General features: G+C 66.4%; 56 protein-coding genes (1 of these 56 running past the window's edge). 24 read left to right on the plus strand and 32 right to left on the minus strand.

Features of this window, described 5'->3' with window-relative positions; all coding sequences use genetic code 11:
• Positions 1–248 precede the first annotated feature (248 nt).
• Positions 249–1,229 carry a bifunctional riboflavin kinase/FAD synthetase gene (locus tag QX128_RS05260; RefSeq protein ID WP_316236857.1) on the minus strand — a complete coding sequence of 327 codons (981 nt, stop codon included), beginning with the start codon at positions 1,227–1,229 and terminating at the stop codon, positions 249–251.
• A 267-nt stretch (positions 1,230–1,496) separates the two neighbouring features.
• Here QX128_RS05260 and QX128_RS05265 point away from each other — a divergent pair, with 267 nt between their 5' ends.
• Positions 1,497–1,892 carry a response regulator gene (locus tag QX128_RS05265; protein ID WP_006613531.1) on the plus strand — a complete coding sequence of 132 codons (396 nt, stop codon included), beginning with the start codon at positions 1,497–1,499 and terminating at the stop codon, positions 1,890–1,892.
• 71 nt (positions 1,893–1,963) lie between these two features.
• Here the strand turns inward: QX128_RS05265 and QX128_RS05270 are convergent, their stop codons facing one another.
• The 9 genes from QX128_RS05270 to QX128_RS05310 all read right to left on the minus strand — a co-directional run bounded on the left by QX128_RS05270 (position 1,964) and on the right by QX128_RS05310 (position 10,124).
• Complete coding sequence (locus QX128_RS05270; protein ID WP_315801944.1) at positions 1,964–2,818, minus strand: TIGR01459 family HAD-type hydrolase; 855 nt, start codon at positions 2,816–2,818, stop codon at positions 1,964–1,966.
• A 15-nt stretch (positions 2,819–2,833) separates the two neighbouring features.
• Positions 2,834–4,429 carry an EAL domain-containing protein gene (locus QX128_RS05275; protein ID WP_316236858.1) on the minus strand — a complete coding sequence of 532 codons (1,596 nt, stop codon included), beginning with the start codon at positions 4,427–4,429 and terminating at the stop codon, positions 2,834–2,836.
• Between the two features lie 317 nt (positions 4,430–4,746).
• Complete coding sequence (locus QX128_RS05280) at positions 4,747–5,307, minus strand: phage holin family protein (protein ID WP_315801946.1); 561 nt, start codon at positions 5,305–5,307, stop codon at positions 4,747–4,749.
• A gap of 226 nt (positions 5,308–5,533) precedes the next feature.
• Positions 5,534–6,877 (minus strand): aspartate aminotransferase family protein, encoded by a 1,344-nt coding sequence (locus QX128_RS05285; protein WP_315801947.1) that lies wholly within the window; start codon positions 6,875–6,877, stop codon positions 5,534–5,536.
• A 318-nt stretch (positions 6,878–7,195) separates the two neighbouring features.
• A complete protein-coding gene (prmB, locus tag QX128_RS05290) occupies positions 7,196–8,161 on the minus strand; it encodes a 50S ribosomal protein L3 N(5)-glutamine methyltransferase (RefSeq protein ID WP_316236859.1) in 966 nt (321 codons plus the stop codon).
• Positions 8,161–8,625, minus strand: coding sequence for a molybdenum cofactor biosynthesis protein MoaE (locus QX128_RS05295; RefSeq protein ID WP_316183209.1), 465 nt, complete (start codon positions 8,623–8,625; stop codon positions 8,161–8,163). The genes prmB and QX128_RS05295 overlap by 1 nt, the downstream gene beginning before the upstream one ends.
• Before the next feature lie 19 nt (positions 8,626–8,644).
• Positions 8,645–8,896: a molybdopterin converting factor subunit 1 gene (gene moaD / locus QX128_RS05300; RefSeq protein ID WP_315801950.1), complete on the minus strand. Its 252-nt coding sequence runs from the start codon at positions 8,894–8,896 to the stop codon at positions 8,645–8,647.
• Positions 8,893–9,534, minus strand: coding sequence for a CDP-diacylglycerol--glycerol-3-phosphate 3-phosphatidyltransferase (pgsA, locus tag QX128_RS05305; protein ID WP_315754456.1), 642 nt, complete (start codon positions 9,532–9,534; stop codon positions 8,893–8,895). Before pgsA ends, moaD begins: the two co-directional genes overlap by 4 nt.
• A 254-nt stretch (positions 9,535–9,788) precedes the next feature.
• Entirely contained in the window at positions 9,789–10,124 is a 336-nt protein-coding gene (locus QX128_RS05310; RefSeq protein ID WP_315801951.1) for a GIY-YIG nuclease family protein, read from the minus strand.
• A 161-nt stretch (positions 10,125–10,285) separates the two neighbouring features.
• On the opposite strand from QX128_RS05310, the gene QX128_RS05315 reads away from it, so the two are divergent.
• Genes QX128_RS05315 through QX128_RS05330 form a run of 4 tightly spaced genes read left to right on the plus strand, consistent with a single transcriptional unit; the run spans position 10,286 to position 11,631 of the window.
• Positions 10,286–10,630, plus strand: coding sequence for a helix-turn-helix domain-containing protein (locus QX128_RS05315; RefSeq protein ID WP_315801952.1), 345 nt, complete (start codon positions 10,286–10,288; stop codon positions 10,628–10,630).
• A complete protein-coding gene (locus tag QX128_RS05320) occupies positions 10,623–10,886 on the plus strand; it encodes a hypothetical protein (RefSeq protein WP_315801953.1) in 264 nt (87 codons plus the stop codon). Before QX128_RS05315 ends, QX128_RS05320 begins: the two co-directional genes overlap by 8 nt.
• Complete coding sequence (locus tag QX128_RS05325) at positions 10,883–11,215, plus strand: DUF3817 domain-containing protein (RefSeq protein WP_315801954.1); 333 nt, start codon at positions 10,883–10,885, stop codon at positions 11,213–11,215. The genes QX128_RS05320 and QX128_RS05325 overlap by 4 nt, the downstream gene beginning before the upstream one ends.
• Positions 11,212–11,631 carry a CopD family protein gene (locus tag QX128_RS05330; RefSeq protein ID WP_316236860.1) on the plus strand — a complete coding sequence of 140 codons (420 nt, stop codon included), beginning with the start codon at positions 11,212–11,214 and terminating at the stop codon, positions 11,629–11,631. Before QX128_RS05325 ends, QX128_RS05330 begins: the two co-directional genes overlap by 4 nt.
• Positions 11,632–11,660: 29 nt before the next feature.
• Here the strand turns inward: QX128_RS05330 and uvrC are convergent, their stop codons facing one another.
• Positions 11,661–13,727, minus strand: a complete 2,067-nt coding sequence (gene uvrC / locus QX128_RS05335; protein ID WP_316236861.1) for an excinuclease ABC subunit UvrC — start codon at positions 13,725–13,727, stop codon at positions 11,661–11,663.
• A gap of 243 nt (positions 13,728–13,970) precedes the next feature.
• On the opposite strand from uvrC, the gene QX128_RS05340 reads away from it, so the two are divergent.
• Positions 13,971–14,606 (plus strand): porin family protein, encoded by a 636-nt coding sequence (locus QX128_RS05340; RefSeq protein WP_315713602.1) that lies wholly within the window; start codon positions 13,971–13,973, stop codon positions 14,604–14,606.
• A gap of 248 nt (positions 14,607–14,854) precedes the next feature.
• Here QX128_RS05340 and QX128_RS05345 read toward each other — a convergent pair whose 3' ends face one another.
• The 4 genes from QX128_RS05345 to QX128_RS05360 form a co-directional block, all read right to left on the minus strand.
• The gene (locus QX128_RS05345; protein WP_006612991.1) at positions 14,855–15,070 is read right to left on the minus strand and encodes a cold-shock protein; all 216 of its coding nucleotides are present in this window, start codon (positions 15,068–15,070) and stop codon (positions 14,855–14,857) included.
• Positions 15,071–15,322: 252 nt separating this feature from the next.
• Complete coding sequence (locus QX128_RS05350; protein ID WP_315801957.1) at positions 15,323–16,183, minus strand: 23S rRNA (adenine(2030)-N(6))-methyltransferase RlmJ; 861 nt, start codon at positions 16,181–16,183, stop codon at positions 15,323–15,325.
• 136 nt (positions 16,184–16,319) lie between these two features.
• Positions 16,320–17,024 (minus strand): ribonuclease T2, encoded by a 705-nt coding sequence (locus QX128_RS05355; protein WP_316183202.1) that lies wholly within the window; start codon positions 17,022–17,024, stop codon positions 16,320–16,322.
• A gap of 132 nt (positions 17,025–17,156) precedes the next feature.
• Positions 17,157–17,615 carry a hypothetical protein gene (locus tag QX128_RS05360; protein ID WP_316236862.1) on the minus strand — a complete coding sequence of 153 codons (459 nt, stop codon included), beginning with the start codon at positions 17,613–17,615 and terminating at the stop codon, positions 17,157–17,159.
• 168 nt (positions 17,616–17,783) lie between these two features.
• Between QX128_RS05360 and QX128_RS05365 the strand changes: the two genes are divergently transcribed.
• Positions 17,784–18,089, plus strand: coding sequence for a hypothetical protein (locus QX128_RS05365; RefSeq protein WP_316236974.1), 306 nt, complete (start codon positions 17,784–17,786; stop codon positions 18,087–18,089).
• An 84-nt stretch (positions 18,090–18,173) separates the two neighbouring features.
• Positions 18,174–18,722 (plus strand): DUF3617 domain-containing protein, encoded by a 549-nt coding sequence (locus tag QX128_RS05370; RefSeq protein WP_316183201.1) that lies wholly within the window; start codon positions 18,174–18,176, stop codon positions 18,720–18,722.
• Positions 18,723–18,768: 46 nt separating this feature from the next.
• Here QX128_RS05370 and QX128_RS05375 read toward each other — a convergent pair whose 3' ends face one another.
• The 5 genes from QX128_RS05375 to QX128_RS05395 form a co-directional block, all read right to left on the minus strand.
• The gene (locus QX128_RS05375) at positions 18,769–19,761 is read right to left on the minus strand and encodes an NAD(P)H-quinone oxidoreductase (protein WP_316236863.1); all 993 of its coding nucleotides are present in this window, start codon (positions 19,759–19,761) and stop codon (positions 18,769–18,771) included.
• An 18-nt stretch (positions 19,762–19,779) separates the two neighbouring features.
• On the minus strand, positions 19,780–20,985 hold the full coding sequence (locus QX128_RS05380) for an ABC transporter substrate-binding protein (protein WP_316236864.1): 1,206 nt from the start codon (positions 20,983–20,985) through the stop codon (positions 19,780–19,782).
• A gap of 82 nt (positions 20,986–21,067) precedes the next feature.
• Entirely contained in the window at positions 21,068–21,919 is an 852-nt protein-coding gene (locus tag QX128_RS05385) for a fumarylacetoacetate hydrolase family protein (RefSeq protein ID WP_316236865.1), read from the minus strand.
• 31 nt (positions 21,920–21,950) lie between these two features.
• Complete coding sequence (locus tag QX128_RS05390) at positions 21,951–23,474, minus strand: bifunctional 3-(3-hydroxy-phenyl)propionate/3-hydroxycinnamic acid hydroxylase (RefSeq protein WP_316236866.1); 1,524 nt, start codon at positions 23,472–23,474, stop codon at positions 21,951–21,953.
• A gap of 69 nt (positions 23,475–23,543) precedes the next feature.
• Positions 23,544–24,335 (minus strand): DNA-binding transcriptional regulator, encoded by a 792-nt coding sequence (locus QX128_RS05395; protein WP_316236867.1) that lies wholly within the window; start codon positions 24,333–24,335, stop codon positions 23,544–23,546.
• A gap of 140 nt (positions 24,336–24,475) precedes the next feature.
• Here QX128_RS05395 and QX128_RS05400 point away from each other — a divergent pair, with 140 nt between their 5' ends.
• A complete protein-coding gene (locus QX128_RS05400) occupies positions 24,476–25,459 on the plus strand; it encodes a VOC family protein (RefSeq protein WP_316236868.1) in 984 nt (327 codons plus the stop codon).
• A 13-nt stretch (positions 25,460–25,472) separates the two neighbouring features.
• Here QX128_RS05400 and QX128_RS05405 read toward each other — a convergent pair whose 3' ends face one another.
• The 3 genes from QX128_RS05405 to QX128_RS05415 all read right to left on the minus strand — a co-directional run bounded on the left by QX128_RS05405 (position 25,473) and on the right by QX128_RS05415 (position 28,594).
• A complete protein-coding gene (locus QX128_RS05405; RefSeq protein WP_316183195.1) occupies positions 25,473–26,861 on the minus strand; it encodes an ATP-binding protein in 1,389 nt (462 codons plus the stop codon).
• Between the two features lie 456 nt (positions 26,862–27,317).
• The gene (locus QX128_RS05410) at positions 27,318–28,049 is read right to left on the minus strand and encodes a response regulator transcription factor (protein ID WP_315801968.1); all 732 of its coding nucleotides are present in this window, start codon (positions 28,047–28,049) and stop codon (positions 27,318–27,320) included.
• Positions 28,046–28,594, minus strand: a complete 549-nt coding sequence (locus QX128_RS05415; protein ID WP_315801969.1) for a MarR family winged helix-turn-helix transcriptional regulator — start codon at positions 28,592–28,594, stop codon at positions 28,046–28,048. Before QX128_RS05415 ends, QX128_RS05410 begins: the two co-directional genes overlap by 4 nt.
• Before the next feature lie 346 nt (positions 28,595–28,940).
• Between QX128_RS05415 and QX128_RS05420 the strand changes: the two genes are divergently transcribed.
• The 4 genes from QX128_RS05420 to QX128_RS05435 all read left to right on the plus strand — a co-directional run bounded on the left by QX128_RS05420 (position 28,941) and on the right by QX128_RS05435 (position 32,765).
• Positions 28,941–30,020, plus strand: coding sequence for a branched-chain amino acid aminotransferase (locus tag QX128_RS05420; RefSeq protein ID WP_316236869.1), 1,080 nt, complete (start codon positions 28,941–28,943; stop codon positions 30,018–30,020).
• Between the two features lie 276 nt (positions 30,021–30,296).
• Positions 30,297–31,835 carry a histidine--tRNA ligase gene (gene hisS / locus QX128_RS05425; RefSeq protein WP_315801971.1) on the plus strand — a complete coding sequence of 513 codons (1,539 nt, stop codon included), beginning with the start codon at positions 30,297–30,299 and terminating at the stop codon, positions 31,833–31,835.
• 68 nt (positions 31,836–31,903) lie between these two features.
• Positions 31,904–32,173 (plus strand): tautomerase family protein, encoded by a 270-nt coding sequence (locus QX128_RS05430; RefSeq protein ID WP_315802170.1) that lies wholly within the window; start codon positions 31,904–31,906, stop codon positions 32,171–32,173.
• A gap of 196 nt (positions 32,174–32,369) precedes the next feature.
• Complete coding sequence (locus QX128_RS05435; RefSeq protein WP_316183191.1) at positions 32,370–32,765, plus strand: thioesterase family protein; 396 nt, start codon at positions 32,370–32,372, stop codon at positions 32,763–32,765.
• Between the two features lie 73 nt (positions 32,766–32,838).
• Here the strand turns inward: QX128_RS05435 and QX128_RS05440 are convergent, their stop codons facing one another.
• On the minus strand, positions 32,839–33,243 hold the full coding sequence (locus QX128_RS05440; RefSeq protein WP_316183190.1) for a DUF4864 domain-containing protein: 405 nt from the start codon (positions 33,241–33,243) through the stop codon (positions 32,839–32,841).
• Between the two features lie 240 nt (positions 33,244–33,483).
• Here QX128_RS05440 and kynU point away from each other — a divergent pair, with 240 nt between their 5' ends.
• The 4 genes from kynU to QX128_RS05460 all read left to right on the plus strand — a co-directional run bounded on the left by kynU (position 33,484) and on the right by QX128_RS05460 (position 38,062).
• Entirely contained in the window at positions 33,484–34,677 is a 1,194-nt protein-coding gene (gene kynU / locus QX128_RS05445; RefSeq protein ID WP_316183189.1) for a kynureninase, read from the plus strand.
• Positions 34,674–35,513 (plus strand): tryptophan 2,3-dioxygenase, encoded by an 840-nt coding sequence (gene kynA, locus QX128_RS05450; protein WP_316183188.1) that lies wholly within the window; start codon positions 34,674–34,676, stop codon positions 35,511–35,513. Before kynU ends, kynA begins: the two co-directional genes overlap by 4 nt.
• A gap of 33 nt (positions 35,514–35,546) precedes the next feature.
• Positions 35,547–36,374, plus strand: coding sequence for an alpha/beta hydrolase (locus tag QX128_RS05455; protein WP_316217099.1), 828 nt, complete (start codon positions 35,547–35,549; stop codon positions 36,372–36,374).
• A gap of 182 nt (positions 36,375–36,556) precedes the next feature.
• A complete protein-coding gene (locus QX128_RS05460; protein WP_316236870.1) occupies positions 36,557–38,062 on the plus strand; it encodes an amidase in 1,506 nt (501 codons plus the stop codon).
• A gap of 59 nt (positions 38,063–38,121) precedes the next feature.
• Here QX128_RS05460 and QX128_RS05465 read toward each other — a convergent pair whose 3' ends face one another.
• The gene (locus tag QX128_RS05465; protein ID WP_316183185.1) at positions 38,122–38,871 is read right to left on the minus strand and encodes a haloacid dehalogenase type II; all 750 of its coding nucleotides are present in this window, start codon (positions 38,869–38,871) and stop codon (positions 38,122–38,124) included.
• Between the two features lie 158 nt (positions 38,872–39,029).
• On the opposite strand from QX128_RS05465, the gene QX128_RS05470 reads away from it, so the two are divergent.
• On the plus strand, positions 39,030–39,932 hold the full coding sequence (locus QX128_RS05470; RefSeq protein ID WP_316183184.1) for a LysR substrate-binding domain-containing protein: 903 nt from the start codon (positions 39,030–39,032) through the stop codon (positions 39,930–39,932).
• Positions 39,933–40,226: 294 nt separating this feature from the next.
• On the opposite strand, the gene QX128_RS05475 is transcribed toward QX128_RS05470, so the two are convergent.
• Entirely contained in the window at positions 40,227–40,529 is a 303-nt protein-coding gene (locus tag QX128_RS05475) for a helix-turn-helix transcriptional regulator (protein WP_315801980.1), read from the minus strand.
• Between the two features lie 61 nt (positions 40,530–40,590).
• On the opposite strand from QX128_RS05475, the gene QX128_RS05480 reads away from it, so the two are divergent.
• On the plus strand, positions 40,591–41,547 hold the full coding sequence (locus QX128_RS05480) for a threonine/serine dehydratase (RefSeq protein ID WP_315801981.1): 957 nt from the start codon (positions 40,591–40,593) through the stop codon (positions 41,545–41,547).
• A gap of 133 nt (positions 41,548–41,680) precedes the next feature.
• Here QX128_RS05480 and QX128_RS05485 read toward each other — a convergent pair whose 3' ends face one another.
• The 6 genes from QX128_RS05485 to QX128_RS05510 form a co-directional block, all read right to left on the minus strand.
• Positions 41,681–43,276, minus strand: a complete 1,596-nt coding sequence (locus QX128_RS05485; RefSeq protein ID WP_315801982.1) for a gamma-glutamyltransferase family protein — start codon at positions 43,274–43,276, stop codon at positions 41,681–41,683.
• A gap of 139 nt (positions 43,277–43,415) precedes the next feature.
• Positions 43,416–43,799 carry a RidA family protein gene (locus tag QX128_RS05490; protein ID WP_315801983.1) on the minus strand — a complete coding sequence of 128 codons (384 nt, stop codon included), beginning with the start codon at positions 43,797–43,799 and terminating at the stop codon, positions 43,416–43,418.
• 160 nt (positions 43,800–43,959) lie between these two features.
• Positions 43,960–46,293, minus strand: a complete 2,334-nt coding sequence (locus tag QX128_RS05495; RefSeq protein ID WP_316236871.1) for an acetamidase/formamidase family protein — start codon at positions 46,291–46,293, stop codon at positions 43,960–43,962.
• 281 nt (positions 46,294–46,574) lie between these two features.
• A complete protein-coding gene (locus QX128_RS05500; protein WP_316183181.1) occupies positions 46,575–47,816 on the minus strand; it encodes an acetamidase/formamidase family protein in 1,242 nt (413 codons plus the stop codon).
• 238 nt (positions 47,817–48,054) lie between these two features.
• Positions 48,055–49,695 (minus strand): amino acid ABC transporter permease/ATP-binding protein, encoded by a 1,641-nt coding sequence (locus QX128_RS05505; protein ID WP_316236872.1) that lies wholly within the window; start codon positions 49,693–49,695, stop codon positions 48,055–48,057.
• Between the two features lie 410 nt (positions 49,696–50,105).
• Complete coding sequence (locus QX128_RS05510; protein ID WP_315801986.1) at positions 50,106–50,996, minus strand: ABC transporter substrate-binding protein; 891 nt, start codon at positions 50,994–50,996, stop codon at positions 50,106–50,108.
• Positions 50,997–51,438: 442 nt separating this feature from the next.
• Between QX128_RS05510 and QX128_RS05515 the strand changes: the two genes are divergently transcribed.
• The 5 genes from QX128_RS05515 to QX128_RS05535 all read left to right on the plus strand — a co-directional run.
• On the plus strand, positions 51,439–52,263 hold the full coding sequence (locus QX128_RS05515) for an ABC transporter permease (protein ID WP_316217091.1): 825 nt from the start codon (positions 51,439–51,441) through the stop codon (positions 52,261–52,263).
• Positions 52,263–53,327, plus strand: coding sequence for an ABC transporter ATP-binding protein (locus tag QX128_RS05520; RefSeq protein WP_315801988.1), 1,065 nt, complete (start codon positions 52,263–52,265; stop codon positions 53,325–53,327). The genes QX128_RS05515 and QX128_RS05520 overlap by 1 nt, the downstream gene beginning before the upstream one ends.
• 30 nt (positions 53,328–53,357) lie before the next feature.
• Entirely contained in the window at positions 53,358–54,389 is a 1,032-nt protein-coding gene (locus tag QX128_RS05525; protein ID WP_315801989.1) for a PotD/PotF family extracellular solute-binding protein, read from the plus strand.
• Between the two features lie 82 nt (positions 54,390–54,471).
• Entirely contained in the window at positions 54,472–55,302 is an 831-nt protein-coding gene (locus QX128_RS05530; RefSeq protein ID WP_316236873.1) for an ABC transporter permease, read from the plus strand.
• Between the two features lie 216 nt (positions 55,303–55,518).
• On the plus strand, positions 55,519–55,681 hold the 5' portion of the coding sequence (locus QX128_RS05535) for an amidohydrolase family protein (RefSeq protein ID WP_316236874.1). It continues 1,445 nt past the right edge of the window; 163 of the gene's 1,608 nt are visible here — the first part of the coding sequence; its start codon is at positions 55,519–55,521; its stop codon lies beyond the right edge, outside the window.

Raw genomic sequence — 55,681 nt, forward strand, 5'->3', positions numbered from 1 at the left:
ATTTCGATCGCGGGCGGCGGAACGAGCAGAGACATCCCGGTCTTGCGCCGAGCTCGAAGCTCAGGCGGAAGCCGGGCCGCTAATGCCGATGATGCGCCGTATCAACATGGGGCTCCCTCATAGCAGGGGGCCTGCGAAATCGCAAAGTCATCCTGCGGCATCAACGCTGCGGGATCGTCGTTCAGCGTCATTCCGGGTTCAGCCCTGGCGGGCTGCCCCGGAATGACGTCACCAATGGCGCAGGAGGATCAGCCGATCTCGCCGAGCCGGGGGAAGAGGCCGGGGGCGGCCGCCAGCAGGGCGCGCGCCCGCGCGCTGTCGTCGTTCATCTGCCGGATCAGGGCCTCGATCGAGGTGAATTTGGCCTCCTCGCGGATGAAGCCGATGAAGGCGACGTCCAGGACCTCGCCGTAGAGGCTGTCCTTGAAATCGAACAGGAAGGTCTCGAGCAGCGGCGCGCCGTTGTCGAAGGTCGGCCGGCGGCCGAAATTGGCGACGCCGTCGATCAGCACCCGGTTCGCGCCGCGGCCGCGGCCGACCCGGACGGCATAGATGCCGTGGCGCAGCCCGCAATCGCGATCGAGCCGCATGTTGGCGGTGGGGTAGCCGAGGTCGCGGCCGCGCTTCTCGCCGTGGATGACCTCGGAGCTCACGAACCAGGGGCCGCCGAGCATCGCGGTCGCCTCGCTGACCTGGCCCTCCGCCAGCGCTTCGCGGATCGCGGTGGAGGACACCGGCCGCTCGTCGATGTCGACATGGGCCTGGATGTCGACCTCGATGCCGAGCTTGGGCGCCTCGTTGGCGAGCAGGCTGGGCGAGCCGACGCGGCCCTTGCCGAAATGAAAGTCGTAGCCGACCGCGATCCCGGCGACTCCGAGTCGCCCGATCAGGTCATGGTGAATGAAGTCCTGCGCCGAGGTCTGGGCGCGGCCCTTGTCGAAGGTCATGACCACGGCGCCGGCAAGCCCGGTTCCGGCCAGCAGCCGCAGCTTGGCGGCCTCGTCGGTCAGGCGGAACTGCGGGGTGTTGGGGCTGAAGAAGCGCCGCGGATGCGGCTCGAAGGTCAGTGCCAGCGCCGGGCGCCCCTTCGCCTTGCCCATCTCGATGGCCGCCTCGATCACGGCCCGGTGACCGAGATGGACGCCGTCGAAATTGCCCATCGCCACCACCGCGCCCTTGAGGATGTCCGACGGCGGGGTGGAATCGCGGATGACCTTGAAATCGGGCATGTGACGGAAATATCTCGCAGATTTCGGTGGGCCGCCGGCGGGCGGGGATTGCCCTGACGGTGGGCGGCCGGCCCCGCGAAGTCAAGCCGAAGGGGTTCCTCCGCTCATGCAGCGCAGCAATAGCGACATGCAGCCGCAGCGCAGTTAACGCGCTGTTTAACGGCTGATGCTACTGCTCAGAGCGGATGGCGGGGTCGGTTACGACCCGTGCCGCAAGAGCGTTTTTGTAACAGTCTGCGCGTTGTGTTCGCGTCTGGGGGAGTCAAGATGGCGGTTGATTTGACGATGCCGGTGCTCGTCGTCGACGATTACAGCACCATGATCCGTATCATCAGGAATCTTCTCAAGCAGATCGGGTTCGAGGACATCGACGATGCCAGCGACGGCTCGATGGCCCTCAACAAGATGCGCGCCAAGAAATACGGCCTCGTGATCTCCGACTGGAACATGGAGCCGATGACCGGCTACGACCTGCTCCGCGAGGTCCGCGCCGATCCGAACCTGGCGACCACGCCGTTCATCATGATCACGGCGGAATCCAAGACCGAGAACGTGATCGCGGCCAAGAAGGCCGGCGTGAACAACTACATCGTCAAGCCGTTCAACGCCGCGACCCTGAAGACCAAGATCGACGCGGTATTCCCGGACATGGCGACGGCCTGACGCCCGCCTGATCCGCTCTCAAATGAAAGACGCCCGGCACCCGGCCGGGCGTTTTTCGTTTCGGGATCAGGTCACCACTTCAATTCGCGCATCAGGGCGCGCGGCGGGTGGCCGAACAGCTCCTTGACCGAGGCCGGGTCGAGCTGCTCGACGCCGGCGAACTCCTCGGAATGGATGCCGCGGGTGACGAACAGGCAGTCGATGCCGAAGCCGTGCGCGCCGGCGAGATCGGTGCGGACGGAATCGCCGATCGCCAGCACCTCCTCGCGCGCGACCTTCCGGCCGGCGTGCTGCTCGGCGAGCATCATGGCGCGCTCGTAGATCGGCCGGTGCGGCTTGCCGTAGAAGATCACCTCGCCGCCGAGCTCGCGGTAGAGCTCGGCGATGGCGCCGGCGCAATAGATCAGCCGGTCGCCGCGCTCGACCACGATGTCCGGATTGGCGCAGATCAGCGGCAGCTTGCGCTCGCGCGCGCGCAGCAGCATCGGCCGGTAGTCCTCGGCGGTCTCGGTCTCGTCGTCGTAGAGGCCGGTGCAGATGATGTAGGACGCTTCTTCGAGCGGCGACAGCGCCAGGTCGAGACCGCGATGAATGGAATTGTCGCGCTCGGGGCCGAGCCAGAACACCTTGCCGCCGGGATGATCGGCCACGTAGTGGCGGGTCAGGTCGCCGGAGGAGACGATGGCGCTGTAGACCTCGTCGGCGACGCCGAGCTTGCGCAACTGGCGCTGGACCGAATCGGCCGGCCGGGGCGCGTTGGTGATCAGGATCACCGTACCGCCCTGGCGGCGAAAGTGGTGCAGCGCGTCGCAGGCGTCGGGGAAGGACTCCAGCCCGTTATGGACCACGCCCCAGATGTCGCTCAGCAGCACCTGCTTGCGGCCGACCAGATCGCGCAGCCGCTCTTCGAAGCGGAGAACGGTCATGGCAGCCGGCTGATTTCAGAGGGTCCCGGCGGCACGGCGGGCGAGGGCGGCATTGCCGCTGCGCGTCGAAGCATTGGTGTGTGACGCGTCCAGAGAGGTGGTGCCGGCGGCATTGGGGTCCTGAATCTTGATATCCTGCCCGCCCGATGGGCCGGCGGCGGCCTCGCCGGTAGCAGATGCGCCCTCGGGTCGCAATGGGCGGGGCGGCGCGAACAGGAAGCCCTGGCCGAAGCGGACGTCGTAGTCGAGCAGGTCGACGACGCTGTTCTCGCCTTCGATCCGCTCGGCGATCAGGTCGATGCCGAAACGGCCCAGCAGATCGGAGAGATCGGTCGGGTGAATGTCGGAGGCCGAGCTCTGCTTGGGGTCGAGCAGCAGCGCGGCCGGGACCTTGATGAAGCGGACACCGCGATCGGCGAGCTCGCGCGGCTCGAACCGGAGGTCGGTGACATGGTCGATCGAGAAGCGGTAGCCGCGCTGGGCCAGGGCCGCGAGATGCTCGGCCCCGGTCGGGCCGAGGCTGCGCAAGGTCGACTGCTTGAATTCGAGCACGAAGGACGGCGCCAGGGCGCGATTCGCTTCGAGGAAATCGAGGCATTGTGAAAAGTTGGTAGGGCTGCTGAGGGTCGCCGCGGAGATGTTGCAGAAGATGCCGACGTCCTTGTTGCGAACCATCAGGCGGCGCAGCACCTGGACGCAGCGAAGCAGAACCATGTGGTCGATGCGCCCGACCAGGCCGGCGGCTTCCGCGATGCCGATGAAGTCCTCGGCCGCGACCACCTGGTCGCGCTCGTCGCGAAGCCTCGTCACCGCCTCGTAGAAGCGCACCTTGCGCTGCGGCAGCGTCACCAGCGGCTGCAGGTAGATGTCGAGGCGGTTGTCCTCGATCGCGCCTTTGACCGCGGCGAGGATCTGCGGCTGGCTGCGCGGCACGGCGGGGGCAACCGGCGTCGACGGAGCCGGCGTCGTGATCTTGGAGGCTGCTGGTACGGCAGTGACCGCCGGGGCCTGCGGTTTGGGCGGCAGGGGGGCGGCACCCGATGCCGCGCTGAACGTCCCGGGGGTCTCGGGCATCCTCTGCTCGATGTCGCTCGGCGGCAGCGCGGTCATCTCGCGCGCGCCGCTGGAGGAAGCGGCCGCCGGGAGCGGATGATCGGCCTCGCGAACCATGCCGGCAGCAGCTCCCGGCGGTGGTGCTGGCGGGATCGCCGCGATCAGGTCTTCATGCTGGGCCACGGTGACGGCGAGCTGCTTCATCAGTCCGCCGAGCTCGTTGATCTCGCCGATCACGCCCTGCAGGCGATCGGCGCTGACCGAACTCGACGACACGATGCGTCCCTCGACCGCCGACAGGCGTCGGCCGAACTCGGCGACCTGGCGCGCGAGGTCGGCGGTGCCGCGCGACAGATCGGCGATCTGGCTGCCGATATCGGTGCGGTCGCGCAGCCGCATCGACACGGCGTTGTAGAGAATCAGGAACGTCAGTGCGGCGAGCGCGACGATCGCGGATTCCGAGCCACTGATGCCGGCCACCGAATACAGGATCAGGCCGAGCGAGGCTGCGACCAGAACCATACAAATGGCAATGAAAATCGTGGAGATACGGATCATGCTGCGCGACGCTCCCAACCGAATGCAACCTTAGCACTTCTGTTGATTCGCGAGGATAGTCGGCGGGATTCAAATACCGGGAGAGGCCGATGATTTCCCGTCTGCGTGTCATTTACGCAAGTTCACCGGGGAAAGCGGAGTGTCATCGTAGTGTCGCTGACCCGTAGAACACCGGGGAAAGCGCCACGCGGACTCCAGACACATTGAGACATGCGCGCGATGCCCATGAGCTGATCGACGCGTGTTGCTGATCAACTCAACCGAGCCGGTGATTCTTCGATGTCCGTCGAACCGCGCCTGTCGCTGTCGGGGCAGGCTTACGCGCTGCGGTGACGCCGGCGCAGGGCGGCCACGCCGAGCAGCAGTGCCGCAACGGCGACACCGACGGGCACGTTGACCCGGCCGAGTGCACCCGCAGCTCCGCTCCCGTGATTCGTGGAGGTCGATGACGGTGCCAGGGGGATGGTGTCGGGATCGATCTCGTCCGCGTCGGGTTCCCGGGCCACGGGCGCTGCGATCGCCACGCGCAGCCGGCTGGAGAGTGAAGGATAGTGCGGCGTCGGACTGCGCAACTTCACCGCCGCGATGATCGCGCAGATCACCGCCAGCGCGACCAGGATGCCGCCGACCACAGCGAATGCGGTGAACAGGCCGTAGGTCATTTCCACCCAGCGGAACAGCGCGGTCAATCCGACGATGCAGGCGGCGATCAGGAAGATGCCCGCGGTGGCGAACAGCCCGGCGGCGACGGCGTAGGACGTCACCGTTCCGGTGGCCTGCCGGGCGCGATCGCGCATGTAGGCCTGGGTGGCGCGCCTGACGCGGTTGAGTCTCTGCTCGAGCCCCAATCGCAGCAGCTCTCCTGGCGGTGCAAGCATGCGCGTCCTCCGATGATCCATCGCCGCGCGCGAACCGCCGGCTCGCGACATGAACGTGGAGGATTTGCGAAGGTTCCCTGCGCACGCGCGAGGCTATTGTCGGCCGGCATGCGACATGTGGAAAGCCGCAATGACCGTTCTTGGGGATCGTAGAAACAAAAATGGCGGCCACGCGGGCCGCCAATTCTGCTCCTGGCCGATCATGGCCGATTGGTCGCCGAATGGCTTACGCCACGGCCTTGATGACCTTGCCGACCTTCTCGATGATCTCGCCGACCTGATCCTCGCTGATGATCAGCGGCGGGGTCAGCGCCAGCGTGTCACCGGCGATGCGCAGCATCAGGTCGTTGTTGTGGAAGGCGGTCTCCATCGCGGAGTAGCCGCGCTTGCCAGCCGCGTCGGGTAGCGGCGCGAGGTCGATGCCGGCGGTGAGACCCACGGTGCGGATGTCGAGCACGTTGGGCAGGCCCTTCAGCGACATCACGGCGTCGGCGAATTTCGGCTCTATGGCGCGGGCGTGCTCGAACAGCTTGTCGTCGCGGTAGATGTCGAGCGTGGCGAGGCCGGCGGCGCAGGCGATCGGATGCGCCGAGTAGGTGTAGCCGTGGGTGAACTCCACCATGTGCTCGGGGCCGCTCATGAAGGCGTCGTGGATGGTGTCGCGCACCAGCACGCCGCCCATCGGTGCCGCGCCATTGGTGACGCCCTTGGCGAAGGTCAGAAGGTCAGGCGTCACGCCGTAGCGCTCGGCGGCGAAGGCGTAACCGAGGCGGCCGAAGCCGGTGATGACCTCGTCGAAGATCAGCAGGATGCCGTGCTTCTGGGTGATCTCGCGCAGCCGCTTGAGGTAGCCCTTCGGTGCCGGGATCACGCCGGTCGAGCCGGCCATCGGCTCGACGATGACGGCGGCGATGGTGTTGGCGCCGTGCAGGTTGACGAGGTTTTCCAGCTCATCGGCGAAGTGCGCGCCGTATTCCGGCTCGCCCTTGGTAAAGGCCTGCTTCTCGCGGTCATAGGTCGCGGGGATGTGGTCGACGCCGGTCAGCAAGGTGCCGAACAGCTTGCGGTTGTTGACGATGCCGCCGACCGAAGTGCCGCCGAAGCCGACGCCATGATAGCCGCGGACGCGGCCGATCAGGCGGGTGCGGCTGCCCTGGCCGTTGATCTGGTGGTAGGCCAGCGCCATCTTCAGCGCGGTGTCGGCCGCCTCCGAGCCGGAGTTGCAGAAGAACACGTGGTCGAGGCCGGCGGGCGCGAGATCGGCGATGCGGTTCGCCAGCTCGAACGCCTGGGGAATGCCGAATTGGAACGGCGGTGCGTAGTCGAGCGCCGCGGCCTGCTGGCCGATCGCCTCGGCGATCTGGCTGCGGCCGTGGCCGGCGTTGCAGCACCACATGCCGGCGGCGGCGTCGATGATCTTGCGGCCATCGACGGTGATGTAGTGCATGTCCTTGGCACCGGCGAGCAGGCGCGGGTTCTTCTTGAAGGCGCGGTTCGCGGTGAACGGCATCCAATGCGCGGCAAGATCATTCGGAACGGTGACGGCGGGGCGGGGGCTCTTGTCCAGCATGGGGACCTCTCGGACGTTCAAGGCAGGTTGTGCGACGGCGGCAGCATGATCCGGAAAGGTGGCGAACCGGTGCCAGGACAGCTTGCCGAAACGGATCGTGCTGATGGGCCTGAATGCGCGCGCCGACGTGGTCAGCCGATGATCCGGGCCGGCGCCAAGCTATCAGTTTCGCGAGCCGACGGAAACGTCAAAGGTCCAGCGTTCCCTGCTGCCCTGGTGAGCGGTTTCTGCACAGCGGCAGCAGATTGTGCCGGATATTGGAAGTCGCTGCGTCAATTCGCGCCAACCGGGCGCTGTGCCTCGGGCAGCCGCGTCTCATCACACGAGATCGCGCGCGGTGATCCAGAACACCTCGCCCTCGGAGTCCTCGGTGTCGAGCCAGAGCAGCGGCAGGTCGGGATAGGCCGCCTCGATCTGCGGACGGTCGCGCCCGACCTCGCACAACAATCCGCCCTCCGCAGTCAGATGGTCGCGGGCCTGGCTGAGAATGCGATGGATGATGTCGAGCCCGTCGGTGCCGCCGTCGAAGGCCAGCGCCGGCTCGGCGCGGCATTCCCGGGGCAGGCCGGCCATGCCCTCGGCGTCGACATAGGGCGGGTTGGTGATGATCAAATCGTAGCGGCGCTGGCTGAGCGGTGCGAACAGGTCACCGCGGTGCAGCGAGATGCGCTCGCCGAGGTCGTAGTCGGCGACGTTCTTCGTGGCGACCGCGAGCGCGTCCTTGGAGATGTCGACGGCGTCGATCACCGCATTGGGGAAGTGGCGGCTGGCCAGGATCGCCAGACAGCCAGAGCCGGTGCAGAGGTCCAGCACGCTGTCCACGGCCAGCGGATCATCGATCAGCGAGGTGCCATCGGCCTCGGCGCCGCCGAAATGCGTCTCCAGCAGCTCGCCGATGAACGAGCGCGGCACGATGACGCGCTCGTCGACGTAGAACGGCAGGCCGCGCATGTAGACCTTGTTGACCAGATAGGCCGCCGGCTTTCGCGTGGTGATTCGGGCCGTGATCAGGTCGAGGATCATCTTGCCTTCGGCCGCGGTGACCCGGGCCGTGACGAAGCTCTCGAACTGATCGGGGCGCAGATGCAGCGCCTCGCCGATCAGGAAGGCGGCCTCCGACACCGGATCGGTGGTGCCGTGCGCAAACACCAGATCGGCGTCCTGGAAGCAGCTCACCGCGTAGCGCAGATAGTCGAGCAGGCTGACCAGCTCGCCCTCATTGACCTTCGGCAGCTTCGGCGCCGCCGCCTTGCGCGGCGCTGCCGTCTTGACCTTCTTCGCCATCACGACTTCCAGCGCGCCGCGGCGGCATCGTCGTGGCTCTTGGCCTCGACCCAGCTGCCGCCATCATTGGTTTCCTCGCGCTTCCAGAACGGCGCGTTGGTCTTGAGATAATCCATCAGGAACTCAGCCGCCTCGAACGCCGCCTGACGGTGGCTGGAGGCGGTCACCACCAGCACGATGTTCTCGCCCGGCCGTATCCGGCCGAAGCGGTGGATCACGGTCAGGCCCTGCAGCGGCCAGCGCGCCATCGCCTGCTCGGCGTGCCGCATGATCTCGGCCTCCGCCATGCCCGGGTAATGCTCGAGCGTCAGCGCGGTGATCGGCGTGTCATGGTCGTTGCCGCGGCACAGGCCGGAGAAGCTGACGACGGCGCCGATGTCGGTGCGGCCATGGCTGAGGGCTGCGATCTCGGCCGCGGTGTCGAAATCCTCTTGCTGCACCCGGACGGTGACGATCGCGGTCATGGACGGATCTTCCGTTGCGTCAGCCGCCGGTCATCGGCGGGAAGAACGCGATCTCGCGGGCGCCGGCGATGGCCGTATCCGGCTGCACATGGGTCTGGTCGATCGCGGTGCGGATCACCTTCGGCTTCTCGAACGCATAGGCGTAGCCCTCGCCGCGCGTGGTGAGCCAGGCGATCAGCTCGCTGACCGTGCGCACGTCCGCCGGCGGCTCGATCGTCTCCTCGGCCTTGCCGACGCGCTCGCGCACCCAGGCGAAATACTTCACCTTCATCGCGAGTCTGCCTCGATGAGGTGGTGGATGCCGGCGCGGAAATAGTCGTAGCCGGTGTAGATGGTGAAGACCGCCGACAAGCCGAGCAGCCAGATTCCGATCCCGCTCACGATCGGACCCACGGCCGTCGAGATCTGGGCGACCGCCGCATCGCCGGCCTCGCCCGCGAGCAGGAAGCCGATCGCCACCAGCTGCATCGTGGTCTTCCATTTGGCGACCTTGGTCACCGGCACCGAGACGCGCAGCGCGGCGAGATATTCGCGCAGGCCCGACACCAGGATCTCGCGGCACAGGATCACAATGGCCGCCCACAGCGACCAGTTCTGGATGGTGCTGTCGGCGGCCAGCATCAGCAGACAGGAGGCGACCAGAAGCTTGTCCGCGATCGGGTCGAGCATACGGCCGAATGCCGATTGCTGGTTCCAGATCCGTGCGAAATGACCGTCGAGATAGTCGGTGATCCCAGCCGCAATAAACACCGCGACGGCGACCCAGCGGAGCCACAAAGGATACATCCATACCGACTGCGCGTAGATACAGCCGACCACGACCGGTATCGCGGCGATGCGCGTATAGGTTAGGATGTTCGGCAGGGACGTCGACGTCTTGCTGGGCACGCGTGTGGTCGCAATATTCATCCGGTGTACCAATACTGCCGCCGTTCGGACGTCAACCTCCGAGCCGAGCCGCTTCGGCAGGATGACGCAGATATGACGCTGTTCGCAACGAAGTCTTGCGGAGATAGGAACTCTCCCGCCCCGATACAAAGAGCGGTAACGCTTCCTTAAGCAACCGCACGCGGTCGCGCCAGTGGGGAGATCGGCGTGCCGCGGTGGGCGCGCCGATCGGTCTTATTGCGGTGCAATGACAGCGGCGCGAATGCCGCCGGTGATCAGATCGCCTCGGCCCCATGAACCGCGCACCAATGCGCCTGCCGTTCCGCGAACACGCGATCGCGCACATAGGCCAGCGCTTCGTCGTCGAAGGTCTCGATCACCTCCAGGCTGAACGACCCTTCGCCATGGGCGGCCCAGGCCGCCTGCAGCCCGCCGCGGCGATGGCCGCCCTGGCGCAGGGTGAACCACAGACGGTTCTGGATCTTGTCGAGGTCCGGCGCACAGCCGATCCAGCGCGCGCCGGTGGCGGCGCAGGTGACGGCAAAGATGCCGGCAGGGCTCTTGCGCTCCTTGTAGGCGGCGACCGCCGCCTTGCGCTGATCGGGGGTCATGAGGTGTCGCTCCAAAGTGAGGTGGGCTCAGCTCATGTAGAGCTTATTTTTGTCCGGGTAAATATATGGAAATCGAAATTTTTTCCTGACAGGTGTATCATAAAGTTGACGGGGCGGACCTCACCTGTAATAATATCCTTACAGGTGGAGAGCCGCGACGTATGCCCACTGAAGGCGATCAACTGCTGGACAGGCTGGCAGCGTTGGCCAATCCGCATCGGTTGCGGGTGGTGGCTGCTTTGCAGGCCCGGGGGCGCACCTATGTCAGCCAGTTGGCCCGCGAGCTCGGCATCAGCCGGCCATTGCTGCACCTTCATTTGCGCAAGCTCGAAGAGGCGGGGCTGGTCACCAGCCGGTTGGAGCTCTCCGCCGACGGCAAGGCGCTGAACTACTTCGAGGTTGCTCCCTTCGAGATCGCCCTGACGCCGTCCTCGATCGCCAAAGCAGCGGAGACGCTGTCCGTCGTTCCATCCTCCATCAAACCGGAAGGAGACCAACATGGCTGACAAAGCCGCCATCTTCCTGCTCGTCACGATCCTCGTCCTTGTCACCATCATCCTGGTGTTTGCGATGAAGTATTTTGCGGCGGTCCGGCAGGCCGGACGGCAGGTCGCGACGGAGGAGGGCTTCCGCGCGCTGACCGAGCGAGCCGTTCGAGCGCAGGAGACGAGTGCAGAGCTGCTCGCCGCCCTCAAGGGCAGTCTGGGGCAGATCGAGCTGCGGCTCACCCAGGTCGAGAAGGTGCTGAAGGAGGTCGAATGATGACCACTCAACATCAGGCCGAGGAGCTGTCGCTGTTGAAGCGGATGCGCGCAGTCTCGCTCGTCGAAGGCAGCACATTGCTGCTGCTGGTGCTGGTGGCGGTGCCGCTGAAGCACTTTGCCGGCTTCGCCGTCGCCACCAGGATCATGGGTCCTGTCCACGGCCTCGCTTTCATGGGCTACATCTGGATGCTCATCCAGCTCGCAGCCGGCGGCGGCTGGTCGAGAACGGAGATCGTCCGGATGACAATGGCTGCGTTCGTGCCGTTCGGCGGCTTCGTCAATGCCCGCGTCCTGGCGCGACGCGAGATGCTGCTGGCGGCGCCATGATGGTCGAGTGGCTCAAGGCGCTGCACGTCGCCGCCGTACTGTGCTGGAGCGGCGGGTTGCTGGCCGCAGCGATCACCATCGCGGCGGCTGCGACCAAGGCAGAAGCGGCTGGTGCCGCCACCATGGTCGAGATCGTCAGCCGCTGGGACCGGCGTGTCACGACGCCGGCCATGCTCGTCGTGTGGGGCGCGGGCCTCGCACTCGCCATGCAGGGCCAATGGTTCGGCTCGCTTTGGCTGACGATCAAGCTCGGCATCGTGGTCGCGCTGTCCGCGCTGCACGGCGTGCTCGCGGGAACGCTGCGACGGCTTGCACGGTCAGAGACGCCGGCGGCGCGCTGGCCGTCTCACATGCCGCCACTGATCGTCGGCAGCACCGCTGCGATCGCCGTGCTCGTCGTCGTCAAGCCGTTCTGAGCGGCCGGCGCGAGCGCAGAAGGCGTCCTTCAACTGGCGTTGCTGTGAAAATACTCAAATATCTTGCGGGCGCTTTCGGCTGACACTCCCGGCACCTTGCCGAGGTCGGCGATCGAGGCGCGCTCGATCTCCTTCAGGGTGCCGAAGTGGTGCAGCAGCGCGCGCTTGCGCGACGGGCCGATGCCGGGGATCTCCTGCAGGCCGGCCTCGCGGATGTCCTTCTTGCGCAGCTTGCGGTGCGAGCCGATGACGAAGCGGTGCGCCTCGTCACGCAGGCGCTGGATGAAGTACAGCACGGGGTCGCGCGGCTCGAGCTTGATCGCTTCGCGCTCCGGGATGAACAGCGTCTCGCGTCCGGCGTCGCGGTCCGGACCCTTGGCAACCGACATCAACGCGACATTGGTGACGCCGAGCTCGGTGAAGATCTCGCGGACGGCGTTGAGCTGGCCGCGGCCGCCATCGATGATGACGAGATCGGGCCATTGCGGCACGTCGTCCTCCTTGGCCGCACGGGCGACATCCTTCTCCGACGGTGACACCAGCCGCTTGAAGCGGCGCTGCAGCACCTCCTTCATCATCGCGTAGTCGTTGCCGGGCGTCAGCCCTTCCGACCTGATGTTGAACTTGCGGTACTGGTTCTTCATGAAGCCGTCGGGGCCGGCGACGATCATCGCGCCGACCGCATTGGTGCCCTGGATGTGGCTGTTGTCGTAGACCTCGATGCGCCGGGGCACCTGCGGCAGGCCGAGCGTCGTCGTCATCGCATCCAGCAGCCGGCTCTGCGTCGCGGTGTCGGCGAGCTTGCGGCCCAGCGCCTCGCGCGCATTGGTCAGCGCGTGGATGACGAGATCCTTCTTCTCGCCGCGCTTCGGGCAGGACACCTCGACCTTGTGGCCGGCCTTGACGCACAGCGCCTCGGCGAGCAGCTCGGCCTCCTCGATCTCGTGCGACAGCAGAATCAGCTTCGGCGGCGGCTTGTCATCGTAGAACTGCGACAGGAAGGCGGACAGCACCTCCTCTTGTGTGAACGTCTTCTCGGCGCGCGGGAAGTAGGCGCGGTTGCCCCAGTTCTGGCCGGTGCGGAAGAAGAACACCTCGACGCAGGAATAGCCGCCCTCCTGGTGGATGGCGAACACGTCGGCTTCCTCGACCGTGCGCGGGTTGATGCCCTGCTGCGAGGAGATCGCCGACAGCGCCGCGAGGCGGTCGCGATAGACGGCGGCGGTCTCGAATTCGAGCTCGCTGGACGCCTTCTCCATTTCGGCCGCCAGCAGCGCCTTCACCGCCTGGCTGCGTCCGGACAGGAAGTCGGTCGCCTCGCGCACCAATTCGGTATAGCCGGGGAAATCGATCTCCTGGGTGCATGGACCGGCGCAGCGGCGGATCTGGTGCAGCAGGCAGGGGCGGGTGCGGCTCTCGAAGAACGAATCGGTGCAGGAGCGGATCAGGAAGGCGCGCTGCAGCGCGGTGATGGTGCGGTTGACCGCGCCGGCCGAGGCGAACGGCCCGAAATAGCGCCCCGGCCTGGACTGCGCGCCGCGGTGCTTGAGGATCTGCGGCGCCCAATGGTCGCCGGTGATGAGAATGTAGGGAAACGACTTGTCGTCGCGCAGCTGCACGTTGAAGCGCGGCTTGAGCTGCTTGATGAGGTTCGCTTCCAGCAGCAGCGCCTCGGTCTCCGTGGTGGTGGAGACGATCTCGACCGTCACGGTGGCTGCGATCATGCGCAGGATGCGCGCCGGCAGCGGCGCGTTGGCACGCGCATAGGACGACAGGCGCTTTTTGACGTTCTTGGCCTTGCCGACATAGAGCACGTCGTGGGCCGCGTTGAGCATGCGGTAGACGCCGGGCGAGGTCGGCGCCAGCCGCACCGCGTTCTCGATCGCCGCGTGGCCGATCGCGAGCGGGCCTTCCCCGACCGCCTCCAGGCTCTCCTCGGCCAGCTCCGGCAGCCGGCCGTCATCGTCCTCGTCTGCAGCCGAGGCGGCGGGGTCGAGATCGGGCGTGTCGATGGCCTCGGGTGGCAGGTCGGCCGTGGCGCCACGCCGGCTCGGGGGCGTCGGCGCCTTGGGTGGATCGGAGCTGTGGGTGGTCATGTCCGCAAATTAAGCGCTGCCGCGCCGTCTCGCCAGCTTGCGATCGCGCCATGCACAGGGCAGGGCGGTAACGCTCCGTTAAGCACGTTAATGGCCGGGTAACCCGGCTTAACAACGGCTTAACCTAAAACTCTCGATAAATGCTCACGAAAGAAGCGAGAGTTCCGTAACCACGCCGGCCCGCGCAGCACAGTCGCGCGGCGCATGCTCCGGCGGGTGACGGCGAGTGGCGTGGAGTGAGCGATGAACAGGTTCTTGGTCGGTGCTGCCGCCGCGGCGGGCTTGGGCGCGGCGGCTCTCGGATCGGTCTCGGCGCAGGCGGCGGACCTCGGCTACGGGCGCGGCGCGCCCTACACCGTCAACCAGCCCCTCAACGCCTACAGCTGGGCCGGCCCCTATCTCGGCGGCACGCTGGGCTATGAGTGGGGCACCGTCGGCAACAACCCGACCAAGCCGTCCGGCCTCACCGGCGGCCTGACCGCGGGCTACAATTGGCAGAACGGCCCTTGGGTGTTCGGCGCCGAGGGCGACATCAACCTGACCGGCGCCAACGACACCTTCGCGCCGTGGAAGTTCTCCAACCCGTGGTTCGGCACCTTGCGCGGCCGCGCCGGCTACGCCTTCAACAACATCCTGTTCTACGGCACCGGCGGCCTCGCCTTTGGCGGCCTGCGCGCCGAGACCTTCGGTCTTTCGGAATCGCACACCACGGTCGGCTGGACGCTCGGTGCCGGCACCGAATTCGGCCTGGCGCAGAATTGGACCGCGAAGATCGAGTATCTCTACGTCGATCTCGACAGCAGCAATTTCGTGATCACGGGGGCGAAGAACGACTATCGGTTTGGAATTGTGCGCGCAGGCATCAACTTCCACTTCTGATGGCAACGAGGGAATAGGAAGAAGAAACGTCCAACGACAACCTCCCGGCCGCTCGCGCGGCCGGGATTTTTTTGTCGGAGCCCTCCGTGCAATCGTGCATTATCGCGCGCGGCCTGCACGTACGAGCCGGCAATGCTGTGCACGCACACAGGCGCTGCCGACAGCTTCCAAACCAACGAAGAGGTGGCGTCGAGGCGCCTCCGGTTGCACTCACGCCGGCGCGTGAATGACCGCCAGGCGGGCTCGTCCTAAGACGATAGCACCAGGTTCACCGCTTTCGGGCCCTTGCCCTTCTTGTCCGGCTCGACCTCGAAGCTGATCCGCTGTCCTTCGGTCAGGTCCTTCAGGCCCGCGCGCTCCACCGCCGTGATGTGCACGAACACGTCGCGTCCACCGTCGTCCGGCTTGATGAAGCCGTAGCCGCGTTCACCGTTGAAGAACTTGACCGTCCCAGTCATGGCCATCGGGAAACTCCTCCCCCGCAATGCTTCCTCCACTGCGCGCCCTGCGCAGCGTCCGACCGGACATCACTTTGATCGGAAAGCGTTGGCCACCTTAACGCCCAGCGCTCGCCGCGCCGGATCGCCGGATCTTGTTAGGCCTTGATCACCCCGCCGCAACCATTCGCGGAAGCGGAACGTAAAGCCAGTCTTACAATCGGACACAATAATACGGTTCCGCGCCGATTGACTACGGCTTTTCGACCAGTAGCCGTTTCAAGCTTTGGGGAATTCGATTCGGAAGCGCGCCGCGCCGCCCTGGCCGAGCGGCTTCTGCAGTTCCTGCAGGATGAGCTTCAGCTCGTCATGCAATGTCCAGGGCGGGTTGACGATCAGCAGTCCGGTCGAGGTCAGCGCCTCGCCTTCGATTTGCGGCGCAACACTGAACTCGATCCGCAGCACCTTGCCGGGCGGCTTGGCCGCGGCCGCGAGCGCCGCGACGCGATCGCTCAGCTCTTCCGTCGCGCGCCGGCTCTTGGCGGGATACCAAAGCACGTAGATACCGGTGGTCCACTTCGCGAAGGCCGCGGCAAAGCGGTCGGCGAGCCGCTCGAACTCATCCTTCGCCTCGAACGCCGGATCGATCAGCACCACGCCCCGGCGCTCGTTCGGCGGCACGAAGGCGGGCAGGGCGACCCAGCCGTCGAGATCGACGACGCGGGCCTGGGTGTCGCGGCGCAACTGATCGATCAGCTGCTTGCGGGGGATCGGCGCCAGCTCGCACAGGGTCATGCGGTCCTGCGGCCGCAGCAGCGCGCGCGCGATCAGCGGCGAGCCGGGATAGGCGACGAGCTCGGCCGTCGGATTGAACGATCGGACGATATCCAGATAGGGCTGGACCAGCGCATAGACCTGATCCGACAGCCGCGCCTGCAGCAGGCGGGCAATGCCGGTGAGGAACTCGCCGCTGCGGGTCGCCTCGTCGCCGGTGAGATCGTACAGGCCAGCGCCGGCATGGGTGTCGATCACCCGGAACGCAGCGGGCTTCTCCTGGAGGTAGACCAGGATGCGCGTCAGCACGATGTGCTTGATGACGTCGGCGAAGCCGCCGGCGTGAAAGGCGTGTCGGTAGTTCATGCCGTCCCGGTTACGCCGTTCCGCGTCAAAAGGGTACCCCGTCGATGCGCCGCATGCCCTTTCGGAGAGCCGCGGATCATCGCCGCCGCAACAGGCGCCGCAGGCCGACGCGCTGCGGTCGCCCGATTCGCAGTCGCTAGCCGCCGCGGACCGGCGGCATGTTGACCTCGTCGCGCCGGCAGGCCTGCCGGTCGATCTCGTCGCAATTGCGAAACTCGAGGTCCTTCGACAGGCAGATCCGGACCTCGCTCAGCCGGGTGCGATTGCAGGTGACGGCAATGCCCGATGTCGTGAGCTTGGGGTTGGCCTTGATGAAGGCTTCCTCAACCGCCGCCGGCGCCACTGTCTTGGCTTCCGCGAGATCGAGAAATTCCGGCGGGATCTTGATGGCGGCCCGCGCCTTGCGGATGGCTTCGAAATAGGCCTTCGCCGACATGCCGGCGCAGGTGCCGTGCTTGTCCCACTCGTTGTAGATCAGGCCCGGCGCCGGCATCAGGTCGAGCATCGAGGTCATGATGTTGCGCGGCAGGCGCGGCGCCGGCTGCTCGCAATATTCGGGGTAGCCGTTCTCGTATTGCGGCCACAGCCCGTGCACGACGAACGAGTAGGGCCGGCCGGTGCACTGTTGGGACCGGCTGCCGCGGCCGCCGCGCTCCTCCGCCTCGGCACAGTACGAGGGCGACCACGACAGCGAGAGAACGTAGAAGTCGAACGCGCCCGGCGCATTCTGGCGCCGGTCCTGCGCCGCGGCGGAGCCAGCCGCGAGCACACCGAGCAAGAGGGCAAAGCAGGCGATCGTTCTGGACAACAGGACGGCAGGTCGGCGCAGGCAATCGAACATGGCATACTCCCCGGACAATGCCAGGAGCCTACCAGCGCGCGGGAACATTTCAAGAACAAAAATGGCTGCCCCGAGGCAGCCATTGGTCAGCTGGCCGCTCGCGCGAGCGGGCGATGCGCCGGGAAAGGCGAATCAGGGCTTGGCGGCGCGGCAGGCCGGATTGAAGGCCCAGTTGCGATCGAGGCCGACGACGCAGAACTCGACGCCCTGGTCATAGCCGGCGAAGCCGCCATCCTCGATGATCGAGAAGTTGACGGTGCGCGCCTTGCCGTCGCTGATCATCACGCTGCCGGTGCAGAAGCGGCGCGGGATGTTGTCGGACTGCCAGGGCCGGAAGGCGATCTCATGGACATTGGCGACGCCGGTAATCGTCAGCGAGGAATTCCAGAAGGTGCTCTCCTTGTCCTGGAATCGCGAGACGATGGTCGGAATGGCCGCCTCGCAAGGCGCGACCCGGCCGTCATATTTCGGGCCGGACAGCCAGAAGTTCATCTCGAGCGGGTTGGCCGCCTGGGCCGGCGCGGTCGCGAACGCGAGCAGCGCGCCGCATGCGGCACCGAACGTCTTGAAAGCTGAGCTGAAGTCGCGCATGGGCCGTCCGCAAGGCTGATCCGGGAGCGTGGACCGTGCCGCGGTGGCCACAGGAGGTCAAGTGCAACGCGGCAACACTCCACGATTAGTCCTGTTAACCCGGGGCCGGTGTTCTTTTCTTGACCGCACGGGACCTTTAGAATGGCAGGCCAGATCGAGGAGAATGCAATGCGGACGCTGATGGCCGGATTCGTGAAGACTGCAGGCCTCGTGGCCGCTGGGATGGTTCTGGTTGCCGCGTCCGCCCAGGCCGACGTGGTGCCGCCCTTCAAGGGCAATGACACCGGCGGCATCATCGCCTATCAGCTGGCCCAGACCACGGATGCGCGCCAGCTCGCGGTCGACCACTGCGCCTCCTACGGCAAGGTCGCGAAGTTCGGCGCCGTCGATGCGCGCTACGGCGGCTACGTCTCGTTCTCCTGCCGCTGGGTACCGTACGGCTCGGCGCAGCGGCCGCTGCGGACGCTCTACTGACCTTCCATCAACTGCCGTTCTCCTAATTGCCATCTTTTGGCGGCATTCGCTCTGGCATCGATCAACGAGCCGGCACGGGGGCACATGACCTGCACACGCATCGCAATCGGGCTGTTGGCCTGCTGCCTTCTGGGCGTGACCGCGAGCCATGAGGCTCGGGCCGTCGACCTGCCGGTGCGCAAGGCCGGCCTGTGGGAGCTGAAGATGATCAGATCCGGTGGTCAGCTGCCGGAGGCGACGATTCAGCACTGCACCGACGCGGCCACCGACAAGGAGATGAACAACTTCGCCTCTCCGATGGCGCAGCAGGTCTGCTCCAAGCAGGACATCCAGAAGACCGCGACCGGCTACGTCTCCGATTCGGTCTGCAATTTCGGCGGCATCAATACGACGTCGCATGCCGACATCACGGGCGATTTCAACTCGGCCTATACGGTGAAGACGATGTCGCGCGTCACGGGCGGCGCAGCCGGCACCGGGGTGAAGGACACCGCGATGACGATCGAGGCCAGATGGCTCGGCGCCTGCAAGCCCGACCAGAAGCCCGGGGACATCGTGATGCCCGGCGGGATGAAGATGAACGTCAAGGACATGGCCAAGCTGAAGGCCCTGATCCCGGGCGTGAAGCAGTAGGCGGGCGCTCGTTGCGCGTGATGGGCGCAGCGACGTGGATCGTCGCTCATTCGCGGACGCAAAGCACGATCTTCCCGATATGCCGGCCCGTATCCATGCGGGCATGCGCATCGGCCGCCTCGGACAGGCGATAGGTGCTGTCGATGTGCGGCCGAATGGCCGTTCCGAGAAGAGGCCAGATCCGCTGCCGCAGTTCGGTCGCGATCCGCCGCTTGAGATCGAGCGACGTCGACCGCAGGAACGCGCCGGTGATGCTGGCCCGGCGCGCCATCAGGCTGCGCAGCGGCACCGCCAGCTCCTTGCCCTGTCCAGCCGAGAGCTGGGCGATCCGTCCACCCATGGCGAGCGCCGCAAGGTCCTGCGCGATGTGGGCGCCGGCGGAGGTGTCGAGGATGCAGTCGACCCCGCGCGTCCCCGTCGCCGCGCGGATCTGCTCGGCGAGATCGGGATCGGCATAGTCGAACACGGCGCTGCAGCCGAGCCCGAGTGCCAGGGCGCGCTTCTCCGCGGTGCCGGCGGTGGCCATGACGGGATGCCCCAGCGCGCGCAGCAGCTGGATCGCGATCGTGCCGACGCCGCTGCTGCCGCCGTGAATCAGGGCGGTCTCGCCGGGCGCCATGCGCATCAGCTCGAAGAAGTTGAACCAGGTCGTGAACAGCGCCTCAGGCAGGGCGGCGCCCTGGATCCAGTCGAGGCTGCTCGGCAGGTCCAGTGCAAGATGCTGATCGGTGGCGACGTATTGTGCGTATGAACCGCCGTCGGTCAGCGCGATCACCGCTTCACCCAGCCGTTCCCGGGAAACGTCGGCGCCGCAGGCCACGATGCGCCCCGAGGCTTCCAATCCCGGTATGGGATTGGGCTCCCGCGACGGCCCGGCGGCGCGCTGGTTGCAGTCGTGTCGGTTGATGCCGGCGGCTGCGACCTCGATCAGGACGTCGTCTGGTCCGAGGCGCGGGACCGGCCAGTCCTGCCGCTCCGACAGGACCTCCGGGCCGCCCGGGGCGGTGATGATGACGGCGCGCTGCTTGTCCGGAATCATGTTCGACCGCTCATTTGCTCACTTGCCCACGAGGCTGCACTTGCTGCGGTCGAGCGGACGAAACGCCTGATCGGGGGCGATCTTCGTCACCAGCTTGACGAAGTCCCAGGGGGCCTTTGATTCAGCGGGGGTCTTGACCTGGACGAGGTACAGGTCGTGCACCATGCGCTGGTCGTCGCGGATCCGGCCGTGGTCCGCATAGGCATCCGAGACCGGCGTGGACTTCATCTTCGCCATCACCGTTGCGCCGTCGTCGCTGTCGGCATCCTTCACCGCCTGCAGATAGTGCCGCACGGCCGAGTAGACGCCGGCCTGGATCTGTGACGGCATCGCCTTGCGGCGCGCGTAGAACGCGTCGGAGAAGCGGCGCGCGGCGGGGGAGGCATCCTCGAAGAAGCTGGTGACGATGAGATCGCCCTGCGTCGCCTTGAGGCCGATGGCTTCGATGTCGACGTTCTGGAACGACATCGGCACGATCTTGATCCCCTGCGCCGCAAGCCCGAATTCCTCGGCCTGCTTGATGGCGGTGGCATTGTCGCCGGCGACGTTGAGCGCCAGGATCTTGGCGCCGGAGGCCTGGGCCTGCAACAGGAACGAGCCGTAATCCGGCGTGCCGAGCTGCGCCTTGACGCTGCCGGCGACCGTGCCGCCGAGCTCGGCGATGCGGGCGCGCGCGGTCGCCTCGACCGAATGGCCGAACGCATAGTCGCCGGTGATGAAGAACCACGGCTCCTTGCTGGTCTGCATGATGCCCGAGACGACGGCGGTGGCGGTCGAATAGGCGTCGTGCGTCCATTGCACCGAGGTCGGCGCGCACGCCTCGTCGGTGAGCTGGTTGGCGCCGGCCCCCGAGACGAGGAAGATCCTGCCGTTGCTGCGCACCAGCTCCTGGACGCCGAGCGCCGCGCCGGAGCTGCCGCCGTCCGCGATCGCCTGCACGCCGTCCTGTTCGAACCAGCGCCGGGCGATCGCGACCGCGATATCCGGCTTGTTCTGGTGGTCCGCCTGAAGGATCTCGATCGGCCTGCCGTTGATGTTGCCGCCGAATTCCTCTGCGGCCATCCGTGCCGCTTCCACCGAGCCGGGCCCCATCGCGGTCGCAAAGATGCCGGTCATGTCGGTGAGCACGCCAATCCGGATGGCTTTCCCTTTGATGTCCGCCTGCGCGGATGAGCCTGCAAGCAGCAACAGCGCGGCGATGCCCGCTGTGAGACGTCGCGACATGATGATCCTCCCCGGATTCAACGACTTTGTTTGTTATGTCGTGTTTGGTTGGTGCGCCGCGCGGCTCCGCGAGGCGGAGACGTCAGGCCGCCGGTTCGGCGGCCACGGGATTGCGCAGGACGCCGATGCCCGAGATCTCGACCTCGACCGTATCGCCGGGCTTCATGAACAGTGGCGGGGTGCGCTTGAAGCCGACGCCTCCCGGCGTGCCGGTGACGATCACGTCGCCCGGCAGCAAGGTCATGATCTCCGAGCAATAGACGATCAGATCAGGCACGTCGGTGATGAGCAGGTCCGTGGTGGTCCGCTGCACGGTCTCGCCATTGAGGCGGGTCTGCAGCGTCAGCCTGGACGGGTCGGGAATTTCGTCGGCGGTGACGAGCCAGGGGCCGAACGCGCCGGACTGATCGAAGGTCTTGCCCGACAGGAATTGCGACGTATGGCGCTGCCAGTCGCGGATGCTGCCTTCATTGTAGCAGGAATAGCCGGCGATGTGCGTGAGCGCGTCCTCGCGCCGGACATGCCGGCCGGCTTTCCCGATCACGAGCGCGAGCTCGCCCTCGTAGTCGAAATGATCGGAGACAGCAGGGCGAACGATCGGTTGCAGATGTCCCACCTGGCTGGTCGGAAAGCGCGCGAACAGCGCCGGCTTCTCGGTGACGGTTCGCCCGGTCTCGGCGACGTGGTCGCGATAGTTCAGGCCGACGCAGATGATCTTGCCGGGATCGGGAATGACGGGCGCGAAGGCGATCGCGTCGAGCGGATAGTCGGCCGGTTCGGAGGCGAGCAGCGCGGCGGCGTCGCCGAGCGCATGGGCCTCAAGCAGCGCGCGCAGGCTCTTCGACGACAGCCGCCGGCCGAGGTCGACGACACCATCGCCTTTCACTACGCCGTAGCCCGCACGACCGTCGATGACAAAGGAAACCAGCTTCATACGTGAACCCTCTCAAAAGGAACGGAAACGCTCAGGTCGCGTTCGGCAGCGGTGCGAGGAAGGCGAGGCCTGACAACAGCACCGCGGGATCTTCGCCCGTGCGGACAGCGCCCAGGATGTAGCGGTCGGGGCGCATCAGCACGGCGTCGAAGCCGTGCTGATCGAGCCAGCCGTCGAGGCGGCCAGCTTCCTCGCCGCAGATGACGGCGACGTCAGCGGCCGTCAGGCGGGCATGATGCTGCTCGATCACTGCGGCACCGAGTCCTGACCGGCACAACAGCGCGAAGCGATAACCGATGCGGTCGTCGCTGCGGCCGAGATCGCGGCTGCGGAATTGCGGCGCCAGCTTTCCGGTCATGCTGCGATCGCCGCAGGCCAGGCCCGGGCCGAGCAGCGGCTTCTGCACGTCGAGCTTGAGCTGGCCGTCGCCCTGTGCCGTGCCGGTCGCGAGCGCCGACTCGACCGCCTTGGTGTTGATGAGTCCGCCCAGCCGGATCGCGAGCTCGATGAACTCGCGTACATGCGGCGCGCGCTCGCTTTGATAGGTGTCGAGAAGATCAGGCGTTGCCTTGCCGGCGATCACATGGGCCAGCTTCCACGCGAGGTTAGCTGTATCGCGAATGCCGGCACACATGCCTTGGCCAAGGAACGGCGGGGTCTGATGCGCAGAATCACCTGCGAGCAGCAACCGTCCGCTACGCCATTGCTGCGCCACCGCTGAGTGGAAGGTGTAGACAGCGGCGCGTTCGATCTCGGCCTCTGCGGGCCGGAGCCAGGGCGAGAGCAGCTCCCACACGCGCGCCGGCCGCGTGATCTCGGCGGCGTCTTCGTCAGGCTGAACCGTAATTTCCCAGCGTCGGCGGTTGCCGGTGCCGCGAATGTAGGTCGCGGGACGCTGCTTGTTGCAGTGCTGGACGCTGAAATCGCCGAGATCGGTCCGCTCTTGCCTGAGCAGCACGTCGCAGACCAGCCAGCGCTCGTGAAAGCCGAGATCGTCCAGCGCCGAGCCGATGAAGCGCCGCACGAGCGAGCGTGCTCCGTCGCAGCCGACCACATAAGCGCAGGAGATATCGACCAGCTGGCCCGTGGCGAGATCCTCATAGCGAACGCGGGCGCCGTCCTGGTTCTGCTCCAGCGCGAACACATCGCAGCGCGTGCGCAGCTCGACATGAGGCCAGCGCTCCAGGCCATTGTTGAGCACGGCTTCGAGATCGGGCTGGTGAAAGCGGTAGCTCAGATTCCAGCCCATCGCTGTCGGCTCGCTGGGGCGCGGCCAGTCCAGCAGCAACCGTCCCTCCGCATCGACGAAGCGCATCCCGGGACTTAAAGTGATGTGGGGCAGGATGGCGTCGGCGAGACCGATGGTCTGGAACACGCGCATGCATTCGTCATCGAAATGCACTGCGCGCGGCAAGTGATAAGCCTTGGCTTCGCGCTCCAGGACCAGGGTGCGGATGCCGCACAGGCCGAGCAGGTTGGCGAGCGTCGAGCCGACGGGCCCGCGACCGACGATGACGACGTCGAAGCTTCCGGAGTGTGCGGCCATGTAGCTCATGGTCGCATCTGTTCCGCAACCGCCTCGCACCTTCAAGGCGCGGTCACGAACTGTCCGCCCAGCGGACGCTCAGGCCTGGACGGGGATCGCGGCTGCGGCGTCGCGCAATGGCGCCGCGTACTGGGCGACAGCCTCCTCCAGGGTCATGGCGGAGCGGATCCAGATGATCGACATGCAGCCGAACACGACGTCGCCCCGCACGATCGGCACCGCGATCGATGACGTCTTCGGATTGAACTCGCCCTCGTTGCGGATTGCATAGCCGCGCTGAGACGTTTCATTCATCATGCGCTGCAGCCGCTCGGGCGCGAGGAAGGAAGCGTCCTCGGCATCCTCGATGCGTCGCAGGTGGTTGATGATGATGTCCCGCTCGGCGGGCGGGCAAGCGGCGAGATAGGCCCGGCCGGCCGAGGTCTGCAGCATCGGCAGGCGCTTGCCGATCATGCTGCGATCGATCGAGAGCGGGCTGCGCGCATGCGTGGTCTCCTGGATGACCATCGCGCCGTTCTCATAAGTCGACAGGTCGACCGGCCAGATCAGGCTGCGGCTGAGCTCGGCGAGATAGGGCGCGGCGACCTGGCAGATGACGATGCCGGGATCATAGCCGTCTCCGAGGCTCAGCGCGTGGCGCGTCACCCGGAAGCGGTCGTCGCTGGCGCTGCGCGCGACATAGCCGAGTTCCTCGAGTGTTTCGAGCAACCGATAGACCGTGGGCCGCGGCAGATCGAGCTGGCGGGCCACGTCGCCGGCGCGAATGCCGCCGGACCGATTGACCGCGCGCAGCACGTCGAGGCCCCGCTTGAAGGCGCGGACACCCTCCGCAGGACGGGCTTGCGGAGATCGCGTCCGTTGCTTGGACACTTGGAAAATCCTCCCTGTTCTTCGTTTCCGTCCGCCGATACCGTCTTGAGAACGCGAGCCGGATGCAGGGGCGGCAGTCTACTGCAGGACCGCGCGGAGCTGATACGAAATTCCGCCCGCGCCTTTCGGGAGACAACAAGATGGAAATAACGGCGCTCGGTTACATCGGCATCAAGTCGTCCCAGGCGGAGCAGTGGGGACGCATGGCGACCGAACTCCTCGGGATGCAGCGCGTGGATCGCGCGGCCACCGTGCAGGCCTATCGGATGGACGATCGCAAGCAGCGGCTGATCGTCGATGGCAGCGGCGATGGCGGGCTCGCCGTCATGGGCTGGGAGGTCGGCGACGGCGCCGCGCTCGCGCGCCTGGCGGGCCGTCTCGACGACAACGGCGTGAAGGTGGCCCGTGGTTCGCAGGCGCTGGCCGATGAGCGTCATGTCACCGAGCTGATCTGCTTTCAGGATCCCGCCGGCCACACGATCGAGGTGTTCTGGGGGGCGGCCGTCGCCTCGGATCCCTTCAGGCCAGGACGTCCGATCTCCGGTTTTCGCACCGGGCCGCTCGGCATGGGACACGTCGTGCTCAACGTCGAGGACGTCGAGCCGCTGCTGCGGTTCTATCGCGACCTGCTCGGCTTCCAAGTGTCCGACTTCGGCCTGACGCCTTACAAGCTGTATTTCTTCCACGTCAACGGCCGCCACCATAGTTTTGCGATGGTCGGCTCGGGCCGCCGTACGCTGCATCATTTCATGGTGGAGCTCGGCAGCCTCGACGACGTCGGCCAGGGCTACGACCTGGCGCAGCTCGACGACGGGCGCGTGGCCTACACGCTGGGCCGTCATACCAACGACCACATGACCTCGTTCTACGTCAACACGCCCTCCGGCTTCTTCATCGAATATGGCTGGGGTGGCCGGCTGATCGATCCCGCGACCTGGCAGCCGCATGAGACCTTCGACGGTCCGTCATTGTGGGGGCACGAGCGATTGTATTTGCCGGATGAGCAGCGCAAGCGCATGCGCGATATGCGGCTGTCCGCGGCTGCACGCGGCGTCCGCGTGCCGGACCCGCGCGTTCCGCCGCTGAACTGCGCTTGGCTCGACGCGGTGATCGCGCAGGAATGAACCAAGCGGCGCGCTACACCGGGATCCGCACGCTCGCGCGCAGGCCGCCCATCGGGCTGTCACCCAGCGTGATATCGCCGCCGTGCGAGCGCGCGATGTCGCGGGCGATGGCGAGGCCGAGGCCGGTGCCGCCCTCGTCCTGGTTGCGCGCGTCGTCGAGGCGCAGGAATGGCTTGAACACCTCCTCGCGCATGTCGGCCGGGATGCCCGGGCCGTCATCGTCGACGGTGATGGTGAGGTAGCGGTGGTCGCGATGGCCGGTGATGGCGATCGCGTCGGCATGGCGGGCGGCGTTGGAGACGAGATTGCCGAGGCAGCGCTTCAGCGCCTGCGGTTTCACGGTGACCACCGGCAGGCCGTGGAACGACACCGTGGCGGAATGGCCGTTGCGCTCGGCGTCGCTGCGCAGCTCCTCCAGCGCGTTGGAGATGTCGGTCGGCTGCGCGATCTCGCCATTGTCGCCGCGCGCGAAGGCGAGATAGTCCTCCAGCATGTGCGACATCTCGTCGACGTCCTTGCGCATGGCGTCGATCTCCGGGCTGTCGCCGAGCAGCGCCAGCTCAAGCTTGAAGCGCGTCAGGATGGTGCGCAGATCGTGGCTGACGCCTGCCAGCATCGCCGTGCGCTGCTCGAGGGTGCGCTCGATGCGCGCCTTCATCTCCAGGAAGGCGTGCGCCGCGCGCCGCACCTCGCGCGCGCCGCGCGGGCGGAAGTTCGGCACCTCGCGGCCCTTGCCGAAACTCTCGGCGGCATCCGCGAGCCGCAGGATCGGCTTGATCTGGTTGCGCAGGAACAGCACCGAGACGATCAGCAGGATCGACGACGTGCCGACCATCCAGAACAGGAAGATGTCGGTGTTCGACGCATAGGCCGCGCCACGCTGCGCGAACACGCGCATCACGGCGTCATCGAGCGCGATGCGGATCTCGACCAGGTTTGAGCGGCCGACGGTGTCGATCCAGAACGGGCGGCTGATCTGGCGGCCGATCTGGCTCGACAGCGACTGGTCGAGCAGGTTGAAGAACGGTTTTGGCCCCGGCGGCGGCATGTCGCCGGCCGGCAGGAAGTCGACCACGAGGTTGAGCCGCTGCTGCGCGATCCGGCGCAGCATGGTGCGGTCCTTGTCCTGCGGATAGCCCTTGTAGATGTCGATCAGCGCGGCGACGTCCTGCACCACGGCGGCGGACAGGCGTCGCGTCACCGTGTTCCAGTGCCGCTCCATGAACACGCCCGCGACCACCGTCTGCAGGATCACCATCGGCACGATCATGATCAGCAGCGCCCGCGCATACAGGCCGGTCGGCATCCAGCCCTTGAAGGCGTTGCCGACGATGCTGTTGGCGCGCGACACGCGGCGGGAGGCGGTGCGGATCAGGGTGAGGCCGGTGTCGAGCGTGGTCATGCGGATCTGCTCTCACGGGTGACGCTGCCGTCATTGCGAGGAGCGAAGCGACGAAGCAATCCAGGGTCATCGCGGGACTCTGGATTGCTTCGCTTCGCTCGCAATGACGGGGAGAGATTGGGGCGCCTCAACTCTTGCGGCGAGGAAGTGAGAGCCGCAGCCCTGGCGGATGGGATCGAAGTTCTTGCACCGGCGATGGTCTGCTCCCTCTCCCCGTTCTTACGGGGAGAGGGCTGGGGTGAGGGGCAGCCGCACGGGGAGTGTTTGTGGTGAGACCTGTACCCACTCACCCGGATTGCATCTGACGATGCAATCCGACCTCTCCCCGCAGGCGGGGAGAGGCTGAGACCGCGCTCGTGGCGAGAGTTCGAATCCAACCGGAGAGAATAAGCGTGCTCACTGGCGCAACGCGCAAGAAGAGCAACGTGGTCGGAGCCGCCGGTCATCAACCCGCTCTCAACCCGTCACCATCAGCCGGTAGCCGATGCCGCGCACGGCCTGCAGGAACAGCGGGTTGGCCGGATCGCTCTCCAGCTTGCGGCGCAGGCGGTTGATCTGGACGTCGACGGCGCGCTCGTTGACGGTGCCGTTGCCGGTCAGCGCGCCGCGCGGCACGGTCTCGCCGCGGGCATTGGCAAGGATGCGCAGCATCTCGCGCTCGCGGTCGGTGAGGTGGACGATCTCCTCGCCCTGCTTCAGCTCGCCGCGCGCCAGATGGTAGACGAACGGGCCGAACCCGATCTGCTCGACGACCTCTTCCGCCGGAGGCGGCGCGGCCCGCTTGAGGATGTTGCCGATGCGCAGCGCGAGCTCTCTCGGCTCGAACGGTTTTGCGACGTAGTCGTCGGCGCCGAGCTGCAGGCCCTCGATGCGGCTCTCCGGCTCGGCCCGCGCGGTCAGCATCACGATCGGCACCGAGGATTGCGTGCGGATGAAGCGGGCGAGGTCGAAGCCGCTTTCGCCGGGCATCATCACGTCGAGGATCAGCAGATCGAAATGCAGCCCCGTCAGCTTGGCGCGGGCGTCGCTCGCGCTCGCCGCCGTGGTGACGCGATAGCCTTCGCCGCGCAGGAAGCGAGACAGCAGATCGCGGATGCGGCGGTCGTCGTCGACGAGCAGGAGATGCGGTGCGTCGTCGGCCGGCGTCTGCTGATGATGCGGTGCGATGGCGGCGATCGTCACGGTCACTCCTTGGCAGCGGCGACAGGCGTCTTGAAGATGGCTTCCAGCACCTTGTCCGGATCGTCGCGATCGATCATCGCGCGCAGGAACTGCCGGACCTTCTCGGCGCCAGCAGGCCCGATCTGCTCCAGCGCGCGGTCGATGCGCCGCGTCTGCAGCCCGGCCAGCTTGGCGACCAGCGCCTCGCCCTTCGGCGTGGCGAAAAGAAGGCGCTGCCGGCGGTCGTTGTTGCCGGTCTTCTGCACGATGTAGCCTTCGTCCAGCAGCTGCTTGAGCACGCGTCCGAGCGACTGCTTGGTGATGCGGAGAACGTCGAGCAGGTCGGCGACCTTGAGGCCGGGATAGCGTGTGACGAAATGCATCACGCGGTGATGCGCGCGGCCGAAGCCGAACGCCTCGAGCTCGTGGTCGGCATCGCCGACGAAGTCGCGATAGGCGAAGAACAGGAGCTCGATGATGTCCCAGCGCAGCGGCTCGCCGGCGGCGGCGGAGGGCTCAGCCGCGCGCAGCTCGGGGCTCAACGTCGGGGACGAGAAATTTATGTCAGCCATATTGACGTTTCTGCGGTTCAATGTTACAAAACAATCGTCCGCTACGAAATTTTAGATCGTTTCATCGGCGGGCGATGGTCTCCAGGCGTGTCTGAACGGGCCGTAGGCAACCCCGACGGGCATCCTTGGGCGACGTATCGAACAACCGTGTGATGTCGAGCGGCATTTCGGCAAACCATACTGGACTTCCGCCGGGCGCAAAAGCATGTCCTGTGGTGGCATGCTTGCCCGGGGACCGGCCCAAAGCCGGTCGCGGCAGGTCCGAAATTCAAGAAGCCGACTGGCCCGATCGGACGGGTCGGCCCCAGAACTCGCGAATGGCGATCAGAGCGGGGGAAGCAAGGACATGACTTTGACATTCGACATCAAGCCGACGACGAACCCGACCTCCGACCAGGAGCGCGCTGCCAAGCTCGCCAACCCGGGCTTCGGCCGGGTGTTCACCGACCACATGGCCGTGGTCCAGTACAGCCAGGACAAGGGGTGGCACAGCGCGCGGGTCGAATCCCGCGCCAACTTCCCGCTCGATCCGGCGGCGGCCGTCCTGCACTATGCGCAGGAGATCTTCGAGGGGCTCAAGGCCTACAAGCGCGACGACGGCGGCGTGAACCTGTTCCGCCCCGACGCCAATGCCAAGCGGTTCTGGAATTCGGCCGAGCGCATGGCGATGGCGCAGTTGCCGCCGGAGGTCTTCATCGAGGCGGTCGAGCGGCTGGTTCAAATCGACCGCGCCTGGATCCCGGGCGGCGAGGGCAGCCTCTATCTGCGTCCGTTCATGATCGCCAGCGAGGTGTTCCTCGGCGTGAAGCCGTCGGCGGAGTACATCTTCGCGGTGATCGCCTCGCCGGTCGGCTCCTATTTCAAGGGCGGCCCGGCGCCGGTCTCGATCTGGGTCTCGGAGAACTACACCCGCGCCGCCGTCGGCGGCACCGGCGGCGTGAAGTGCGGCGGCAATTATGCCGCGAGCCTCAAGGCGCAGGCCGAGGCGATCACCCATGGCTGCGACCAGGTCGTGTTCCTGGATGCGATCGAGCGCCGCTATGTCGAGGAGCTCGGCGGCATGAACGTGTTCTTCGTGTTCGACGATGGCTCGCTGTCGACGCCGCCGCTCGGCACCATCCTGCCGGGTATCACCCGCGACTCCCTGATCGCGCTGGCGCGCGACGCCGGCCGCGAGGTGCGCGAGGAGGCGTATTCGATCGACCAGTGGCGGGCGGATGCCAAGAGCGGCAGGCTGAAGGAGGCGTTCGCCTGCGGGACCGCCGCGGTGATCTCGCCGATCGGCAAGGTGTGCTCGGCGAGCGGCGACGTCCTGATCAACGGCGGCGAAGCCGGCCCGGTCGCCATGGGCCTGCGCAAGCAGCTGGTGGACATCCAGTACGGCCGCAGCCCGGATCCGCACAACTGGATCCGGGACGTGAAGTAGGGCTGTCGCCGCACGGGCGGTCGACTCCCCTCCCCCTTGCGGGGAGGGGGGCGCACCGCATGGGCTGAGGGAGTTTGGCTCTCACTGATATGGGCGAGGTGCACGCCGGCCTCCCGCGGGTTGCCGCACCCCGTCGCGGCTGCTACCAACCCCGACAACGCATTCCATCCCGTAGGGTGGGCCTAGGACCGCGATAGCGGGCCGTGCCCACCGCTGCGACGTTTATCAGCCCATGGTGGGCACGCTGCGCTTTGCCCACCCTACGTGTCGAGTCCGATGTCCGACAAACCCAAGAAACCCCAGAAGCTGAAGGCGCGGCTGCCGCGCGGGCTCGAGGATCGCGGCCCCGCGGCGATCGCGGCGACGCGCGAGATGGTCGAGAAGATCCGCGCCGTCTATGAGCGCTACGGCTTCGAGCCGGTGGAGACGCCGGCGTTCGAATACACCGACGCGCTCGGCAAGTTCCTGCCCGACCAGGACCGTCCGAACGAGGGCGTGTTCTCGTTCCAGGACGACGACGAGCAGTGGATCTCGCTGCGCTACGACCTGACCGCGCCGCTGGCGCGCTACGTCGCCGAGAATTTCGACGCGTTGCCGAAGCCGTATCGCAGCTATCGCGCCGGCTACGTCTTCCGCAACGAGAAGCCGGGACCCGGCCGCTTCCGTCAGTTCATGCAGTTCGACGCCGACACCGTCGGCTCCGGATCGCCGGCGGCCGACGCCGAGATGTGCATGATGGCGGCCGATACGATGGAGGCGCTCGGCATTGCGCGCGGCTCGTATGTCGTGAAGGTGAATAATCGCAAGATTCTCGACGGGCTACTCGAATCGATTGGTCTTCTCGGAGCCGAGAACGCCGGTCGACGACTCACGGTGCTTCGGGCGATCGATAAACTCGACCGGCTGGGGGATGAAGGCGTCCGGGAATTGCTGGGCCAAGGGAGAAAGGACGAGAGCGGCGACTTTACCAAAGGCGCAGGCCTAGAACCTAAGCATATAAACTTGCTGATGTCGGTTGTAACGGCTTCTAGCCTCGGCGAGCTTAAGCGGATTCTAGATCAGAACACGGCAGAAACCGGCGGCGTCCCTGATCCGCATGGGGGTCTTGGCCACCTGCTGTACGATGATGCCCTGAATGAGCTGATTGAGCAGTTCGAGCCCCTAGTGAGATCTGCCGGATACGAATCCGATCGGATTCGAATTGATCCGACAGTCGTCCGTGGTCTCGAATACTACACCGGCCCTGTCTACGAGGTCGAACTCCTGCTCGAGACCAAGGACGAGAAGGGCCGTCCGGTGCGCTTCGGCTCGGTCGGCGGCGGCGGTCGCTACGATGGCCTGGTGTCGCGCTTCCGCGGCGAGCCGGTGCCGGCGACCGGTTTCTCCATCGGCGTGTCGCGTTTGCAGGCGGCGCTGACCCTGCTCGGCAAGCTCGATACGCGGCCCGCGTTCGGCCCCGTCGTCGTCACGGTGTTCGACCGCGACCGCGTCGCCGACTATCAGAAGATGGTGTCGACCTTGCGCAATCACGGCATCCGCGCCGAGCTCTATCTCGGCAATCCCAAGAACATGGGCAACCAGCTCAAATATGCCGACCGCCGCAACGCACCCTGCGTGATCATCCAGGGCTCGGACGAGAAGGCGCGCGGCGAGGTGCAGATCAAGGACCTGATCGAGGGCGCCAAGGCGGCGGCCGCGATCGCCTCCAACCAGGAATGGCGCGAGAGCCGCCCGGCGCAGTTCTCAGCCAAGGAGGACGAACTCGTCGCCGGCGTCCGCGAGGTGCTCGCGCGCCACGACGTGAGCTGGGGGTAACAGGACTCGTCATGCGCGGGCTTGACCCGCGCATCCATCGCTTCACGACGGCCTTTCATTTCAGAATGATGGATTGCCGGGGCAAGCCCGGCAATGACAGGCTTGGGACAGGACTAACTAACAGGGAGCAACGAATGCCCGAGATCACAGTGAGCATGGCCGCCGGCCGCACCGACGAGCAGAAGGCCAACATGATGCGTGACATCACCAAGGCCCTGGTGACGCATCTCGGCGTCGATCCGGAAGCGGTGGTGATCCAGATCAACGAGGCGCCGCTGACGCACAAGATGAAGGGCGGCAAGACCTTCGTCGAACGTCTGGCCGAGCAGAAGAAGTAGGCGCTGCTGTCGTCCCTGCTCGGCGCGCAATTGCGCGCGGCCCAGGGACCACAGCCCCAGGAAGCGGTTTGAGGCATGCTGGTCGTTGGCCTTTTGCTCATCACGACCGCCGCGGCGTATGGGTCCCGGATCGGCACTACGCCGCACTGACGCGCGTCGCAGCTTGTCCGGGACGACATCTGAACTTGGAGCCATCATGGACGCACGTGAGATCATCAAACCGGGCATGCGCGCCGAGCGCCTGCTGGTGGTGCCGCCGGAGCGCACCGTGGGGCACTTTGTTCCTCATATGCCCATGGTCTATGCGACGCCGATGATGATCCTGGAGATGGAGATGACATCGGGCGACGCCATCAACCCGGTGCTGCCGCCGGGCTGGGTGACGGTCGGCACCGAGGTCAACGTCCGCCATCTCGCGGCGTCGCCGGTCGGCGCCACCATTCGCACGGTTGCCGAGGTGATCGAGGTCGAGCGCCGCGTCATCCGCTTCTCGGTCGAGGCGTATCATGGCGACGTCAAGATCGGCGACGGCCGCCACGGCCGCGGCCTCATCAATGTCGAGCAGTTCAAGAAGCGGTTCGGCGTGACCTAGCCGGTCTGCCAGAGCATGATCCGGAAAAGTGGAAACCGGTTTTCCGAAAAGATCATGCTCAAACCAAAGAGATCTAGACCGACTGGCCCGTCTTCAACAGCGAGCAGCCGGTGATCCTGAGGCTGCCGTCGGGCTGGGTCTGCAGCGTGTAGAGCGCCTCCCACGCCTCGCCTTCGGCATCGACGATGTGGACGCGCTGCGCGACGCTGCCGTCCTCGACCTCGGCGGCGCCGAATTCGAAGCTGCGATGGCGATAGACCGGCGGGTAGCCGCTCTTGACCATGCTCATGAAGATCTCGACGCTCGGAAACAGCGCCTGGATTTCCGGCGCGGCCTGGGCATAGGCGGTCGCGCCGTCGTCGCGCGCCAGGGCCTGTTCCTGGGCGCGAATGACGCTCTGCGCCGCGCTGGCGTCCGCCGCGGCGGCGGGGTGGGCCAACAGTGACAGCAGCAGGACGAGCGGCATCAGAATGCGCATGTCATGTCCTCCATCGGCAGGTCGGGTCGATCCATCATGCGCCATGTACCGTGCGTGACAAGCCTGCCGTCGCGCGTCAATGTCGCGGGCCGGCGGCGATCGGCCGGCTGGATTGTGTCGCCATCGTCACGTCTTCGCGAGCCATGCGGCCCGCGCGGTGCCGGTCGCGATCGGATCGGCTTGATCTGGCCTGATCCGGCGCGAATCATGCATTCAGGCCGTGAACGAAGCAGGAGCCGCATGACCGATTTTTCCACGACTCGATCGCTCTTCACGATCCCTGACGGGGTCATCTATCTCGACGGCAATTCGCTCGGCGCGCTGCCGTCCGCCGTGCCCGCCCGCGTTGCCCGGATGATCGAGGCTGAGTGGGGACGGGAGCTGATCCGCGGCTGGAATAGCGCGGGATGGATGGTGCAGCCGCGCCGCGTCGGCGACCGTATCGCGCGGCTGATTGGGGCCGCGCCCGGCACGGTCGTGATGGGCGATACGCTCTCGATCAAGGTGTATCAGGCGCTGGCCGCGGCGCTGTCGCTCAATCCGGGCCGTCGCGTGATCCTGTCCGACAGCGGCAATTTTCCGTCCGATCTCTACATGGCGCAGGGCCTGGTCCGCATGCTCGGCGACCGCGCCACCTTGAAGGTGGTCGAGCCGGAGCAGGTCGAGGCTGCGATCGACGACAGCGTCGCGGTGCTGATGCTGACAGAGGTCGACTACCGCACCGGCCGCATGCACGACATGAAGGTGCTGACGGCAAAGGCGCACGCGGCCGGCGCGCTCACGGTATGGGACCTCGCGCATTCCGCCGGCGCGGTGCCGGTCGATCTCGCCGGCGCGGAGGCCGACTTTGCGGTCGGCTGCACCTACAAATATCTCAATGGCGGTCCCGGCGCGCCGGCCTTCATCTATGTCGCGCCGCGTTACGCAGACATCGCGCCGCCGGCGCTGTCCGGCTGGATGGGCCACGAGGCGCCGTTCGCCTTCGATCTCGATTATCGCCCCGGCGGTGGCATCGAGCGGATGCGCATCGGCACGCCGCCGATCATCGCATTGGCCGCGCTGGATGCCGCGCTCGACGCCTGGGACGGCGTGTCGATGCAGGACGTGCGCAAAGCCTCCATCGCGCTGTCGGAATTGTTCATCGCCGAGGTCGAGAGGCGCTGTCCGTCGCTGACACTGGCCTCGCCGCGCGATGCGTCGCGCCGCGGCAGCCAGGTGTCGTTCCGCCATCCGGACGGCTATGCGATCATGCGGGCGCTGATCGCGCGCGGCGTGATCGGCGATTTCCGCGCGCCCGACGCGCTGCGCTTCGGCTTCACGCCGCTCTACATCGGCGAGAGCGAGGTGCGCGGCGCCGTCGACATTCTCGAAGAGGTGCTTGCCGACAAGCTGTGGGACAAGCCCGAGTATCGCCAGAAGGAGCTCGTGACGTGAGCAGCGCGCCCTACGATCCCGCCACCGAGGGGGCGCGGATGAACTTCAAGGGACGGATGTCCTATGGCGACTATCTGATGCTGGATCGCCTGCTCGATGCGCAGGCGCCGCTGTCGTCGGCGCACGACGAGCTCCTGTTCATCATCCAGCACCAGACCTCGGAATTGTGGATGAAGCTCGCGATCCACGAGATCAAGGCCGCCATGGCGGCGATCGCCCGGGACGACGTGCAGCCGGCGTTCAAGATGCTGACAAGAGTGTCGCGCATCTTCGAGCAGCTCAACGGCGCCTGGGACGTGCTGCGCACGATGACGCCGAGCGAGTACACGCTGTTCCGCGACAAGCTCGGCGAGTCCTCCGGCTTCCAGTCGTTCCAGTATCGCTCGATCGAATTCCTGCTCGGCAACCGCAATCTGGCGATGCTGCGCCCGCATGCGCATCATCCGGAGCTGACCGCCGAGCTGGAGGCGATCCTGGCGAAGCCCAGCCTGTATGACGAAGCACTGCGGCTCTTGGCACGGCGCGGCTTCTTCATCGGCGTCGACGGGCAGCGCACCGACTGGCGCGGTACCCGCGCCGAGAGCCCGGAGGTCGCGGCCGCCTGGACCAGCGTCTATCGCGATCCGCAGCGGCATTGGGAGCTGTATGAGCTCGCCGAGAAGCTGGTCGACTTCGAGGACTATTTCCGCCGGTGGCGCTTCAATCACGTCACCACGGTGGAGCGCATCATCGGCTTCAAGACCGGCACCGGCGGCACGTCAGGCGTCAACTATCTGCGCAAGATGCTGGAGATCGTGCTGTTCCCCGAACTCTGGAAGCTGCGCACCGGCCTCTGAGCCATCGCGCGCTCATTCGATCAGGAGATTATCATGCTGTATGCCGTCAAGGACTGGGACAACGCCTACGCCAACGGCCCGAACATCGCCGGCGGCGAGCGCTGGCCCGGCCTGTGGGTCGCGCCGGCCGAGGCGTATCGAACGGCGTTGGCCGGGCAGGGCCGCGCCAGGCTCGACATTGCCTTTGGCGCACATGAGCGCCAGCGCCTCGACCTGTTCCTGCCTGAGGGCACGCCAAAGGGGCTCGTCGTGTTCGTGCATGGCGGCTACTGGATGCGGCTCGACAAGAGCTTCTGGTCGCATCTCGCGCAAGGTCCAATCGCGCGCGGCTTTGCCGTGGCGATGCCGTCCTACCGGCTGTGTCCCGAGGTCGGCATCGCCGACATTTCGGCCGATGTCGCGCAGGCGGTCGCGAAGGCGATGGACGAAGTCGCCGGTCCCGTGGCGCTGACCGGCCATTCCGCCGGCGGCCATCTCGTCACCCGCATGATCTGCCGCGGCGCCCCGCTGTCGCCGGAGCGACAGGCGCGCATCACCAGCGTGGTCTCGCTCTCCGGCCTGCACGATCTGCGCCCGCTGCAGCGGACCGTGATGAACGACACGCTACATATCGACGACGCCACGGCGCTGCGCGAGAGCCCGGCGCTGCTCGCGCCGATCGACGGCGTCAAGGTCACCGCCTGGGTCGGCGGCGCCGAGCGCAACGAATTCCGCCGTCAGGCGCAATTGCTCGCAAACATCTGGATCGGCTTGGGTGCTACGACCGCCTATGTCGAGGCGCCGGACCGGCACCATTTCGACGTGATCGACGATCTGGCTGATGCGGAGAGCGGGCTGGTGAAGGCGCTGGTGGAGATGTAGGCAGCTCCCGCGTGGGTTCGAGGTCGCGGCCACGCTTAATCGTCAAAGCAAATTACGGCTATCGACATAACTCATTTTGGAACACCTCGGCGGCTGGCTACTCTTTCGCGTGTTGAACGTCGACCTCGTCCACCTTGCTCCGTTGCGCGTGGACGTGGTCGCACCGCGATCGAGAGGCCTTGATGCCAGTCCGACGTCCGACTGCTACCGAGCTGCAACAGGCCGCGCGCGAGATCGGCCTCGATCTCGATGATGCCAATGCGCTGTCGTTCCTTGCGCTGATGCAGGGGCAGCTCGACGCGTACGATCTCGTCGACGAGATGGCGGCGCCGCTGCCCGAGGTCAAATATCCGAGGCCCTCAGGAACACGCCCGCTACCGGAGGACAATCCGTTCGGCGCCTGGGCCGTCACCGCGCACATCCAGGGCGCTGCGGACGGCAAGCTCAAGGGCAGGCGCGTCGCCATCAAGGATAACGTCTGCGTCGCCGGCCTTCCCATGATGAATGGTGCGACCATCCTCGAGGGCTACGTCCCGGAGATCGATGCGACGATCGTCACGCGCCTCTTGGACGCCGGCGCGGACATTCTGGGCAAGGCCGTCTGCGAATACTACTGCGCCTCCGGCGGCAGTCACACCTCAGCCAATGGGGTCGTCGAGAATCCGGTCGTGCCCGGCTACAATGCCGGTGGATCGTCTTCAGGATCCACCGCCCTGGTCATGGCCAACATCGTCGACATGGCCACCGGCGGCGACCAGGGGGGCTCGATCCGCATCCCCGCGTCCTATTGTGGTGCCGTCGGCCTGAAGCCGACGCACGGCCTCGTGCCCTATACGGGCATCTTCGCGGTCGAATTGACGGTCGATCACGCCGGCCCGATCACCCGCACCGTGGCCGACAACGCATTGATGCTCGAGGTGATGGCAGGGCCGGACGGGCTCGATCCGCGGCAGCGCGGTGCCTCGTCACAGCCCTATACGCAGGCGCTGCGGCAAGGCGTGGCCGGCTTGCGCATCGGCGTGGTGCCCGAAGGGTTCGGCACGGCCGGCGCCGAGACCGAGGTGGACGACCGCGTGCGCGAGGCGGCCGGTCGTCTCGCCGCCAAGGGGGCCGACGTCCGTGAGGTCGCAGTGCCGCTGCATGCCGCCGGCGCTGCGATCTGGACGCCGATCTTTCTCGAAGGCGCCACCGATCTGATGATGCGCAGCAACGCCTATGGCACCAACATGAAGGGCGTGTTTCTGGAGAGCCTGCTCGATGCCCACGCGCGCTGGCGCGATCGGGCCGGAGAATTGTCCGAGACGCTGAAGCTCGGCATCCTGACCGGCCACTATATGTCGTCGCGCAATCGCGGCCGCTACTACGGCAAGGCACAGAACCTCAACCGCCTGCTCACGGGAGATTATGATCGCGCGCTCGAACAGGCCGATCTGCTTCTGATGCCGACCACGCCGATGGCAGCGACCCGGCTGCCGTCCGCCGGGGCGTCGCGGGAGGAGATCATCGGCCGCGCCTTCGAGATGGTCGGTAATACCGCGCCGACCTGCCTCACCGGGCATCCCGCGATCTCCGTTCCGGTTGGGAAGACGGCGGACGGCCGTCCGATCGGCGCGATGCTGATCGCGCGCCACCTCAACGAGTCGACGTTGTACCGGGCGGCTTCCGCACTGGAGGCGTGCTACCAGTGAAGGATGACGTCGTCCTGACAGCAGGTGCTCGTCGGATGCGGCGCGGGATCTGAGGGGATCTACGGCCTGGCAGTGGGTGGCAGCAGCCCGGGCAGATCGAACAGTCCCCGGACCCGGTGATCGGGCGCGAGCCCGAGCTCGTCCATCTGCATCCGCATCGCCTTGAACATCGTCAGCGGCGCAACGAGCGCGCAGCTTTCACAGGCTGCGGCCATCGCTTCAGGCGTGACCCTCTCGATCCATGCCACGGTCAGCCCGGCAGCCTTGGCACCGATCGCGTCCCACGGATTCGAGGACACGAACAGGACTTCGGCGGGCGCGGCTCCGAGCTCGGACTCGATCAGGGAGTAGGCCTCGGGACTCGGCTTGAACGTCGCTCTGCTGTCGACGCTGATGGTCTTGTCGAGAAACCGATCGAGACCGGTGTTGCGTACCAGCGCGTCCAGCATCGCAGGGGCACCATTCGAAAGGATCGCCAGCTTGCGGTCCTGGAGACGCTCAAGGGTGGACAGCGTGTCCGGGTAGGGATCGAGGTGGACATATTTGTCCATGATCACCTCGAGCAGCGCTTCTTCGTAGCCAAGGCCGAGGATCCGGAGCGTATAGACCAGGGATTGGCGAGTCACCGCCTCGAAATCCTCGTAGCGCCGCATCAGCGAGCGCAGCCAGGTGTATTCGAGCTGCTTCATCCGCCAGATCTGCGTGATCATGTCGCCACGGCCCGGGAAAGCCTGCTCGGTGACCGACGCCACCGATTGAATGTCGTAGAGGGTGCCGTAGGCGTCGAAGACGACGGTGCTGATCGCCACGGGGATGGTCCTTGTGTCGGAGCGGGTTTGTCCGCGAAGTGCGGCAAGGGACTGCAATGCGGTCCTGGTGAGTCGCGTCAGGAACTTGATGCGAGTTCCGGCATCCCCTGCCGCAACTCTGGTCTTTACGAAGTGTGTTCCGACCGACAAAGTGAATTATGACGATGTTGGTATCGTCTTTTTCGATAGCGGGGACTGTCGTGAATTTCGATATCGACTGCCTCAGATCGTTTCTCGTGATCGCGGACACGATGAGCTTCTCGCGGGCCGCAGAGTCGGTCGGGCGATCGCAGTCGACGATCAGCCAACAGATGTCCAAGCTGGAATTGCAGGTGGGCAAGCCATTGTTGACGCGGCGCAAGGGCCGCGTTCTGGAGCTGACCCCCGAGGGTGACCGTTTCGTCCAATACGCGCGGCGTATTCTCCAGCTCAATGACGAGGCCTATGCCTCGATGTGCGAGGATGTCCTCCTCGGTTTCGTTCGTCTGGGGGTTCCGCTCGACTTTTTTGGCCGCGACTTCACCACGTGGCTCGCGCGGTTCAAGACCAAGAATCCGATGGTGGGCATCGAGGTCGAAGCCAATCAGTCGGAAAGCCTGATGAAGCGGAGCGCCCGCGGCGAATTCGACCTCGCCTTCTTCAAGCAGGAGGCCGGGGCTCGAACCGGCACCTCGGTGCTGACAGAGCAATTGGTCTGGGTCTGCGGGCCGAACTACACGCCCGACGATGCGTCGATCCCTCTCGTCCTCTTCCCGGACGGCTGCACGTATCGGCGTTTCGCCATGTCGTCGCTGAAGCAGAACGACCGGCGTTGGCATCTCAGCTTCGTCAGTCCGAGCTTCGAGTGCCTCAAGGCGGCGACGCTCGAGGGGCTGGGAATCACCGTCCTTGCGCGCGCCCTGGTGCAGCCGCCGTTGCGCATCATCCGGCAGGATCTCGGTCTGCCGCGCTTGCCGACCGTCGAGCTCGCCTATGCGCGCGGCCGCAGCAACTCCCGCACGGTGGGGGAGCTGACCACGTTTCTCGCCGAGAGGCTGACGGGAGCGGGCGTGCAGCCATAGCTCGGATCTGTGCCGAACGGGCTTCGCTTGCGACCCGACGGCTGCGCCGCATAGGGCCAGGGCGCGCGAAGCACTTCTAGGGCCAATCGACGCCTCGACCGGATTGGTGCTGAGTCGAGGTGCAGCGGGTCGATCGCAGCGACAGCGACAAGATCAAGGAGGACGCCGTCGCCGCCTCCCTTTCGCGCATGGCGAGCTTTCCTCGCAGAAATCGCTGCGCCGTCGTCGTGGACAGGACGATGCTTCGGCGCGCTTCGCCGCAATTCCCGTTGCCCGCCAAGGTTCGCATAATTCCTATAGCGCGTCGCTGAGCAGCCGTCGCGCCGCCTTCAATCCCTGCTCGTCGCGCTTGTAGAACGTCCAGCCCTTGGCGCGCTTGGCCTTGACGAGGCCGGCGGCCACCAGCACGCGCATGTGCTCGCTCAGTGTCGGCGCGGAGACGCCGAGCTTTTCGGCAATGAATAGCCCGCAGACCCCGTCCTTGACGAGGTCGCCATCGTTCTGTGGCGGAAAATGCCGCGTCGGATCGCGCAGCCACTCCAGGATCTGCAGCCGCTTGTCGTTGGCCAGTGCACGGAACACGCGGTCGGGCGCCATTTTGGTACTTTGCCAATTAGCTAATTTATGTCAAGACATGCCGATCGGAACGAGGTGCGGCATGTCAGACATATCGACAGCGGTAACCCGGCAGCAGATCGCGGCCACCTATGAGCTGATCCGGCCTTACGTCCGGCGCACGCCGATGATAACGGTCGATGGTGGCGATTTCGGCCTGCCGTCTTCCCCATTGCGACTGAAGCTCGAATTCATGCAGCATGGCGGCTCGTTCAAGGCGCGCGGGGCGTTCGCCAATCTCCTGACCCGCGATGTGCCGGGGGCCGGTGTGGTCGCGGCGTCCGGCGGCAACCATGGTGTCGCGGTGGCGCTGGCGGCGCAACGTCTTGGCCTGAGAGCAGCGATCTTCGTGCCGAGCATCGCCTCGCCGTCGAAGATCGACCTCATCAAGCGCTTCGGCGCGGAGATCCACGTCGGCGGGGACCGCTATGCCGATGCGCTGGCGGCGAGCGAACGACATGTCGCCGAGAGCGGCGCCTTGCCGATTCATGCGTTTGATCAGCCCGAGACCATGCTGGGGCAGGGCTCGGTGGGGCTGGAGGTGGAGCGCGACGCAGATGATATCGACACGTTGCTGGTGGCGGTCGGCGGCGGCGGGCTGATCGGCGGCATCGCCGCGTGGTACGAGGGACGCGTCAAGGTCGTGCCGGTGGAGTCGGACGGCGCGCCGACCCTGCGCGACGCGCTGGCGGCCGGACACCCCGTCGACGCGCCCGCCGGTGGCGTCGCTGCCGACAGTCTTGCGCCGCGCCAGATCGGCGCGCGCGTGTTTCCGATCGTGCAGCGGTTCGCGGCGGCGGAGGTGATCATCGTCAGCGACGACGACATAAGGGCGGCGCAGCGCGCGTTGTGGATGACGTTGCGCGTCGTAACTGAGCCGGGCGGCGCCGCGGCCTTCGCCGCGCTGCTATCCGGTGCCTACCGTGCGGGTCCGTCCGAGCGCGTCGCGGTTCTGGTCTGCGGCGCCAACACCACAGCGGTCAATTTCAAGAGTTGCTAGATGGATGGGCCGTGAATTCTGTGCGCCGTCATGGGATGTCGGAGACCGCTCCTGTGTAGGGTCGCCGGTATTCGTCGCGGCCTCGGCAGAACGGAGAGAGCGGACTGCCGTTCAGCCGGTGTCTCGCATTCGATCAGCTCTCCGCGACCGCATCGCCCCAGGCATGGAAGATTTCCGTCGCGCCGCTGTTCGCGTCGCCCTGGCGCAGCACGACGCTGGGGCAGGCGAACTTCATCGGCATGGTCTGCACCGGCGCCGGCACGGTCTCGAACTTCGCCGTCAGCGCGTCCATCACCTCCGCCGGCAGCCGGGTGTCGGCGCCGACCACGTCGCCTTCGCTGGCATCGATGCGCGGCTGGTGGATCGCGGCATCGAGGTCCATGCCGTAGTCCATCACGAAGGACAGCATCTGCGCCACCGCGGGCAGGATGCGGCGGCCGCCGGAGGCGCCCAATGCGAGGCGGCGGCCGTCGGCGGCCTGCGCCACCACCGGCGTGTAGTTGGTGAGGCAGCGCTTGCCGGGGGCCAGCGAATTCGTTGTGCCGGGCGTCGGGTCGAACCACATGATGCCGTTGTTCATCATGATGCCGCTCTGCGGCGCCTGGAATTTCGAGCCGAAGCCGGACAGCAGGGTCTGCGTCACCGCCGCCATGTTGCCGTCGCGATCGACCACCGAATAGTGCGTGGTGCAGGCCGGTGCCAGATATTCGGCGCCGATCGCGCGCTTGCCCGCCGCGTCGCCCATGTCGTTGAGCCGCTCGCGATAGGCGGCCTGCACCGCCTCGGCATAGGCGATGAAGGCGCCGGCATCCGGCGCCTTGCCCGAAGCCGTTACGCTCGCCTGCATCAGCCGCAGCGCGTGAGCCAGCGTCGGGCCGGCGGTGAGCTCCGGCGTCGCGAACACCGCGCCGCCGCGATAGGGAATGCGCAGCGGCTCTCGGACATGCGCCTCGAACGCGGCGAGGTCATCCACCGAAAGCGCGCCACCGGCGGCCTGGATGTCGCGGGTCAGCGAGCGGGCGATGTCGCCGCGGTAGAAGTCGCGCGCGCCGGCGCTGGCAAGATGGGCCAGCGTCGCCTTCAACTGCTCCTGCGGCAGCCGCGTCACCGCCTTGGCGCCCCATTGCGGATTCGGCGGCAGGCCATCCTTCAGATAGGCCGCGGCGCTGCCGGGATAGCGGCGCAGGTCGGCGGCGCAGCTCGAGATCATCACGGTGGTCCACCAGTCCACCAGCAGACCCTCGGCGGCGAGCTTCACGCTCGGCGTGACCAGATCCGCCCATGGCAGCCGCGCGTAACGGCGATGCGCCGCCTCCATGCCGGCCACGACGCCGGGCACCGCGATCGCGCCGGGGCCGTGCAGATTGCGGTCGTCCTTGACGCGGGGCCATGGGAAGATGTCGGCCGCGACGCTGCCGTCATTGGCCAGCGGATAGTCGGCGACATCGAGGCTGTCGGGCGCGCGCATGCCGTAGTCGATCACTTCGACATGGTTGTCCCTGGCGCGGTACAGCACCATCGCGCCGCCGCCGCCGAGGCCGCTCATCCACGGCTCGAGCACGCCGAGCGCAAAGCCGGTCGCGACCACGGCATCGACGCAGTCGCCGCCCGCGGCCAGCACCTCGGCGCCGATCTCGGCGGCGCGCCGCGACTGTGCCGCGACGATGCCGCCCTTGCTGCTCACCGCCGGCTTGCGGATCTGCTGACGATTGGAAAACTGGTACGGCATGGCACTCCCCACGATCCCGCCTGATGGTCTGGCGAATTGACACCGGCCGGCGTCGGCGCGCAATCGGCGACAGCGGGACGCTCCCCAGCCCGGATCGAATGACGAGGCCTTGCGTTGAGGAGATGTTTACCAATGGGTACTATGGTCTTCGGCAGACCAGATCGATCTCGATCAGCGCGTCATAGGCCAAGCCGGTGACGCCGACGCAGGTGCGGGCCGGCAGCCGGTCCGGCGGGAAGAATGAACGGTAGGTTTCATTCATCGCCGCGTAATCCCGCTTGAACTCGGTCAGGTAAATCCGAGACATCACAATATGTTCGAGGCCGAGGTTGAGACCTTGGAGGATGTACTTCAAGTTCTGCATCACCGCCTTCGTCTGATCCACGATGCCCTCCGGCAGCACGCCCGGCGCCTCCGGCGAGTCCGGCATCTGGCCGGTCACGAACACGAAGCCGTCGGTCTCGACGGCGTGGCTGAAGGGGGCCACCGGCCTGGTCGCGCCGGAGATCATGTGGAACTGCATAGGGATGCTCCTTTGTTGTTGGGCTTCGTGGTAGCGACAGCAATGGTCGTCATTGCGAGGAGCGAAGCGACGAAGCAATCCAGGCAGCGCGTGACGCCCTGGATTGCTTCGCTCGCTCGCAATGACGGAGATCTGGGATGGAGTTGGGGCGCAATGAACGTCAGCGTTCATCCTCGAACAGCCGCTTGCTCAGGATCGCGTGGACGCCCCAATTGCCGTCGACGACCTGGGTCACGCCGAAATCCACCGCGGCGGACATCAGCGCGACCGCCTCGTCCTCGCTCAGGCCTTTGACGTGCATCAGGAAGCGCCGCATCTTGCGGAACGCGTCCTTCATCGCGAGGTCGAGCGAGGAGGTCGCGTAGACCTCGCTCTGGCCCTGCGCACCGAACTCAGCGAGATAGTTCGGATGGCTGAAGCCGGTCAGCACCCAGTCGGTCGCGGTTTCGATCAGCGGGTAGGAGAGATCGGCGAACGGCTGCCCCGCGAGCTGCGCCTTCTTGTGCAGGATCACCTGGAACGTGCCGGTCATCGAGCATTCGATCGCGGTGCCGCCGAGCTCGCCGTCGCCTTGCGTGGCGTGGGGATCGCCGACCGACAGCAGTGCGCCGGGCACCGCGACCGGCAGATACACCGTCGATCCCCTGCCGAGCCGCCAATTGTCGAGATTGCCGCCGAAATAGGAGGGCGGAATCGAATCGACGAAATCGGCCTCGCGCGGCGCCACCGCGATGACGCCGAAATGCGGCCGCAAGGGAATGCGGATGTTGTCGAGCACGCCGTGGCGGCGCTTGATGCTGTCGGGGGCGACCGGCACGCCGGGATAGTCGTAGGTCGTGTGCACGATCCCGCTGGGATCGGTCTGCGGCTCCCAGCGGTAGGAATACAGCGCGCGGGCATGCGGCTCGGGCGCATCGGCGAAGATCTCGTAGATCGTCACCGCCTCGCGCGGCGCCGGCGCGGCGATCAGCTCGTTGTAGTGATAGCCCCACCACGCCGCGACGCTGGAGCCGAACACGCGGCCTGCATGTTTCGGGTTGCGGCTTGGCCGCGGCACGATGTCGAGGATGCGCACCTCCAGCACGTCGCCGGGCTGCGCGTCCTTGATCGCCACCGGGCCGGTGCAGATGTGCACGCCAAAACCTTCGCCGGCGCCGCGGCCGAACACACTGGCGTCCATCGGGCCGGCGCCGCGGCGGTCGACGTTCTTCTTCGCCTTGGTCCAGCCGAACACGCTGAGCGCAGCCGCGTCGCCTGCGATCATCAGCTCGGGATCATCGGAGGCATGCTGGGTCAGCGTCTCCACCGTGATCGTGTCGCCGGATGCGATTTCGATCTGCGGCGGCAGCGAGCGGCTGAAATAGCCCCAATGCACACGCTCGGCCGAGACCGCCAGATGATGGTGATGCCGCTGCGCGTCCTGGTCGTTGGCCGGCGCGGGCAGGGCGACATCGCTCCTGGCCGACGCCGGCCTCTCGCAGGCGCGCTGCTGCGCCAGCGCGTCCTGCGGCCATCCGCGCTGGCCGCGCGGGGCCGCCGCCGTCACCGCCTGCTCGGCCTTCTGCTGCCGGAACTCGCGCGGCGACAGGCCGAAGCGGGCGCGGAAGCTGCGGCTGAAATGCGCTGAATCGGCGAAGCCGTAGCGATAGGCGATCTCCGAGATCGAATGGTTGGCTTCGGCCGGATTGGACAGGTCGGTCCAGGCCCGCTGCAGCCGGCGTTCTTTGACGTAGTGGCTGAAATTGTCGCCGGCGCTCTCGAACAGCTTTTGCAGATAGCGCTCGGAAATGCCTTCGGCCTGGGCCACCCGCGCCGGCGTCAGCTCGGCATCGTCGAGCCGCCGCTCGATGGTCTGGCAGAGCCGGTGCAGGATCGCGGCCTGCGTCGCGCTGCTGCCGGCCTCCGCCGCCGGCGCGGCTTGTTGATGGGCGAGTGTGAGCAGCAGATCGACCATGCTCTGCGCAACCGTGCTCCATTCGGCATCGCTCAGGGTGTCGAGCGCGCGTGCGGTGGCCTCGATGGTGCGGCAGACCACGTCGGCCAGGCCGCTCGGCGCGATCACCTGGGCTTGGGCCAATTTCAGCCTGCCGCTGATGCGGCCATGCAGGGCGTCCGCCGTCACCGACAGCACGATGGCGCGCAGACCGCGCTGGAACGCGATGCTCCAGTCGCCGGCGCGCGGCAACAGCATCAGATGTCCCGCGGGGACGATGCGATGGCCGTCGCTGCAGCGGAGCAGGGCGCCGTCCTCGATCGCGAGAAGGGCGATCGGCAGATCCGCATGGGCCTGCGGAACTGCAGTGATCGCCTGCGCGCCCGCCGACAGCCGCGAAAGAGCGATGCCCGGCGCTTGGCGATGCGAGGCGGTGGCATGACCATCATAAAATGGTGTCTTCGCTGCGGGCTGTAGCCCGACCGCATTCAGCACGTCGCGCCACGCCTCCGGACGCTCGCCCTCGGCATAGGATTCGCTGGTGAACGGACGAAAACTCATGGCACGCCCCGGGTCGGGGAATTCTAAGCAACCCCCGTGCCAGATGAGCTTCATGACCTGCCGTGTATCGGTGTTGTTCAGTTCGCTATTCCTCCACTCATTTGGATCGGTGCTCGTGCCACAGGCGCGATCGGTTCCCCTCCCCCTTGTGGGGAGGGGTTAGGGGAGGGGGCCCACAACGGCGGTCTCGCCCCGGGGCACCCCTCTCCCCAACCCTCCCCCACAAGGGGGGAGGGAGCGCACCATCCGCGGGGCGGGAGCTGGCTATACGTTTCGCAAAATCACTCACACCGGAACACGTTCTTCCGGATCGTGCCATGCACGCCCCAATTGGCGTCGACCACCTGGGTGACGCCGAAGTCGGCGCCGACCGACATCAGCGAGATCGCCTCGTCCTCGCTGAGGTGGTGCACCGTCATCAGGAAGCGGCGGAGCTTGCGGAAGGCGTCGCGCATGGCGCGGTCGAGACTGGAGTGGTTGGCGATCTCGGTCTGCGCATTGGCGCCGAGCTCGGCGAGATAGTTCGGATAGGTGAAGCCGTAGACCGACCACGCCTGGTCGGTCTCCAGCAGCGGATGCGTCAGGCCCTCGAGCTGCGTGCCGCCGAGGTCGCTCTTCTTGTGCAGGATGAACTCGAAGTCGCCGGTGAGCGAGGTCTCGATCGCGGTGCCGCCGAGTTCGCTGTCGCCCTGCGCGGCATGGGGATCGCCGACCGAGAAATAGGCGCCGGGTACGGCGACCGGATAGTACATCCGCGCGCCCTTGCCGATACGCCAGTCGTCGATGTTGCCGCCGGTGTAGCTCGGGGGGATCGATGAGACATAGTCGGCCTCCGATGGCGCGAGCCCCATCGTGCCGAAATGCAGCCGTGCCGGCACCTTCACATTGGGCAGGATGTTCTCGCGCTTCTTGATCGTGGCGTGGTCGACCGGCACGCCGGGATAGTCGATGGTCGGGTGCACGATGCCGTCGGGATCGGTCTGCGGCGTCCAGACGTAGTTGTAGACCGCCTTGGCGAACGGCTCGCCCGCGGTGTCCAGCTCGAAGATGGTGATGACCTCGCGCGGCTTCGGCTCCTCGATCAGGTCGTGATAGTGGAAGCCCCAATTGGCGGCGGCGTTGGAGCCGAAGCACTTGCCGGCATGGCAGCCGCATCGGCTCGGCCGCGGCCTTATGTCGAGGATGCGCACCTCGAGCACGTCGCCGGGCTCGGCGCCTTCGATCGCCACCGGTCCGGTCAGCAGATGCACGCCGATGCCTTCGCCGGAGCCGCGGATGAACGGGCCCTCGGTCGGACCGGAGCCGCGCCGCGCCACGGCCTTGTGCTCTTTCGTCCACTTGAACACGCTTTCCGCGCCGGGATCGTCCTTGATCATGCGCTCATAGTCGTCATTGGCGTGATGCGTCAGCGTCTCGATCGTGGCGCGCTCGCCGGAGCGCAGGGTGAGCGCCGGCGTCACCACCTTGGAGAAATAGCCCCAATGGACGGTCTTGTTGGACACCGGCAGCAGATGGTGTTTCATGCGAGGGCCTCTTTGCTCAGAGATCGAGATTGTCGTGCGGTGAATTCGAGGGCGGGCCTCATGGTTCTCGAGGCGATGCCGGAGGCATCGTCCGGAGACGGCGCTGCGCGCCTCCTCACCATGAGGGTCGGAAGCGAGGCCACCTCACCCACGGACCTCATCCTGAGGAGGCCGCTGCAGGCGGGCGTCTCGAAGGATGGCCGCACGCAAGCGCTCGCTCCTAACGTGAAGGATGAACTCATGCCACCGCGTCCTTCGGCCGCTCGGCCTCCATCACCGAGAGGAAGCGCGCGGTCAGCGGATGGCGCGGGTTGGTCAGCACCTCGTGTGCGGGGCCTTCCTCGAGGATGACGCCGCCATTGAGGAAGGCGACGCGGTCGGCGACCTCGTCGGCGAAGCGGATCTGGTGCGTCGAGATGATCATCGTGAGGCCGTCGTCGATGGCGAGACGGCGGATCACCTCCAGCACCTCGTTGACCAGCTCCGGATCGAGCGCGGAGGTCGGCTCGTCCAGCAGCAGCACGCTCGGATTCGGCGCCAGCGCGCGGGCGATCGCGACGCGCTGCTGCTGGCCGCCGGAGAGATGCCGCGGCAGCGCATCGGCGCGATGCGACAGGCCGACACGGTCGAGCAGTTCAAGGGCGCGACGCTCCGCTTCGAAGCGGCCGAGCCCATGCACCCAGCGCAAGGGACCGGCGATATTCTCCTTGGCCGTGAGATGCGCGAACAGATTGAACTGCTGGAACACCATGCCGACGCCGACATTGGCGCGCTCGTTGGCGATCGCGCGCGGCGTCAGCTTGTGGCCCTTGTCATCGAAGCCGAGCTTGCGGCCGCCGACGCGGATCTCGCCGGCATCCCAGTTCTCCAGATGATTGATGCAGCGGAGCAAGGTGCTCTTGCCGGAGCCGGAGGGTCCGAGCAGCGCGATCACCTCGCCGATGCGCACCGTGAGATCGAGTCCGTCGAGCACGGTGTTGCCGTCATAGGTCTTGCGCAGCTCCGTGACCTCGACCGCGACATTGTTGCGGGCGATGGTGGCGGCGCGCCGGGCCCGGTCTTCGATCGACAAGGCGAGCGGCGGCGTCTCCTTCAGCTCGGCGGGCTCGGCCGGCGCAGCCTCGATGGTAGGAGATGTCTTCTCAGCGAGCTCCAGCTTCGTCGCGAAATCGGCGCGGCGCCAAGGTAACAATAGCGCAAGGTAGTCATCCAGCTTGCGCTGCTTCGCCGTGCGGTCGAGATCGAGCAGCCATTCGAGCGCAAGCTGGATGACGCTGATCGCGCCGGTCAGCACGAGATAGATGAGACCCGAGGCGAAGAAGATCGAGAAGAAGTCGAAGGTGGAGGACGCGAGCTGCGTCGAGCGCAGGGTAAGCTCCTGCACGGCGATGACGGAGGCGAGCGAGGAGTTCTTCAGCGCGCTCACCGCCTCGTTGCCGAACGCGGGAATCATGGTGCGGATCGCCTGCGGCGCGATGATCCGGCGCATCAGGACGCCGGGTGTCATGCCCAGCGCCTGGCCGGCCAGGAGCTGGCCGCGATCGACGCCGAGCACGCCGGAGCGCAGCATCTCGGCGATGAACGGCGCCTCGTTGCAGGCGAGCGCGAGGCCCGCCGCCAGCACCGCCGGCAACTTGATGCCGATATGCGGCAGCGCGTCGTAGGCGAACACCATCTGCAGGATCAGCGGCGTGCCGCGGAAGATCACGGTGTAGCCGCGCGCGATCGCGGCCAGCAGCCAGAACCGGCTGAGCTGCATCGCCGCGAGCACGAGGCCGAGAATGAGACCGCCGACCAGGCCGAGCGCGGTGACCTGCAGGGTCAGCTCGATGCCCTGCAGCAGATACGGCATGCTGAGATAATGCAGGAAGAGGGACATGAGGGGGGCGGCCTGGCTACGTAGGGTGGGCAAAGGCGCAAAGCACCGTGCCCACCGCGGTGGTTCGAGAGAAGGAAGAAAGGAAGAAAGAAGGTGGGCACGCTGCGCTTTGCCCACCCTACGAAGTCTGCGTGCGTTGTTGCGCGGTATCGGAACTCAGATGGTCAGCAGTCGCGAAGCTCAGCGTTTGATCGAAATTCAGCAGCCGCTTGCTGCTTGAAGCTGTCGCTGTGAGGCAAGGTGTCACCGCTGCGGTGCTGCGCTCCCTCCCCCCTTGTGGGGGAGGGTTGGGGAGGGGGGTACCCAGGAAAGACTGTCCCGTGTCGACCCCCACCCCCGACCCCTCCCCGCAAGGGGGAGGGGAGCGCACCGTCTCCGCGGCAGCAGCTTCGCTTTCGAAGCCGCGCCTGTTAGTCCGCCGTCAGGATGTCCGGCTCCTTGAAATTGGCCGGGTCGAGCTGCCACTTCTTCAGGAGCTCCTGGTGGATGCCTTCCTTCTGCACCTCGATCAGGGCGGCGAGCACGGCATCGCGGAACTTCGGCTTGTCCTTGGGCACGGCGATGCCGACCGAATAGGGGATGGTGACGGCGATCGCCTTCTCGAGCTTGTCCGGATAGGCCTTCACCGCCTGGTCGACCGTGTTGACGTCGTTGACATAGGTATCGGCGCGGCCGGCGAGGATGGCCTGGATGCAGTTGGCGTTGTTGTCATAGAGCTGGATCGTCGGCTCGGGCTTGCCGGCTTCCTTGCATTTCGGCGCGAGATCCTGGATCAGCGGCACCTCGACATAGCCGGTGTTCTCGGCCGCGGCCGCGCCGCACATCGACATGTTGATGCCGTTGATGCCCTTCGGATTGCCCTTGGCGACCAGCACGCCGTCGAACACCTTGGAGTAGGTGATGAAGTCGGCGGCCTTGGCGCGCTCCTTGGTGGCGTAGATGTCGGAGATGACGATGTCGGCCTGGCCGCTTGCCAGCGTCGTCAGAAGCGCTGCGAAGGTCACCGGCTTGTAGGTCAGCTTGAAGCCGAGGCAGTCGCCGATGGCCTCGCCCAGATCGATGTCGAAGCCGACATATTTGCTCGGATCCTTCGGGTCGATCGACTCGTAGCCCGGCGTGTGCGGGTTGATGGCATTGACCAGCGTCTTGCCCTTCCAGTCCGGATATTTCTCCTTCAGCGCCGCGCAGCCCGCGGGCGTCGCCGCTTGAGCGTCGATCGGCGCGAGAAGTCCCGCCGCGATGATGGCGCCGAGCGCGGCAAGCCACGCGCGCCGCGCCCCAGTGAATAGCCTCGTCTGCATGTTGCCAGCTCCTTCGAACGATGATGTCGCGCTGGTCCGGCGGTGCATTGGTGCCGTCGCCCCGGTCCAAGCTCGGGGCGAAGCTTAGGTGCGCGCCCGCGCGGATGACTTGTCCGTGGACGCACAAAATATTGGATCGTGCCGGTGCAAGAATTGAGCACGCATTGCCCAAAACCGCGCCGCTGCGACGGACCGTCGCGCAGGCCGTGCCCGCGATCGGAAATCCAGAAATCAGCAAGGCCCCCGCGCCGGCGACGGGACATGCGCGCAGGGCGCTAGCGCCAAGATGGAAGCGGCACCGCGTCACGCGTCAGGATCGCAGCATCGTGTCGCCCATGCGTATGTGCATTGCGATAACCCGTGGCACAGGCTTGGCGGCGGCGGAGCCGCCGACTACGATGCCGCCGCATAAGCTGCTGATCTGTTTGTTGAGGTGTCCGCAATGCTGTTCCGTTTTACGGGACAACCATCACTTGGCCAATTCGCAGTGCGGACACTGATCGTCGTCGCCTATGCCATCATCTTCGCGCCTGTGATCATGATCGTGATGACGAGCTTCTTCGCGCAGGAGATCGTGAGCTTTCCGCCGCCGGCGCTGTCGCTCAAATGGTACGCCAACGCGCTGAGCAAGCCCGAATTCCTGCGCGGCCTGGTGACGAGCTTCCAGGTCGCGCTGCTCGCCACCGCGATCGGCGTGCCCTTGGGCACGGCGGCGGCGCTCGCCATCGTGCGCGGCGAGTTCCGCGGCCGCCAGGCGCTGAGCTCGTTCCTGCTGGCGCCGCTCGCGGTGCCCGGCGTGGTCGCCGGCTCCGGCCTCTACATGCTCTACGTGCTCGCCGAGGACCTGCTCGACCGCGACATCAAGGCGACCACCGAAGGCCTCGTCGCCGCGCATACGCTGCTGGCGATCCCGTGGACGGTCCGGCTCGTTGTCGCTAGCCTGCAGGGACTCGACCGTGCCGCCGAGGAGGCCGCCGCCAATCTCGGCGCCAGCCCGTTCAAGGTGTTCCGCCGCATCACCCTGCCGATGATGCGCTCCGGCATCGTCGCGGCTGCGATGTTCTCCTTCATCCAGAGTTTCGAGAATCTCGATCTGTCGATGCTGCTGGTCGGGCCCGGACGGATCACACTTCCCGTTGCCATGCTGAACTATCTCGAATTCCGCATCGATCCGACGCTCGCTGCCGTCGCCACCGTGCAGATCGCGCTGGTCGGGCTGCTGATGGTGATCACCGACCGCTTCGTCAAACTGTCGCGGGTGGTGTGATGGCGCAGCTCACATTGGAGAAGCTGACCAAGCGCTTCGGCACGTCGATCGGCGTGGAAGGGCTCGATCTCGCCGTCAATGAGGGCGAACTGGTCGCGCTGCTCGGCCCGTCCGGCTGCGGCAAGACCACGACCTTGCGCATGGTCGCCGGCTTCCTGCCGCCGACCAGTGGCCGCGTGCTGTTCGACCGCGAGGACGTCACGCATCTGCCGGCCTACAAGCGCGCCACCGGCATGGTGTTCCAGTCCTATGCGCTGTTTCCGCACATGAGCGCGGCCGACAATGTCGGCTTCGGCCTGGAGATGCGCGGCCTCGGTACGGCCGAACGCAAGACGAAAATTGCGGAGGCGCTGAAGCTGGTGCGGCTGTCGCATCTCGCCGACCGGCTGCCGCGGCAATTGTCCGGCGGACAGCAGCAGCGCGTGGCGCTGGCGCGCGCGCTGGTGATCAATCCGCGCATCTTCCTGCTCGACGAGCCCCTGTCGAATCTCGACGCCAAGCTGCGCGCCGAGGTGCGGCTCGAGATCCGCGCGCTGCAGCAGCGGCTCGGCCTGACGACGCTGATGGTGACGCATGACCGCGAGGAGGCGCTGACCATGGCCGACCGCCTCGTGGTGATGGAGGGCGGCCGCGTGCGCCAGATCGGCACGCCGCAGGAGCTCTACGACTCGCCGAAGGATGCGTTCGTGGCGGACTTCGTCGGCCGCTGCAACATCGTGGCGGGCCGGCGTGCGAATGAGCGCCAGTTCCGCACCAGCGGCGGCCTGCTGCTGCCGGTCGATGTCAGCAGCGGCGAGCGCGACAATGCCGACGCCTTCGCGCTGCGTCCGGAACGGATTGTCATCGCGCCCGGCGAGTCCGGCGAGGTGCGCGGCCGCCTGCAGGCGATCACCTATATGGGCGCGCAGACCGAATATGTGGTGGCACTCGGTGATGAGACGCTGGTCGCGATCAGCCCGACGCCCGACGCCGGCGAGCCGCTGGCGGCGCTCAGGCCCGATGATCCGGTGTCGCTGCAATGGGACCGCAAGGTCCCGCGTCTCGTGCCTCAGACATCTTCGTAACGCATCCCATCCACAGCGAGAGGTTCTGCCATGATTTCGCGACGTCATTTTCTCTCTGCCAGCGCCGGCATGGCCGCGCTGGCCTCCGGCATGCCAACCGCCCGCGCCGAAGGCGGACAGGTCGTGGTCGGCACCTGGGGCGGCGACTACGGCCAGTTGCTCTCTGACATCATCGACAAGCCGATCATGACGCCGAAGGGCTTCGAGATCGTGCAGGACGTCGCCAACGCCGATCCGCGCAAGACCAAGCTGCTGGCCGAGCGGCAGAGCCGGCGCGGCTCGATGGACGTCGCCTGCCTGTCCGACAACGACGCCTACATCGTGTCGCAGTCCGACGTGTTCGAGAAGGTCGATGCCGCCCAGGTGAAGCGGCTCGACAAGGTGTTCCCGGAGCTTCGAAGCGAGATCGCGATTCCGCATATCTATTCGGCGCAGGTGATCCTCTACAACACCAACCAGGTGAAGACGCCGCCGCAATCCTTCGCCGATCTGTGGGATCCGAAATGGCGCGGCAAGATCGGTCTCGCCGACATCCTCTATCCCAACAACACGCTGGCGGCGGCGCTGGCCGGCGGCGGCGGAGTCAGCAATCTCGATCCGGCCGAGAAGAAGCTGATGGAATGGCGCTCGCTCGACGTAAAGATCTATCCGTCGAACGAGGCGCTGGCGGCGGCGCTGAAGTCGGAGGAGGTATGGCTGACCACGATGTGGCTCGCCCGTGGCTTCATGTGGAAGAAGTCCGGCATTCCGCTCGCCCATGTCGTGCCGAAGGAGGGCACGCCGGCCATCGTGTTCCAGGCCTCGGTGCCGAAGAACGCCAAGAACAAGGCCGGCGGCTTCGCCTATCTCGACGCGATGCTGGATGCCAAGGCGCAGGGTGGCTTCGCGGACAAGATGGGCTACGTCCCGACCGTCACCGACGCGCCTTTGCCGGAGGATCTCGCCAAGCAGGTCAGCCTCACCGAGGCCGAGCGCGCGCGGCTGCTGAAGCCGGACTACGCCTATGCCGCCGGGCGCTCGCAGCGCACGCTCGACTTCTGGAACAAGGAGTTCAAGGCGTAGGCCTTGGATGATGCGCTCCCTGCGGCCTCGCCGCAGGGGCCGCGGCTGAACAGCCGACACCTTCGCAATCGGAGCTCGCGCGATGGCGCTGCTGGTCGTCCCTGCCTGTCTCCTGGTCCTGGCGCTGCTGGTCGGGCCGATGATCCTGATGTTCCGGATATCGCTCAACCAGTTCAGCCCGACCCAGTTGATGATGCAAGCGCTGTCGCTGGACAACTACATCAAGGCCGCGACCGATCCATATTATCAGCAGATCATCCTCGCGACGCTCGGCATCGCACTGCTGTGCACTCTGCTCACGCTGATTCTCGCCTTCCCGGCGGCCTATTGGCTCGGCCGCATGGAGAGCCGATGGAAGAGCCTGGTCGTGATCGCGACCCTGTTCCCGCTGCTGGTCGGCAATGTCGTGCGCTCGGCCGGCTGGATGGCGCTGTTCGCACGCGACGGCCTCGTCAACACCAGCCTGCTGAAGCTCGGCCTGATCTCGACGCCGCTGGAGATCATGTACACGACCAAGGCGGTGATCATCGGCATCATCGCGGTGGTGCTGCCCTACATGATCCTGACGCTGTCGGCGGTGATCGAGAGCATTCCGCGCGATCTCGAATATGCCGCCGCCAATCTCGGCGCCTCCGGCGCGCGGGTGTTCTGGCGGGTCATCCTGCCGCTGTCCGGCCCCGGCGTCGCCGCCGGCTCGATTCTGGTGTTCGTTTTGTGCATGAACACCTATGCAACGGCGGTGCTTCTCGGCGGCCCGCGATTCAAGATGATGGCGCCTGCGGTGTATGACCAGTTCGTGCGCGGCAACAACTGGCCGATGGGCGCCGCACTCGCCTTCATGCTGCTGGCGGTGACCATGGCGTTCACGGTGTTCGGCAGCGTCGCGTTCGCGCGAAAGTACAGGGCAGGATGACGGCAGACGCCGTCATTGCGAGGAGCGCAGCGACGAAGCAACCCAGACCTTTCCTTGAAGCGCTGGATTGCTTCGCTTCGCTCGCCATGACGAGAAGACGGATCGTAGGTGGGCAAAGGCGCGCAGCGCCATGCCCACCCTGTTGCAAGGAACGGACACAGGGTGGGCACGCTTCGCCTTGCCCACCCTGCGTTATGACAGTGAGGAAACGCGCTCATGACCGACCAAGCCACGCTCCCCGGCGATGAGCTCGCCTTCATCCGGAACAAGGGCGCGGCGCCGATCGTGCCGAAGGCCACGACCAGGGATCGCGGCGTCGGGCCGTTCAAGCGGCTGGCGCTGCGCAGCGCCACCGTGATCGACGGCACCGGCGCGCCGC

The organism is Bradyrhizobium sp. SZCCHNR1015 (assembly GCF_032489875.1).
GTDB lineage: Bacteria > Pseudomonadota > Alphaproteobacteria > Rhizobiales > Xanthobacteraceae > Bradyrhizobium.

Coding starts and splice junctions, on each gene's coding strand:
- QX128_RS05260 (WP_316236857.1), bottom strand. CDS start 1,229: ATGCCCGATTTCAAGGTCATCCGCGATTCCACCCCGCCGTCGGACATC.
- QX128_RS05265 (WP_006613531.1), top strand. CDS start 1,497: ATGGCGGTTGATTTGACGATGCCGGTGCTCGTCGTCGACGATTACAGC.
- QX128_RS05270 (WP_315801944.1), bottom strand. CDS start 2,818: ATGACCGTTCTCCGCTTCGAAGAGCGGCTGCGCGATCTGGTCGGCCGC.
- QX128_RS05275 (WP_316236858.1), bottom strand. CDS start 4,429: ATGATCCGTATCTCCACGATTTTCATTGCCATTTGTATGGTTCTGGTC.
- QX128_RS05280 (WP_315801946.1), bottom strand. CDS start 5,307: ATGCTTGCACCGCCAGGAGAGCTGCTGCGATTGGGGCTCGAGCAGAGA.
- QX128_RS05285 (WP_315801947.1), bottom strand. CDS start 6,877: ATGCTGGACAAGAGCCCCCGCCCCGCCGTCACCGTTCCGAATGATCTT.
- prmB (WP_316236859.1), bottom strand. CDS start 8,161: ATGGCGAAGAAGGTCAAGACGGCAGCGCCGCGCAAGGCGGCGGCGCCG.
- QX128_RS05295 (WP_316183209.1), bottom strand. CDS start 8,625: ATGACCGCGATCGTCACCGTCCGGGTGCAGCAAGAGGATTTCGACACC.
- moaD (WP_315801950.1), bottom strand. CDS start 8,896: ATGAAGGTGAAGTATTTCGCCTGGGTGCGCGAGCGCGTCGGCAAGGCC.
- pgsA (WP_315754456.1), bottom strand. CDS start 9,534: ATGAATATTGCGACCACACGCGTGCCCAGCAAGACGTCGACGTCCCTG.
- QX128_RS05310 (WP_315801951.1), bottom strand. CDS start 10,124: ATGACCCCCGATCAGCGCAAGGCGGCGGTCGCCGCCTACAAGGAGCGC.
- QX128_RS05315 (WP_315801952.1), top strand. CDS start 10,286: ATGCCCACTGAAGGCGATCAACTGCTGGACAGGCTGGCAGCGTTGGCC.
- QX128_RS05320 (WP_315801953.1), top strand. CDS start 10,623: ATGGCTGACAAAGCCGCCATCTTCCTGCTCGTCACGATCCTCGTCCTT.
- QX128_RS05325 (WP_315801954.1), top strand. CDS start 10,883: ATGATGACCACTCAACATCAGGCCGAGGAGCTGTCGCTGTTGAAGCGG.
- QX128_RS05330 (WP_316236860.1), top strand. CDS start 11,212: ATGATGGTCGAGTGGCTCAAGGCGCTGCACGTCGCCGCCGTACTGTGC.
- uvrC (WP_316236861.1), bottom strand. CDS start 13,727: ATGACCACCCACAGCTCCGATCCACCCAAGGCGCCGACGCCCCCGAGC.
- QX128_RS05340 (WP_315713602.1), top strand. CDS start 13,971: ATGAACAGGTTCTTGGTCGGTGCTGCCGCCGCGGCGGGCTTGGGCGCG.
- QX128_RS05345 (WP_006612991.1), bottom strand. CDS start 15,070: ATGGCCATGACTGGGACGGTCAAGTTCTTCAACGGTGAACGCGGCTAC.
- QX128_RS05350 (WP_315801957.1), bottom strand. CDS start 16,183: ATGAACTACCGACACGCCTTTCACGCCGGCGGCTTCGCCGACGTCATC.
- QX128_RS05355 (WP_316183202.1), bottom strand. CDS start 17,024: ATGTTCGATTGCCTGCGCCGACCTGCCGTCCTGTTGTCCAGAACGATC.
- QX128_RS05360 (WP_316236862.1), bottom strand. CDS start 17,615: ATGCGCGACTTCAGCTCAGCTTTCAAGACGTTCGGTGCCGCATGCGGC.
- QX128_RS05365 (WP_316236974.1), top strand. CDS start 17,784: ATGCGGACGCTGATGGCCGGATTCGTGAAGACTGCAGGCCTCGTGGCC.
- QX128_RS05370 (WP_316183201.1), top strand. CDS start 18,174: ATGACCTGCACACGCATCGCAATCGGGCTGTTGGCCTGCTGCCTTCTG.
- QX128_RS05375 (WP_316236863.1), bottom strand. CDS start 19,761: ATGATTCCGGACAAGCAGCGCGCCGTCATCATCACCGCCCCGGGCGGC.
- QX128_RS05380 (WP_316236864.1), bottom strand. CDS start 20,985: ATGTCGCGACGTCTCACAGCGGGCATCGCCGCGCTGTTGCTGCTTGCA.
- QX128_RS05385 (WP_316236865.1), bottom strand. CDS start 21,919: ATGAAGCTGGTTTCCTTTGTCATCGACGGTCGTGCGGGCTACGGCGTA.
- QX128_RS05390 (WP_316236866.1), bottom strand. CDS start 23,474: ATGAGCTACATGGCCGCACACTCCGGAAGCTTCGACGTCGTCATCGTC.
- QX128_RS05400 (WP_316236868.1), top strand. CDS start 24,476: ATGGAAATAACGGCGCTCGGTTACATCGGCATCAAGTCGTCCCAGGCG.
- QX128_RS05405 (WP_316183195.1), bottom strand. CDS start 26,861: ATGACCACGCTCGACACCGGCCTCACCCTGATCCGCACCGCCTCCCGC.
- QX128_RS05415 (WP_315801969.1), bottom strand. CDS start 28,594: ATGGCTGACATAAATTTCTCGTCCCCGACGTTGAGCCCCGAGCTGCGC.
- QX128_RS05420 (WP_316236869.1), top strand. CDS start 28,941: ATGACTTTGACATTCGACATCAAGCCGACGACGAACCCGACCTCCGAC.
- hisS (WP_315801971.1), top strand. CDS start 30,297: ATGTCCGACAAACCCAAGAAACCCCAGAAGCTGAAGGCGCGGCTGCCG.
- QX128_RS05430 (WP_315802170.1), top strand. CDS start 31,904: ATGGATTGCCGGGGCAAGCCCGGCAATGACAGGCTTGGGACAGGACTA.
- QX128_RS05435 (WP_316183191.1), top strand. CDS start 32,370: ATGGACGCACGTGAGATCATCAAACCGGGCATGCGCGCCGAGCGCCTG.
- QX128_RS05440 (WP_316183190.1), bottom strand. CDS start 33,243: ATGCGCATTCTGATGCCGCTCGTCCTGCTGCTGTCACTGTTGGCCCAC.
- kynU (WP_316183189.1), top strand. CDS start 33,484: ATGACCGATTTTTCCACGACTCGATCGCTCTTCACGATCCCTGACGGG.
- QX128_RS05455 (WP_316217099.1), top strand. CDS start 35,547: ATGCTGTATGCCGTCAAGGACTGGGACAACGCCTACGCCAACGGCCCG.
- QX128_RS05460 (WP_316236870.1), top strand. CDS start 36,557: ATGCCAGTCCGACGTCCGACTGCTACCGAGCTGCAACAGGCCGCGCGC.
- QX128_RS05470 (WP_316183184.1), top strand. CDS start 39,030: ATGACGATGTTGGTATCGTCTTTTTCGATAGCGGGGACTGTCGTGAAT.
- QX128_RS05475 (WP_315801980.1), bottom strand. CDS start 40,529: ATGGCGCCCGACCGCGTGTTCCGTGCACTGGCCAACGACAAGCGGCTG.
- QX128_RS05480 (WP_315801981.1), top strand. CDS start 40,591: ATGTCAGACATATCGACAGCGGTAACCCGGCAGCAGATCGCGGCCACC.
- QX128_RS05485 (WP_315801982.1), bottom strand. CDS start 43,276: ATGCCGTACCAGTTTTCCAATCGTCAGCAGATCCGCAAGCCGGCGGTG.
- QX128_RS05490 (WP_315801983.1), bottom strand. CDS start 43,799: ATGCAGTTCCACATGATCTCCGGCGCGACCAGGCCGGTGGCCCCCTTC.
- QX128_RS05495 (WP_316236871.1), bottom strand. CDS start 46,293: ATGAGTTTTCGTCCGTTCACCAGCGAATCCTATGCCGAGGGCGAGCGT.
- QX128_RS05500 (WP_316183181.1), bottom strand. CDS start 47,816: ATGAAACACCATCTGCTGCCGGTGTCCAACAAGACCGTCCATTGGGGC.
- QX128_RS05505 (WP_316236872.1), bottom strand. CDS start 49,695: ATGTCCCTCTTCCTGCATTATCTCAGCATGCCGTATCTGCTGCAGGGC.
- QX128_RS05510 (WP_315801986.1), bottom strand. CDS start 50,996: ATGCAGACGAGGCTATTCACTGGGGCGCGGCGCGCGTGGCTTGCCGCG.
- QX128_RS05515 (WP_316217091.1), top strand. CDS start 51,439: ATGCTGTTCCGTTTTACGGGACAACCATCACTTGGCCAATTCGCAGTG.
- QX128_RS05520 (WP_315801988.1), top strand. CDS start 52,263: ATGGCGCAGCTCACATTGGAGAAGCTGACCAAGCGCTTCGGCACGTCG.
- QX128_RS05525 (WP_315801989.1), top strand. CDS start 53,358: ATGATTTCGCGACGTCATTTTCTCTCTGCCAGCGCCGGCATGGCCGCG.
- QX128_RS05530 (WP_316236873.1), top strand. CDS start 54,472: ATGGCGCTGCTGGTCGTCCCTGCCTGTCTCCTGGTCCTGGCGCTGCTG.